This is a genomic window from Pelomonas aquatica (assembly GCF_026712205.1).
In the GTDB taxonomy this organism is placed as follows: domain Bacteria; phylum Pseudomonadota; class Gammaproteobacteria; order Burkholderiales; family Burkholderiaceae_C; genus Pelomonas; species Pelomonas aquatica.
The window spans coordinates 1-56,827 of sequence record NZ_JAPPUW010000013.1; the positions used below are offsets into that span (position 1 = coordinate 1).

Here is a 56,827-nt window from a genome sequence, read left to right on the forward strand (position 1 = left end):
GGCTTCCTTCAGACCCACAGTCACCCGCGGAACCCTTGCCATTGGCTAACCATTCCCCTTGCCGGGCTGATAGAGGACTCTCACCTCCGAGTAGGTGCACCCTGCCGGGCGCACCAAAAAGAAAGGCCCGGCCGAAGCCGGGCCTGCGCCGAGTGTCGCTGCTAGAAGTGGATGCCGCGCATCATCTGCTGCAGCGCGATGGCCTCGGGCGACAGGCCGCCGCCCTTGCCCCCCTTTCCACTCCCTTCGCCCTTGGCCGCATCGCTGTCCGGGAACATGCGGAAGCTCGTGTTCATGACGATCTGCGCGATGCGCGGCGCCGCCGCGTGCAGCAGCTCGCCCGAGATGCCGAGCTTGGTCGCGATGCGCACCGGCTTGGCGACGCAGGCCTGGGCGATCATGTCGGCGGCCTCCTCGGGCGACAGCGTCGGCACGTTGTTGTAGATCTTGGTGGGGGCGATCATCGGCGTGCGCACCAGCGGCATGTTGATGGTGGTGAAGGTGATGCCGGTGTCGGCGAACTCGCTGGACGCGCAGCGCGTCCAGGCGTCCAGCGCGGCCTTGGAGGCGACGTAGGCACTGAAGCGCGGCGCGTTCGTCAGCACGCCGATGGAGCTGATGTTGACGACGTGGCCACGGCGCTTGGCCACCATGCCGGGCAGCAGGCCCATGGTCACGCGCAGGCAGCCGAAGTAGTTCAGGTCCATCGTGCGCTGGAAGTCGTGGAAGCGGTCGTAGCTGGACTCGATCGCGCGGCGGATGGAGCGGCCGGCGTTGTTGATGAGGAAGTCGACGCCGCCGAAGCTGTCGTTGCACCAGTGGATCAGGTCGGCGCAGCCGGCCTCGTCGGCGATGTCGCAGGCGAAGGCGTGGACCTGCGCGTCCTTGCCGGCCTGGCCCTTGATCTCCTTGACGGCCTCGTCGAGCTTGGCCTGGTCGCGCGCGCAGATCAGCGTGATGGCGCCGGCCTCGGCGAACTTGATGGCCGCGGCCAGGCCGATGCCCGACGAGCCGCCGGTGACCAGCACCACCTTGCCGGCGGTCGCGCCGCGCAGGCTGCGGTCGATGAAGAGGTCGGGGTCGAGATGGCGCTCCCAGTAGTCCCACAGCCGCCACGCGTAGTCGTTCAGGTCGGGGCAGGCGATGCCGCTGCCCTTGAGCAGGGCCTCGGTGTCGCGGCAGTCGAAGCGGGTCGGGTAGTTGATGAAGGTGAACATGTCCTCGGGCAGGCCGAGATCCTTCATCACCGCGTTGCGGATGCGGCGCACCGGCGCCAGCGCCATCAGGCCCTTCTTCACGCTCTTGGGGATGAAGCCCATCAGCGCCGCGTTGATGAAGAGGTTCATCTTGGGCGCGTGCGCGGCCTTGCTGAAGATGTCCAGCACGTCGCCGACGCGGTAGCCCTTGGGGTCGACGAGGTGGTAGCAGCCCTGGCCCTGGGTGACCTTGTGCGAGATGTGCTCCAGCGCGTCGACGACGAAGTCCACCGGCACGATGTTGATGCGGCCGCCCTCCAGGCCGACGCTGGGCATCCAGGGCGGCAGGATCTGGCGCATGCGCTGGATCAGCTTGAAGAAGTAGTAAGGCCCGTCGATCTTGTCCATCTCGCCGGACGTGGAATCGCCGACGACCAGCGCCGGGCGGTAGACCGTCCAGGGGCGCCTGCACTCCTTGCGCACGAGCTTCTCGCTCTCGTGCTTGGTCATGAAGTAGGGGTGATCGAGGTTCTCGGCCTCGTCGAACATGTCCTCGCGGAACACGCCCTCGTACAGGCCTGCCGCCGCAATCGAGCTGACGTGATGCACATGGCCGGCCTCGATGGCCTGCGCGAACTCCACCATGCTGCGCGTGCCCTCGATGTTGACGGCGATCTGCGAGGCCTCGTCGGCGCCCAGGTCGTAGACGGCGGCGAGGTGGTAGAGATGGTCGATCCGGCCCTTCAGGCCCTTGATGACGTCGCTGGCCACGCCGAGCTTCTTGCCCGTCAGGTCGCCGTAGACGGGAATGGCGCGGGTCTTGGAGACGCCCCAGTAGGCGAGCAGGTCGGGCAGCTTGCCCGCGCTCTCCTCGCGCATCAGGAAGTGGACCGTGCTGCCCCGGCGGGCCAGCAGCTTCTTGACGAGTCGCTTGCCGATGAAGCCGGTGGCACCGGTGACGAAATACTGCATGCGGGTCTCCTGCTCGTGGATCTGGACGATGTCGCGATGATTCTTCACTATCGCCGAAACCGCCCCGCTGGGCACTTTCCCCAGGGGCTGGCCGTAGAGGCCCGCCACTAGGAATCCCCGTGCCGATGGGGCATCCGGCCGCTACAGTCTCGCTGGCAACACGCACACTCGAAAGGACAACCCATGGTCAAGAAGCTCCAGAAGATGGCTGACAAGAAAAAGGCTGCGGCCGCCACCGGCTTCCCGGCTGGCCTGCTCGACAGCGCAATGGCACAGAACGTCAAGGACAGCGCCCAGCAGATCTGGGCCGCCGGTCTCGCCTCCTTCGCCAAGGCCCAGGGCGAAGGCTCCAAGGTCTTCGAGGCCCTCGTGTCGGAAGGACTCAAGTTGCAGAAGAAGACCCAATCCGCCGCCGAGGAAAAGCTCAGCGCCGTGGCCACCAAGGTCAGCGGCATGGCCGGCGACGTCGGCGCCAAGGCCGGCCAGCACTGGGACAAGCTGGAAAGCATCTTCGAAGCCCGCGTCGCCAAGGCGCTGAAAAGCCTGAACGTGCCCTCCGCCGGCGACGTCGACAGCCTCATCAAGCGCATCGACGCGCTGGCCGTGTCGGCCGGCCTGAAGAAGGCCGCGCCCGCGGGCAAGGCCAAGAAGGCCGTCGTCAAGAAGGCTGCCGCCGTGAAGAAGGCCGTCGCCACCAAGGCCGCGCCGGTCAAGAAGGCCGCCGCCAAGAAGGCTGCGCCCGTGAAGGCCGCCGTCAAGGCCGTGGCCAAGAAGGCTGCCGCCCCGGCGAAGAAGGCCGCCGCGCCCGCCAAGAAGGCTGCCCCGGCCAAGCGGGCCCCGGCCGCCAAGAAGGCCGCCGCCCCCGCGGTCGAGGCGAAGGCCGAGCAGGCCACCCAGGCCTGATACCTCTGGCTGACCCTTCTGTCCCATGAGCCAGCCGAAGATCGGTTTGGCCCTGGCAGGCGGAGGCCCACTGGGCGCCATCTATGAAGTTGGCGCCCTTTGTGCTTTGGAGGAGGCCATCGAAGGCCTGGACTTCACCGCCTGCGACGGCTACATCGGCGTCAGCGCGGGCGGCTTCATCGCCGCCGGCCTGTCCAACGGCATGACGCCGCGCCAGCTCTGCGCCGCCTTCATCGAGAACAACGCCGAGCCGCCGGACCGCTTCGACCCGGCCGACCTGCTGGAGCCCGCCTGGGCCGAGTTCGGCCAGCGCCTGCGCCAGCTGCCGGCCCTGCTGGCCCATGCGGCGCGCGAGGTGTTGCTGGAGGGCCGCTCCCTGCTCGGCGCCGTCGAGCGCCTGGGCCGCGCGCTGCCCACCGGCCTGCTGTCCAGCGAGCGCTTCGGCGCGGCGCTGGAGCGCGTGTTCGCCGTGCCGGGGCGCAGCAACGACTTCCGCAGGCTGCGCCGCCCCCTCGTCCTCGTCGCCACCGACCTCGACAGCGGCGAGGCCATCCCCTTCGGCACGCCGGGCTGGGACCATGTGCCCATCTCGCGCGCCGTGCAGGCCAGCGCCGCGCTGCCGGGCCTGTTCCCGCCGGTCGAGGTCGACGGCCACCATTTCGTCGACGGCGCGCTAAAGAAGACGCTGCACGCCTCGGTGCTGCTGGACCGTGGGCTGGACCTGCTGATCTGCCTCAACCCCCTCGTGCCCTATGCGAGCGACCGCCACTCGCCGGCCCGCGAGGACCGCTCGCGCCGCGCCCGCGACCTGGCCCGCAAGCTCGGCCGCCCCGGCGGGCGCTGGCTGCGGCCCGGCATCCCGCGCCTCGTGGACGGCGGCCTGCCGCTGGTGCTGTCGCAGACCTTCCGCTCGCTGATCCACTCGCGCCTGGCCCTCGGCCTGAAGGGCTACGAGCTGACCCACCCGCAGACCGACATCCTGCTGTTCGAGCCCGACCCGCACGATGCCGAGTTCTTCATGGCCAACACCTTCAGCTACAGCCAGCGCCGCCACCTGGCCGAGCATGCCTACCAGGCCACGCGGGCGCTGCTGCGCGAGCGCGCGGCCGCGCTCGGCCCCCGGCTCGCACGCGCCGGCCTGAGGCTGCGCGAAGACCTGCTGGCCGACCTGGAGGCCCGCCTGCTGCCCGTGCCGCGCGAGACCCGCACCGAGCAGGCACTGCGCACGCTGCGCCGCAGCCTCACGGTTCTTGAGCGGCGCCAACGCCGATGACGAAGCCGGGGCATGCCGGGCCGAGCGCCGGGCCGCCCCAAGCCGGCCCGTCAGGCGATGTTGACCGGACTCGATGCCCGGTCAATCGCCGTCCCCTTGGGGGACCGACCAGACTCGCTCGCGTTCAGCGACGCGAGGCTGGGCGAGGGGCCTCCAGATCTCAGGCATCCACCAGCTTGCGCGTGATCGCCGCGCGCAGCGGCGGCAGGTGGCGGGCCAGGTCGATGACGGCGCGGCGCAGTGCCAGCACCGGCGCGCGATCGTCGGTGAAGAAGCGCACCAGCGCATTCGTGCCGGCATAGAGCGGGCCAGCCATGCGGCGGTGTTCGGCCTCGTAGGCCAGCAGGGGGCCGAGCTCGCCCGCGTCGCGCGACGGGCTCAGCCGCCGTGCCAGCGCGTCGATGCCGTACAGGCCGAGGTTGTAGCCATGCGCGGTGACGGGGTGCATGCCCACCGCCGCGTCGCCGATCAGCGCCAGGCGCGGCGCGGCGAAGCGCTCGGCCCAGACCGCGACCAGCGGGTAGACATGCCGCGCCCCGGCAACCTGCATGGCGCCGAGCCGGCTCTCGGCCGCGGCCTCGATGGTGGCGGCCAGTTCGGCGTCGTCCATGGCCGCGATGCGCGGCAGCTCCGCGTTCGCCACCGTCCACACGGCGGAGCTGCAGCGGCCCGTCTTGGGCAGCAGGGCCAGCGTGTGGCCTTCGAGGAAGCATTCCTGCGCCAGCCCTTCGTGATCGCGCTCGTGGGCCAGCGGCACCAGCAGCGCGCTGCGGCCGAAGTCCTTGTGGCGGGCGCCGATGCCGGCCAGGCGGCGCAGCGGCGAGAAGCGGCTGTCGGCCGCGACCACCAGCGGCGCCGCATGCACCTCGCCGCAGCGCGTGCGCAGCCTGGCCTCGGCCGCGTCGCGTTCGAAGCCCACCACCGTGCGGCCGCACAGCACCGGCAGGCCGCGCTGCTGCGCGCCGCGCCAGGCCGCCGCGCGCAGGCGGTGGTTGGACACCAGCCAGCCCAGGTCCTGCCCCGCCGACTCGAAGGGCAGCGGCGTGCGCGAGCCGCTGGAGCGCACGCTGGCGCGGCGCAGCGGCGCCACCTCGGGCAGGTGCTCCCACAGGCCCAGGCTTTCGAGCAGGCGGCGCGAGCGGTGGGTCAGCGCGATCTCGCGGCCGTCGTCCGGCGGCGCGGCGAGCACGGCCGGGTCCGCCTGCTCCAGCACGGTCACGGCCAGGCCGCGGTCGTGCAGCGCGCAGGCCAGCGCCAGCCCGGCCGGGCCGGCGCCGCTGATCAGGACCTGGGGCGAGGAGGCGGCAATTTCGTTCATGGTCGCGCAGCCTAGGCCGCAGCGCTGCGTGCCGCCTTGACCCAGGTCAGGCCGCCTCGGGATCGGCCTCTTCCAGCGTCTGCAGCTCGACCAGGCGCCGGTACAGGCCGCCGTCGATGGCCATCAGCGCCTCGTGGCGGCCGCGCTCCTGCAGGCGGCCATGGTTGAGCACGAGGATCTGGTCGGCCGCGCGGATGGTGGACAGCCGGTGTGCGATGGCCACCACCGTCACCCGCCCGTGCAGCGCCGCCAGCGCCTCGCCGACGCGCTGCTCGGTGGCGCTGTCGATGTTGCTGGTGGCCTCGTCCAGGAACAGGATGCGCGGCGCGCCGGCCAGCGCGCGGGCCATGGCCAGCAGCTGCTTCTGGCCCGTGGACACGCGGGCGCCGCCTTCGCCCAGCCGGGTGTCGTAGCCCTGCGGCAGCGCCGCGATGAAGTCGTGCGCGCGGGCGGCGCGGGCCGCGTCCTGCACGTCCTCGTCCGAAATGCCGGACCGGCCCATCGCGATGTTGTCGCGCACGCTGGCCGACATCAGCCAGGGCTCCTGCGGCACCAGGCCCACCGCGTCGCGGAAGGCGGCGTCCGGCACGGCCGCGAGCGGCTGGCCGTCCACCGTGATGCGGCCGGCCTGCGCCGTGTAGAAGCGCAGCAGCAGCGACAGCAGCGTGCTCTTGCCGCTGCCGGTGTGGCCGACGATGCCGACGAAGCTGCCGGCCGGGATGTCGACGTCGATGCCGCCCAGCACCGGCCGCGCCGGGTCGTAGCCGAAGCTCAAGCCCTCGATGCGGATCGCGCCCTGCGCGATGCCCTGCCCGTCCTGCGCCGGCCCGGGTGAGTCGTCCTCCGTCAGCAGCGTGCGCACGCGCGACGCGGCCACCATGGACTGCTGCAGCTGGCCGAACTGCATCGTGATCTGGATCAGCGGCTCCACCACCCACGCGATATAGCTCAGGAAGGCGTACAGCAGGCCCACCTCCAGCCCGGACAGCTCGCGGCGGCCGAAGCTGTAGATGACGGTCACGAGCAGCAGCACGTTCAGCAGGTCCAGCGCCGGGCGCAGCAGCCAGGCGTTGGCGCGCAGCTCGGCGATACGCGACAGCCGGTGCGCCGCGTTCGTCGCCTCGAAGCGCGCACCGAAGCGCCCCGCCGCGCCGCTGGCCTGCAGCACCGCCATGCCGGCCATGCCCTCGGCCATCTGCGCATTGATGTCGCTGCGCAGCTGGCGGCTGCGCAGCACGGCCGGCGCCGACAGGCGCTGGTAGCCGGCGATGATGAGCACCATGGCCGGCACCAGCGTCGCGACGATGAGCATCAGCCGCCAGTCCAGCAGCGCCATCGCAGCGAGCGAGCCGATGACGACGATGCCCGAGTCCAGCATCACATAGAGCACCTGGCGGTAGAGCTGGTTGACGGCCTCGGTGTCGTTGGTCACGCGGCTGACGAGCTGGCCGGTGATGGCCTTGTCGAAGAAGCTCATCGGCAGCGCCAGCACATGGGCATAGACGCGCTCGCGCAGCCGCAGCACCGAGCGCCGCGCGACGCCGGCCATGCGCGACAGCTGGGCGTAGCGGATCCAGGTCGCGGCCCAGCCGGTCAGCAGCATGACGGCCAGCAGCGTGGCCATCTCGCCGATGTCGTAGCGGCCGGGCAGCAGGTGGTGGTCGATGTAGCGCTTGCCGAGGATGGGCGCGAGCGCCTCGAGGCCGGCGGCCGTGACCAGCCACAGGCCGCCGCGGATCAGTTGCGTGCGCTCGGGCCGGGCGGCATCCAGCAGCAGGCCGACGCTCTTCCAGGGTTGTTCAGGCCGCATCCAGGCTCGCCTCGATCTGTTGATAGCGCCATTGCGAGGCATACCAGCCGCCCAGTTCCAGCAGCCGCTGGTGCGTGCCGCGCTCGATGACGTGGCCCTGCTTCAGCACGATGACCTCGTCGGCATCCATGACCGCCGACAGCCGGTGCGCGATGACGATGACGATGACGCTGCGCTCGGGGCGCGCGGCGCGCAGCTCGCGCAGGTGGTCGAGGATGGCCGTCTCGGTGCCGGTGTCGACGGCGGACAGCGCATCGTCCAGCACCAGCAGCGGCGCATCGCTGAGCAGCGCCCGCGCGATGGCGACGCGCTGGCGCTGGCCGCCCGACAGCGTCACGCCGCGCTCGCCGACCTCGGTCGCATAGCCCTCGGGCAGCCGCGCGATGTCGTCGTGCACGGCCGCCAGGCGCGCGGCGGCCTCGATCTCGGCGGGCGTCGCGCCGGGCCGGGCCAGCGCGATGTTGTCGGCCACCGAGGCCGAGAACAGGAAGGGCTCCTGCGGCACCCAGGCGATGTGGGCGCGCAGCGCGGCCAGCGGCAGTTCGGGCAGCGGCACGCCGCCCAGCAGCAACCACCCCGCGTCGGGCTCGGCCTGGCGCAGCAGCAGGCGCACCAGCGTCGACTTGCCCGCGCCGGTGGCGCCGACGATGCCCAGCGTGCGGCCCGGCGCGAGCCCGAAGTCGACGTGCTCGACGGCGGGCCGCTTCGCGCCGGGGAAGCCGAAGGTCAGCCCTTCAACCTGCAGCGGCGCGGGCGACGGCAGCGCCGCCCGGCCCGCGTCGGCCAGCGTCAGCGGCGCGTCCAGCACCGGCGTGAGGCGCGCCCACGCGGCGCGGCCGCGCTCCAGCAGGGCCATCACCCAGCCGGCCGCGAACATCGGCCAGATCAGCTGGCCCAGATACATCGTGAACGCGGTCAGCTGGCCGATGCTGATCTCGCGGCGCGCGACCAGCCAGCCGCCCACCGCGAGCGCGATGGCCGTTGCGGCGGTGAGCGTCATGCCCACGGCCGGCTCGTAGGCGGCCTCCCAGCGCTGCGAGCGGAAGCTGGCCTCCGCCGCGCGGTCGGCCAGCTCGCCGAACTGTTTTTCGCTGCGCGCGACCAGGCCGAGGGCGCGCACGGTGCGCACGCCGGCCAGGCTCTCCTGCACCTGCTGGTTCAGGTCGCCGAAGCGCGCCAGCGAATCCTGGGCCGCGGTGTGCAGATGCCTGGAGATCCACCAGAAGGCCCCTCCCATCAACGGGAAAGGCAGCAGCGCCGCGAGGCCCAGCCGCCAGTCGATGCCGAGGGTCATCATGGCCAGCACGAGGACCAAGGTCTGCGAGCCGTCGAAGCCCGCCAGCATGGCCTCGCCGGCGGCCTGCTCGACGGTGTCGATGTCGTTGGTCGCCAGCGCCATCAGGTCGCCGGTGCGCTGGGCCTGGAACCAGGCCGGCCCCTGCAGCGCGAGCCGCGCATACAGCCGCGTGCGCAGCCGCGCGCCGAGCCGGAAGGAGGCCTTGAACAGCGTCAGCCGCCAGCCCGCGCGCAGCAGGTAGATGACGAGGCCGGCCGCGACGAGCAGGCCCAGCTGGCGCAGCAGCGCGGCGCCCTGCAGATGGCCGGCCACCAGCGCATCGACGACATGGCCGACCTGACGCGGTATCCAGACCGTCAGCAGCGCGATGCAGCTGAGCATGCCGCCCGCCGCGGCGTAGGCGCGCCAGTGCTCGCGGACGAAGCCGGCCAGCATGCGATGCAGCGCGGACGAGGAAGAGGCGGCGGAGGCGGGCATGAGGGGCGCCAGTGTCGCCTGGGCCGGCCGCCCGGCGCCAAAAACGGCACCGCCCGGGGGTGAGCCGGGCGGTGCGCGGGTGGTCGGGGTGCGCCCTGGGGCGCCATCCGGTATCAGTTCACCTTGGCGGCATCGGCATTGCGCTTGTGCACGTCGTGGGCCTTCTTCGCCTTGGCCTCGCCGAGTTCCTTGCGCTCCTGCTGGCGGTCGGCGCGGGCCGCGGCCAGGTCGGACTTGGCGTGGGCCTCGTTGCGCTTGAGGCCGCCGATCTCGCGGTTCTCCTGCTCGCGCGCCTTTTCGTCGCGCTGGGCGGCGGCCATGTCGCCGCGCTTGATGGCGGCGTCCTCGGCGCGCTGGTCGGCATTGCGTTCGCCGCGCTCCGTGGCCAGCTTGCGCTCGTCGCGCGCCACCCTTGCCTTGTCCGCGCCGACCTGGGCGTTGTCCTGCGCGATCTCCTTGCGCTGGTACTGGATGTTGCGGTTGTCCTTGCGGATCTGGGCGTTGTCCTGCTTGACCTGGGCCACCGGATCGGGGGCCGAGGCGGGGGCGGTCTGGGCCGAGGCCGCGCCACCGAGGGCGAGAACGATCGTGGCAAGCGCGAAGGAAACGACGGTCTTCATGAGATGGCTCCTGGGGTTGGGGTGGTGGAGTTGCGTTGAAAAAACGGCGGGCCCGTGCGGTGAACAACGCCGCCCTCCCTATCCCGTTGACCACGGACGGCTTGCCGACAGCTTGCCTGCCGGCCCAGCGAAGCTCAGTACGTCCTGCCGCCCTTGAACTGCGCATGCTGGCGGCGCGCCAGCGTCGTGCTGCGGCTCATGGCCTCGAAGCTGACGCGCGCATGGGCGTGCATGATGGCCAGGCCCAGCGCGTCGGCCGCGTCCTTGCCGGGCAGGCCGGGCAGGTTCAGCAGGCGCTGCACCATGGCCTGGATCTGCTCCTTCTTCGCATGGCCGTGGCCGACGATGGCCTTCTTCATCTGCAGGGCCGTGTACTCGCTGACGGCGAGGTCCGCGGACACCAGCGCCGTCAGCGCCGCTCCGCGCGCCTGGCCCAGCAGCAGCGTGGACTGCGGGTTCACGTTGACGAAGACGATCTCCACCGCCGCGCACTGCGGCTGGTAGCGCGCCGTGACCTCGCGGATGCCGTCGAACAGGATCTTCAGCCGCGCCGGCAGGTCGCCGGTGGCGACGCCGCTGGTCTTGATCGTGCCGCTGGCGACATAGGCCAGCCGCGGGCCGTCGGCGTCGACGACGCCGAAGCCGGTGGTCTGCAGGCCGGGGTCGATGCCGAGGATGCGCATCACCGATAACCGAGCGGCAGCTGGAAATACCAGCGCACCGAATGGAACAGGATGGGCGCCGCGAAGCACAGCACCGCGATGCGGTCCAGCAGGCCCACCGCGCCGGTGATGGAGCTGCGGTTGCCCCAGTACAGCACGCCGGCGTCCTTCTTCAGCGCCTTCATGACGAGGCCGCCGAAGCCGGCCGCCGCGGCCGTCAGGAAGGCCATGGCCAGGGCCTGGCCGGCCTTGAAGGGCGTGATCCAGAACAGCAGCAGGCCGGCGACCGAGCCGGTCAGCGTGCCGATCCACCAGGCCCGCATCGAGAAGCTGCGGCTGATGTGGCGCGCGACCGGGCGGCGGCGCAGCGTGCGGGTCGCGATCTCCTGCGCGATCTGCGAGGCCGCGACGACCATGACGAGGAAGAACAGCAGGAAGGCGCCGCGGCCGGTGTAGCCGGGGAAGTCCAGCAGCAGCAGGGCCGGCGCATGCGACAGCCCGTAGACGCAGACCATCACGCCCCACTGGATCTTGGCGTTGCGCTCCAGGTAGTTGCGTGGGTCGTCGGCCAGCGCGCTGACGATGGGCAGCACGAGGAAGCCGTAGACCGGCAGGAAGACGGCGAACAGGTCGAAGAAGCGCGTGCCGCAGATCATGTACTGCACCGGCAGCAGCACGAAGAAGGCGACGATCAGCGTGCGGTGGTCGCTGCGCTGGGTGTGCATGAGGGTGATGAACTCGCGCAGCGCCAGGAAGGAGAACAGCGCGAACAGCAGCGTCGCGCCCAGCGGCCCCGAGATCCACGCGACCCAGAACATGCAGCCGCCGATCCAGGCCGCGCGCAGGTCGCGGCGCACGCGCTCCCAGGTCAGCTGCGAGGCCAGCCGCGCATGCTCGTCGGCGCGCTCGCGCAGCGAGTTCAGGAACAGGCCCACCGTCAGCAGGACCAGGAAGCCGAACAGCACGACGAAGAGCAGGGCCACCTGCTCGCTGGCGGTCAATTGCCGGAGCCAGTTCATCAGAAGCTATGAATGAATCCGGCGCGCCCGAGCGGAGCGCGCCAAGGGCCCCAATCTAGGCGCAAAGCGCAGCCGTAGCGCGGGCTACGGCGAGCATTTGCAACGACGAGTGGGGTCCTTGGGGCGGGACGAGCGGGTGTGCAGGGTTCGTTCATAGCTTCTCAATCCTCCCCGTCGTGGCCGACCGCGTGCGGATCGGGCCGCTGCTCCATGACCGCCTCGCGGGCGCGGCACAGGAAGTCGGCCTTGCTCTCGCCCTCGCGCAGCTGGATGGGCTCGCCGAAGGTGACCGTGCAGAGGATGGGCACCGGCACGACCTCGCCCTTGGGCATCACGCGCTGCACGTTGTCGATCCAGGTCGGGATCAGCTTCACGTGCGGGAACTGCTCGGCCAGGTGGTAGATGCCGCTCTTGAAGGGCTGCGGGCTGCCCTTGCTGGAGCGCGTGCCCTCGGGAAAGATGACCAGGGAGTCGCCGTTGGACAGCGCCTCGGCGAGGGGCTCCAGCGGGTCCTCGTCGGGGTTGGCGCGGGTGCGGCTGACGTAGATGGCGTTGAAGACCTCGGTCGTCAGCCAGCGCTTGAGGGCGCTGGTCGTCCAGTAGTCGCGCGCGGCGATGGCCCGCGTCTGCGCGCGCAGCTCATGCGGGAAGGCGGCCCAGATCAGGACGAGGTCGAAATGGCTCTGGTGGTTGGCGATGTAGATGCGCTGCTCCGCCATCGGCGGGCAGCCCTTCCAGTGGCCCTGCGCGCCGGTGATCAGGCGGGCGATGAAGGCGAGCAACTGGCCGGTGAAGGCGGCTAGCGTCATGGGGCGGGATTATCGCGGCCGCCACCCTGCCGCATGGCCGCTGCGTAGAGCGTGTTTACGCTCTCAGGGCTTACCAGTCGTCGCCGCCGCCGCCGCCACCGCCGCCGATGTCGCCACCGCCGGCATCGCCGCCGCCCCAGCCGTCGCCGCGGCCGAAGTCGACGTCGCGCGAGGCCAGCTCGTCGGCCGCGCCGTTGCCGCCGCCGTCGAAGCTGCCGGGCACGAGGCCGCTGGCGCCGCCCGTGTCGCGCGGCAGGCTGCGCTCGTCATGGCCTTCGTGCAGCATCTTCTCGGCCAGCATGCCGGCCGCGACGCCGCCCGCCGCGGCCAGGCCGACGCCGAGCATGCCGGAGCCGCCGGGCGCCGGCGCCGGGCCGTAGCCGGGGCCATAACCGGCGCCGTAGCCGGGCGCGCCGCCGCCATAGCTGCCGGCCATCGCAGGCTGGCTCTGCACGGCCGTGCGGTTGCGCATCCAGCGCGTCACCAGCCAGATGAAGACGACGACGCCGACGACGAGCAGCCACACCGGCACGCCGCCGCTGCGCTCGACCGGCGCGGCCCGCAGCGGCGGCGCGGCGCCGACGACGGCCGGCGCCGTGGCCTTCGCGGCCCCCGCCTGCTCGCGCTGCAGCAGCTGCTCGAAGGCGCTGAACTTGGCCGGATCGGCGAACTTGATGGCCGGGTCCAGCGCGCGGGCGCGCTGGCTGTGCTCGGCCGCCTCGGTGAACTGGCGCTCGTGGGCCAGGATCTCGGCCAGCACATAGTGGGCGCGGGCGCTGTCGGGCTTGGCCGCGACGACCTCGCGCACCATCTTCTCGGCGCCGGCGTAGTCGCCGCGCTGCACGGCGGCCTGCACTTCGTCGATCTTGGGCAGGGCCTGGGCCGTGCCCAGCCACAGCGCGGCCAGCAGGCCGAAGCACAGCAGCAGCATTCGGGGAAACTTCATCTCAACACTCCTCAAACCATGGGCCGCGCGCGACGCGCACGGACAGACGACAGTTTGCACCGGGATTTGGCGACAGCCCTTCAGATTTCAAGGGCTTTAGAACCAGTAGTCGCGGACGCAGCGGCCATCGCCCGGCAGGTCGTCGAAGCTGTCCAGCCCGTCGAAGTGATCGATCGGGATGGCGGCCACGGCCCCGGGCTCGGCCAGGCGCAGGTTGACGGCGATGCGGCGGCGCCCGTCCTCGTCCAGCTTCAGCGCGCGCCAGAAGGCCACGCAGGCACAGCGCGGGCAGAAGTGGAATTCGATGGCGCTGCCGCGCACATAGGCCCGGGTCTGGCCGCTGACGTGGATGCCCTGGTCGACATAGTCGTAGGCCCATAACGTGCCGTAACGGCGGCAGACGGTGCAGTTGCAGGCGGTGGCGCCATCAGGCAGGCCGTCAAAACGCCAGCGCACCGCGCCGCAGTGGCAGGAACCTTCGATCATGATCGTCGTGCCTCCGTTGCAGGCCGCGGTCAACCGGTCCGCGGCTCCGGGCCGGCGATGCACTCGTAGTGCAGCACCGTCGGGAAGGGATCATAGAAATGATGCAGCAGCCGGCGCCAGTCCTGGTACTCCGGCGACTGGCGAAAGCCGACCTCGTGAGCCTCGACGCTCTCCCAGCGCACCAGCAGCATGTAGTGGCCGGCCCGCTCCAGGCAGCGCTGCAGCTCGTGGCCGAGGTAGCCGGACATGGACGAAATGATGCGCTGCGCCTCCGCGAACGCGGCCTCGAAGGCCGCGCCCTGGCCGGGGCGGACCTGCAGCTGGGCAATCTCCAGGATCATCGTCAGACTTCGGCGCGCATCATCTGCGCGGCCTTCTCGCCGATCATCATCGCCGGCGCGTTGGTGTTGCCGCTGATGAGGGTGGGCATGATGGACGCGTCCACCACGCGCAGGCCCTGCAGGCCGTGCACGCGCAGCCGGGCGTCGACGACGGCGCCCTCGTCCGCCCCCATGCGGCAACTGCCCACCGGGTGGTAGATGGTGTCGACGCGCTGGCGCAGCAGGGCCTCGATGTCGGTGTCGCTGCGCGCGTCGGCGCCCCACATCTCGCGGCTCCAGTGCGCGCGCAGCGCCGGCTGGTTCAGCAGCTCGCGCGTGAGCTTGTAGCCGGCCACCATCTGCGCGAGGTCCTCGGGGTGCTGGAAGAAGGCCGGGTCGATCAGCGGCGCGGCGTTCACGTCGGGGCTGGCCAGCTTCAGCGTGCCGCGGCTGCGCGGGCGCAGCAGGCAGACGTGGCAGGACATGCCGTGGCCCCAGCGCAGCTTGCGCGCATGGTCTTCCACGGCGGCCACGACGAAGTGCAGCTGCACGTCGGGCCGCGCCTGCGCCGCGCTGCTGCGCAGGAAACCGCCGCCCTCGGCGAAGTTGCTGGTCAGCATGCCGCGGCGCTCGCCGCGGTAGCGGCGCAGGGCCTTCCAGAACGCCAGGCCGCCGCGCAGCGACAGGCCGAAGGTGTCCAGGCTGCTGCTGCGCAGGCCGAAGACGAAGTCGGGGTGGTCCTGCAGGTTGGCGCCGACGCCGGGCAGGTGGTGCAGCACCGGGATGCCCAGCGCCTGCAGCTGGGCCGCGTCGCCCACGCCCGACAGCATCAGCAGCTGCGGCGACTGGATGGCCCCCGCGGCCAGCACGACCTCGCGCCGGGCCTGCAGGCGGCGCAGCACGCCGCCCACGCGCACCTCCACGCCCACCGCGCGGCGGCCGTCGAACAGGATGCGCTGCACCTGGGCTTGGGGCCTCACGCGCAGATTGGGCCGGCCCAGATGCGGGCGCAGATAGGCGCGCGCCGCGTGGCAGCGCTCGCCGCGGTCCTGCGTGACCTGGTAGATGCCGATGCCTTCCTGGGTGTCGCCATTGAAGTCGGCGTTGATGGCATGGCCCGCCTCGCGGCCGGCCGCGACCCAGGCCTGCTGCAGCGGGTTGTCGCTGCGCAGCTGGCTGACCTTGAGCGGGCCGTCGCGGCCGTGCAGCGGCGCGCCGAAGCTGTCGTTGCCCTCGCTCTTGACGAAGAAGGGCAGCACGTCGTCCCAGCCCCAGCCCGGGTTGCCGAGCGCGGCCCAGTGGTCGTAGTCCTCGCGCTGGCCGCGGATGTAGACCATCGCATTGATGCCCGACGAGCCGCCCAGCATCTTGCCGCGCGGCACATAGCCGCGCCGGCCGGTCAGGCCCGGCTGGGGCACGGTCTCGAAGGCGTAGTTGTGCAGCTTGCTGGGCACCATCAGCACGGCGGCCGTGGGCACGGTGCCCAGCCAGTTGTTGACGTCGGCGCCGGCCTCCAGCACCAGCACGGCGGTGCCCGGATCCTCGCTCAGCCGGCCGGCCAGCGCCGAGCCGGAGGAACCGCCGCCGATGACGATGACGTCATGGGTTTCGTCGAAGCATTGGGTGTCGTTCATGTCCGGTGCTCTTGTCGATGCATCGAGGCTAAACCCAACACGCCGGCCCACCATCGGGGGCGGCCCTGGACTAGAGGCGCGCGTCTAGACGCGCAGGTGACAGGTCTCATGCCCGATGCCGCGAGACGGCATCGGTCCCATCTCAGTGCCGGAAGTGACGGACGCCGGTCAGCACCATCGCGATGCCGCGCTCGTCGGCCGCGGCGATGACCTCGTCGTCGCGCATCGAGCCGCCCGGCTGGATCACGCAGGTGGCGCCGGCGTCGGCCAGCACGTCCAGTCCGTCGCGGAACGGGAAGAAGGCGTCGCTGGCCACGGCCGAGCCCTGCAGGCTCAGGCCGGCGTGCTGGGCCTTGATGGACGCGATGCGGGCCGAGTCCAGGCGGCTCATCTGGCCGGCGCCGACGCCCAGCGTCATGCCGCCGCCGCAGAAGACGATGGCATTGCTCTTGACGTGCTGGGCCACGGTCCACGCGAACATCAGGTCGTCGAGCTGCTGGGCCGTGGGCTGCAGCGTCGTGACGACCTTGAGGTCTTCGCGCTTCAGGAAGTGGTTGTCGGCGGTCTGCAGCAGCAGGCCCGAGCCGACGCGCTTGCTGTCGCCGGCGTTGCGGCCCTGCTGCCAGGGCGTCGTCCCCCCCTGCGGCAGAGCGATCTGCAACAGGCGCACATTGGCCTTGCCCTTGAAGATCTCCAGCGCCTCGGCGCTGAACGCAGGCGCCATCAGCACCTCGACGAACTGCTTGCTGACCAGCTGCGCTGCCGCGCCGTCCACCTCGCGATTGAAGGCGATGATGCCGCCGAAGGCGCTGGTGGGGTCGGTCTTGAAGGCCTTGCCATAGGCCTCGGCCGCATTCGCCGCGACGGCCACGCCGCAGGGGTTGGCGTGCTTGACGATGACGCAGGCCGGCACGTCGAAGCTCTTCACGCACTCCCAGGCCGCGTCGGCGTCGGCGATGTTGTTGTACGAGAGCTCCTTGCCCTGCAGCTGCTTGGCCGTCACCAGCGAGCCGGGGGCCGGGAAGAGGTCGCGGTACAGCGCGGCGGTCTGGTGCGAGTTCTCGCCGTAGCGCAGGTCCTGCACCTTGACGAAGGTCGCGTTCATCTGCGCCGGGTACTCGGCCTTGCTGCCGTCTTCCTGCAGCGCCGACAGGTAGTTGCTGATGGCCGCGTCGTACTGGGCGATGCGGTTGAAGGCGGCAACGCTGCAGGCGAAGCGAGTCTTGTCGCTGGTACGGCCACTCGCTTTGAGTTCGTCGAGCACGGCGGCGTACTGGGCCGCGTCGGTCAGCACCGTGACGTCCTTCCAGTTCTTGGCCGCGCTGCGCACCATGGCCGGGCCGCCGATGTCGATGTTCTCGATGGCGTCTTCCAGCGTGCAGCCGGGCTTGGCGACGGTGGCCTCGAAGGGGTAGAGGTTGACGGCCAGGATGTCGATGCGCGTGATGCCGTGCTTCTCCATCGCGGCGACATGCTCGGGCAGGTCGGAGCGGGCCAGCAGGCCGCCGTGGATCTTGGGGTGCAGCGTCTTCACGCGGCCGTCCATCATCTCGGGGAAGCCGGTGTGCTCGGCGACCTCGGTGACGGGCAGGCCGGCCTCGGCCAGCAGCTTGGCGGTGCCGCCGGTGGACAGCAGCTTGGCGCCGAGGGCGTGCAGGCCCTTGGCGAAGTCGAGGATGCCGGTCTTGTCGGAAACCGAGAGGAGTGCGGTGAGTTGAGTCATATCTACCTGGTCAGTTGGGGTCGGAGCTTTTCGCTGCGCTCAAAGGTCCAACCCGCAAGGTTTTAAAGATCGTGATCGGTCAGCTTGCGGCGCAGCGTGTTGCGGTTGATGCCCAGCCATTGCGCGGCCTTGCTCTGATTGCCGCCGGCCTCGCGCATGACGATCTCGAACAGCGGCTTCTCGACCAGCTTGACCAGCATCTCGTGCATCGAATGCGGCTCCTGGCCGTCGAGGTCGCGGAAGAAGGCTTCGAGGTTGTCGCGCACGCAGGCGTCGATGGGATTAGGCGGGTTGGTGTTCTTCTGGGCACTCATGACAGGAGCGTGTGGGTTCAGGCAGCGCAGGCTTCGTCGGCCTGTGCGTCTTCGTCGTTGGCCGCTTCGGTGGGAGGCAGCCGGTCGTGGGTCTGGCCGAGGTCGTCGAACCAGTCGCGGAGCGCCTGCACCTGCTCGTCGCAGCGCTCCAGGATGTTCATGCGTTGGCGGAAGTCTTCGCCGCCGGGCAGGCCGCGCACGGCCCAGCCGATGTGCTTGCGCGCGCTGCGCACGCCGCTGCGCTCGCCGTAGAGGCCGTAGTGGTCGTGCAGATGCTCGGTCAGCAGGTCGCGGGCTTCGGGCACGGTGGGCGCGGCCAGGTGCTCGCCCGTCGCCAGGAAGTGCGCCACCTCGCGGAAGATCCACGGCCGGCCTTGCGCCGCGCGGCCGATCATCAGCGCGTCGGCCCGCGTGTAGGCCAGCACGTCGCGGGCCTTCTCGGGGCTGTCGATGTCGCCGTTGGCGACGACGGGAATCGCCAGCGCGGCCTTCACGGCGGCGATGGTGTCGTACTCGGCCAGGCCCTTGTAGCCCTGCTCGCGCGTGCGGCCGTGGATGGTCAGCATCGCGATGCCGGCGGCCTCGAAGCTGCGCGCCAGGCGCAGCGCGTTGCGCTCCTCAAGACTCCAGCCGGTGCGCATCTTCAGCGTGACGGGCACGCCACGCGGCGCGCATACCGCGACGACGGCTTCGACGATTTCCAGCGCCAGCGCCTCGTTGCGCATCAGCGCCGAGCCCGCCCACTTGTTGCAGACCTTCTTGGCCGGGCAGCCCATGTTGATGTCGATGATCTGGGCGCCGCGGTCGATGTTGTAGGCCGCCGCCTCGGCCATCATGGCCGCGTCGGTGCCGGCGATCTGCACGGCGATGGGGCCCGGCTCGCCCGCATGGTCGGCGCGGCGCGAGGTCTTCAGGCTGCCCCACAGCTCCTTGCGCGAGGTGACCATCTCGCTGACCGCATAGCCCGCCCCCAGGCGCCGGCAGAGCTGGCGGAAGGGCCGGTCTGTCACTCCCGCCATCGGCGCCACGAAGAGCCGGTTGGGGAGGAGGTGGGGGCCGATCTGCACGAGGGGTCTGCTTAAAAAAGAGGCGAGATTGTAGCTAGGGGTCTGCGCGGCAGCGCGCATGGCCCGCGCGCCGCCGCGCAGACCCCTTGCCCGTCCGTCGACAATGCCGGCATGGAAGCCTGGCTCGCCCAACTCATCCACGATCTGCTCGCCGCGCTGGCCCTGCCCCAGGTCGGCCTGGTCGCGGTCTTCATCATCACTTTCGTCTCGGCGACGCTGCTGCCGCTAGGCTCGGAGCCGGCCGTCTTTCTCGTCGCCAAGGCCGACCCGGGCATGTTCTGGGCCGTCATCGCGGTCGCCACCGTGGGCAACACCCTCGGCGGCATCACGAGCTGGTGGGTGGGCTATGGCGCGGAAAGGGCGGTCGAAGCGGTCCAGCATCGCGAGCCGCCCAACCCGCGGGCGCTGGCCTGGCTGAAGCGCTTCGGCCCCAGGGCCTGCGTGCTGAGCTGGCTGCCCATCGTCGGCGACCCGCTCTGCGCCGTGGCCGGCTGGCTCAGGCTGCCGTTCTGGCCCTGCGTGGGCTGGATGGCGCTGGGCAAGGGCCTGCGCTTCATCTGTTTCACGGCCGCCTTGCTGTGGCTGGTTCCCGAATCATGGATGTCATGGATGCAATGAACACCCCCGCCTACCAAGACCTGGTCGCGCGCCAGCGACGCCTGCACCACCTCGGCCACCTGCAGGCCATCGCGCAATGGGACCAGGCCGCCAACATGCCGGCCAAGGGCAACGAGGCGCGCAGCCTGGCCCTGGCCGAGATGGACGGCCTGCTGCACCAGCTCGCCACCGACCCCGCGCTGCCCGGCCTGCTGGACGCCGCCGCCACCGAGCCGCTGGACGACACCCAGCGCGCCAACCTGCGCGAGATCCGCCGCGCCTGGCGCGCCGCGAATGCGCTGCCGCAGGCGCTGGTGGAGGCCAAGAGCCTGGCCAACAACCGCTGCGAGCACGCCTGGCGCACGCAGCGCCCGGCCAACGACTGGGCCGGCTTCCTGCCCAATCTGCGCGAGGTGCTGAAGATCGCCCGCCAGGAGGCCGAATGCCTGTCGCAGAGCGCGGGGCTGTCGAAGTACGACGCGCTGCTGGACGTCTACGAGCCGGGCATGCGCAGCGCGGAGGTCGAGCGCGTGTTCGCGCCGCTGCGCCAATGGCTGCCGGGGCTGATCCGCGACGTCATCGCGAAGCAGTCGCGCGAGACCGTCATCGAACCGATCGGCCCCTTCCCCACCGCGGCGCAGAAGGCGCTCGGCCTGGACGCGATGAAGCTGATGGGCTTCGACTTCGCGGCCGGCCGGCTGGACGAGAGCACCCATCCCTTCTGCGGCGGCGTGCCCGAGGACGTGCGCATGACGACGCGCTACCGCGAGGACGACTTCCTGCCCAGCCTGATGGGCACCATCCACGAGACCGGCCACGGCCGCTACGAGCAGAACCTGCCGCGCGAGCTGCTCGGCCAGCCCATCGCCCGCGCACGCTCCATGGGCATCCACGAAAGCCAGAGCCTGAGCTTCGAGATGCAGCTGGGCAGCCACCCGGCCTTCGCCGCCCTGCTGGCGCCGCTGCTCGTGAAGCACTTCGGCGAACAGCCCGCCTTAGCGCCCGCCAACCTGCACAAGCTGCTGACGCGCGTGCAGCGCGGCTACATCCGCGTGGATGCCGACGAGGTGAGCTACCCGGCCCACATCCTGCTGCGCTTCGACATCGAGCGCGCGCTGATCGAGGGCGAGGCCGAGGTGGAGGACATCCCGGCGCTGTGGGACGCGAAGATGGCCGAGCTGCTGGACCTCGACACGCGCGGCAACTTCAAGGACGGCCCCATGCAGGACGTGCACTGGGCCGCCGGCCTGTTCGGCTACTTCCCCTGCTACACGCTGGGCGCGATGTACGCGGCGCAATGGTTCGCGGCGATGCGCGCCCAGCAGCCGCAGCTCGACGCGCAGATCGCCGGCGGTGAACTCGGCGGCGTGTTCGGCTGGCTCGGCAGCAACATCTGGCAGGCCGCCAGCCGCTGGGAGACGCCGGAACTGGTCAGCCGCGCCAGCGGCGAGGCGCTGAACCCGGCGCACTTCGAGGCCCATCTGCGCGGCCGCTACCTGGGCGCTTGAAAGCAAGACGCCGAGGGGCGAACCCCTCGGCGTCGGTCACTCAGCAGGCCGGGCAATCAGCCGGCGGTCTTGGCGCGGTGGATGCGCTTGCTCTGGTGGTTCTCGGCGCGCTGCACGCGCTGCTGCTCGCCGGCACCGACATGCCCGTCCGCCGCGGCATGCGCTTCGACACGATCCACATGGGCCTGCCCCTGCTCCAGGCGGGCCGCCTCATGCTGGGTCAGCGAACCCGTCTGCAGGCCGTTCTCGATGCGCTTCTCCTGGTTCACGTTGCGCTGCACGTCGGCCTGCATGCGCTGGCTGGAGGCGGACAGCGGGTTGCCGTTGACGCCGTTGGTCTCGGCCGCCTTGATGTCGCGGCTGGCCTTGTTCTGCGCGGCGCGCAGCTGGCGGCGCTCGGCGGGGCTGAGCTTGCCATCCTTCATGTCCTTGGCCTGCAGCTTGTCGACCTTGGCCTCGTCGCGCTCCAGCAGGCCGGCCTCACGCGTCGTGATCTTGCCGCTCTGCAGGCCGTTCTCGATGCGCTGCTGCTGGTTCACGTCGCGCTGCACCGTGGTCTGCGCGGTGACGGGGGCGGCCGGCGCTGCGGGCGTCTGGGCCATGGCGGCACCAGTCAGCAGGGCAAGGGCGGCGGCGGCGATCAGGGAGGTCTTCATTGGGAGGGTCCTTTCAGCGGTCAGCGACGGCTGGCCTGAGCAATCAACGCCGCGCCCCGCAACGGGTCGACCGACGCGCACACCGATCGGTGAGAGGAAGTAACCGGCCTGAAGGCTTGCCGACAGGCGCGCCGTGCGCGCAAAAAAAGGGGCCGCCTCACGAGAAGCGGCCCGCCAAACGATCTCTCCATCCAACCCACTGCGCTTCCCCGGCCCCCCGGCCTTCTCCGCGCGTGGCGCCCGGTCTTGTGTTCTCGGGCTCGGCCGCCGCAACTCGATTCGGCGACCGTGAACGGATTCTGGGCATGCCGCCCCGCGCTGCCATCCCCGCAAGCCGAGGGGGCCTGCGGCGCCGGCGTGACAGGCGTCACAGCAGCAGCGCCAGCCGCTCCAGGATCAGCGCGCCGAAGAAGGCCAGCCCGGCCACCAGCGTCCACTTGACGATGACGAGGCCCCGCCGCCGCCAGCGCGCCTGGCCGGTCGCGATGGAGAAGGCGAAGCAGACGACGGCGGAGAACAGCAGCAGGCCGATGAGGAGGCGGGCGATCACCATGCCGGCGCCAGCTCCGCAAAGCCCTTGGGCGCCTCGCGCTCGTCGCCGAAGCTGACCACCTCGTAGGCCGACTCGTCGGCCAGCAGCGCGCGCAGCAGCTTGTTGTTCAGCGCGTGGCCACCCTTGAAGGAGGTGTAGGCGGCCATCAGCGGCATGCCGGCGACCTGCATGTCGCCGATGGCGTCGAGGATCTTGTGCTTCACGAACTCGTCGTCGTAGCGCAGGCCGTCGGCGTTCAGCACCTTGTAGTCGTCGACGACGATGGCGTTGTCCATGGAGCCGCCCAGCGTCAGGCCGCGCGAACGCATCAGGTCGATGTCAGCCGTCATGCCGAAGGTGCGCGCGCGGGCGATCTCCTTCTTGTAAAGCCCTGAGCCCATGTCGAAGACGAAGCGGCTGCCGGTGGCGGCCACGGCCGGGTTGTCGAACTCGATCTCGAAGCTCAGCGTGTAGCCGTGGTGGGGCTCCAGCCGCGCCCACATCAGCTTCTTGCCCTCGCCCTGGCGCACCTCGACGGGCCTGTTCACCTTCAGGAAGCGCTTGGGCGCGTCCTGCATGACGATGCCGGCCGACTGCAGCAGGAAGACGAAGGCGGCGGCCGAGCCGTCCAGCACGGGCACCTCGTCGGCATTGATGTCGATGACGAGGTTGTCCAGGCCCAGGCCCGCGCAGGCGGACAGCAGATGCTCGATGGTCTGCACCTTGGGGCCGCCCGGGTCGCCCGCCGGGCTGATGGTGGTGGCCATGCGCGTGTCGCTGACCGACATGACGCCGACCGGGATGTCCACCGGCGGGCAGAGGTCCACGCGGCGGAAGACGATGCCGGTGTCCGGCGGCGCGGGGCGCAGCGTCAGCTCGACCTTCTGGCCGCTGTGGATGCCGACGCCGACGGCACGCGTGATGGACTTCAGGGTGCGTTGCTTGAGCATGCCCCGATTGTCCCGGATCAGGCCTGAGCCTTGCGCTCCACGGGCAATCGCAAGGACAGCCGCGTGCCCAGGCCGGGCGTGGAGTCGATGCGCAGCTTGCCGCCCAGGTGCTGGGCGCGCTTGATCTGGCTCTTCAGGCCACGGCCGTGCTGCACGTTCTGCAGCTCGAAGCCGGCGCCGTCGTCCTCGACGCGGATCTCGACATAGCTGCCGTGATGGCGCGTGACCATGCGCACGCGACTGGCGTTGGCGTGCTTGACGACATTGTTCAGCGCCTCCTGCATCAGGCGCAGCACGTGCAGCGCGTCGGGCGGCTCCAGCCAGTCCAGCGGCGGCAGGTCCTGCACGTCCCACTCCAGCTTCAGCCCGCCGACCTGCAGGCGCTTGCCCAGTCGGTAGCGCATCGTCGCCAGCAGCGAAACCAGGTCGTGGCCCACCGGCTCCAGCGAATCGATGACCAGGCGCAGGTCGTCCACGCATTCGCGCAGCACCTCCACGCACTGCTCGTGCGACATGCTGCCCTGCTCCATCGCGACCAGGGCCGACAGCAGCGAGGAGCCCAGGCCGTCATGCATGTCCGCCATGATGCGCTGGCGCTCCAGCAGCAGGGCCTGCTGGCGCTCGGCCTCGCGCAGCTGCGCGTTCTGTGCCTGCAGCACGGAGACCTGCTCGTCCAGGTTCTCCTGCAGCTGGCTGTTCTCGGCCTGGAACTGCTCGACCGCGCCGACATAGCGGCGCTGCACCGCGTACAGGAAGCTGACCATGACGGTCAGCGTCGCGAACGGCATCAGGAAGACATGCTCGGGCCAGGCCCAGCCGGCCAGCACGGCCAGGTCGTGGGCACCGAGCACGACGCCGCAGACCAGGGCCAGGGCCATGACGCGCAGTTCGGGGCGGCGCTCGCGCCAGGCCAGCCGGCAGACCCAGGCCACGCCGACGGCGGCGACCGCGGCCGTCACCGCGTACTGCAGCACCACCATGTCGAGCCGGCGCAGCCACAGCGGCATGCTGAACAGGCTGACGAGCAGCACGCTGCCGAGCAGCACGCGCTCCAGCCGGGGTGCGCGCCGGCTCGCGAAGCGCAGTGCGAACAGCAGCGCCGTCAGCATGACCCAGGCCATGGACGCATGCGTGGCCCACCAGAACCAGTCCTGCCCCCAAGGCGACTCCGGCAGGCCGGCGTAGTAGTGCAGGCAGCGCACCATCCAGGCCGCGGCGCTCGCCGCGAACAAGCCGTAGATGGCCTCGCCCGGGCGGCGCAGCCACAGCATCAACGCGAACAGGCCCAGCACTGCCAGCGTCAGGCTGACGGCCTGCGGCAGGGCGGTCTGAAGCCGCAGCCGCCACTGCCAGCGCTTCTCGAGCACATCGCGCGGGCCGACCCAGATGCGCGACACGGCGTGGTAGCTGCCGGCCGGCACCGGCAGCGCGACGACGAGCTCCAGCCCGCGCTCGCCCGCGCCGGGCAGCGGCAGCCACAGCGGCCGGATCCACTGCTCGCGCTCGGCGTGCCGGTTGTCGAGCAGCAACTGCCAGCCCGGGCCGTGACGCGCCAGCACCGCGGCCGACAGCGTGGCCAGGCGCGGCAGGTAGAGGGCCAGCGGCTCGTCGGCACCGGGCGGGATGCGCAGCCGGTACCAGCGCATCTGATACCCGGCCGCGTCGCCGACCAGGGCCGCGCCGGGGCGGGCCTGCACGTCGGGCAGGACCACAGGCCGCCAGGCCGTGCCGGCCTCGGGCGGCAGCAGTTCGGGCGGCAGCGTGAGTTGGTCGCCGCCAGACACCGTCTGGTGACGCAGCGCGGCCCACCAGGCCTCGAGCTGGGCCGGCGTCCAGGCGCTGGCCGCGAGCTCGGTGGGAGCCGCATCGTCGGCGGCGATGCCGGAACTCGGCTGGGGCAGACGCTGGGCCTGGGCCGGCATGCCGACTGCCAGCGCCAGCAGCAACAACAACCAGCCGCGCAGCAGGACGCGCAGCTCAGGCATCCCGGCTATTTCTGGGCATGGACATGGGGCGCCAGCATACGCGCGCGCCGGAAAGCAAAAGAGCGAGCCTGTCGCTCGCTCTTTGCGTGGCCTGCCTCGTGTCTGGCCGCCTGCATGCGGCCGGCCCTTCGGCAGGCGTCGGGCAAGACGCAGGGTCTTGCCCTTGGTCCTGCCTCAGTCAGCCTGCTTGCGCAGGAAGGCCGGGATCTCGATCTCGTCCATGCCGTTGGACGACAGCGCCTCGACCTTGGCGGCCGCGCTGCCCGAACGGCCATGGCGCCAGACGCTGGGCACGTTGGCGTTCGCGAAATCGCCCAGGCCCAGGCCGACATTGGCCTGCTGGGCCGTGGCGACCGGCGCGGCCATGGCCACGGCCTGCGTCAGCACGGGCATGCCGTCGGTGCCGTTGCGCACGACGGCCTGCGTCTGCACGACCTGCAGCGGCGCCTGCTGGCGGGCGCGGCCGGCGGTCAGGCCGGTGGCGATGACGGTCACGCGCAGCGCGTCGCCCAGGGTCTCGTCGTAGGCCGTGCCGAAGATGACGTGGGCGTCTTCCGAGGCGTAGCGCTTGATCGCGTTCATCGCGTTGCGCGACTCGCTGAGCTTGAAGTTGCTGCGGCCCGCGGCGATCAGCACCAGCACGCCGCGCGCGCCGGACAGGTCGATGCCCTCCAGCAGCGGGCAGGCCACGGCGGCCTCGGCGGCCTTGGCGGCGCGGTCCGGGCCGGTGGCCTGGGCCGTGCCCATCATCGCCTTGCCGGGCTCGCTCATCACCGTCTTCACGTCCTCGAAGTCGACGTTGACGAGGCCGGGGATGTGGATGATGTCGGAAATGCCGCCAACGGCGTTCTTCAGCACGTCATTGGCGTGCGCAAAGGCCTGGTCCTGCGTGACGTCGTCGCCCAGCACGTCGAGCAGCTTGTCGTTCAGCACGACGATCAGCGAGTCGACATTGGCCTCCAGCTCGGCCAGGCCGGCATCGGCCGCCTTGGCGCGGCGGCCGCCTTCGAATTCGAAGGGTTTGGTGACGACGCCGACGGTCAGGATGCCCATTTCCTTGGCGACGCGGGCAATCACCGGCGCGGCGCCCGTGCCGGTACCGCCGCCCATGCCGGCGGTGATGAACAGCATATTGGCGCCGGCGATGGATTCGCGGATGCGGTTTTCGGCTTCCTCGGCGGCGGCCTTGCCCATTTCGGGTTTGGCGCCGGCGCCCAGGCCGGTGGAGCCGAGTTGCAGCAATTGGTCGGCCTTGGAGCGGTTGAGGGCCTGCGCGTCGGTATTCGCGCAGATGAATTCAACGCCTTGAACGCCCTGGGCGATCATGTGGTCCACGGCATTGCCGCCGCCGCCACCGACCCCGATCACCTTGATTTGGGTGCCTTGGTCAAACTCTTCGATCATCTCGATGGGCATATCAAACCTCCTACTGCAATTGTGCCCTGGGCACATGAATGTTGACTAGTTGCTGAAACAAATTTTTCGTCGTCGGTGTTGGTTTTGGGGGGTCAGAAATTCCCCATGAACCAATCCTTGACCCGGCCGAGCAGGGTTTGCACCGAGCCGGCCTGCTGCGCCGCCTTGAAACCCCGGCTGCGCGACAGCCGGGCTTCTTCGAGCAGGCCCATGACGGTGGCCGATCGCGGGTTGGCGACCATGTCGTAAAGAGCCCCGGAATAGGTCGGCAGGCCGCGGCGGACGGGTTTCAGAAAAATGTCCTCGGCGAGTTCCACCATGCCCGGCATGACGGCCGAGCCGCCGGTCAGCACGATGCCGGAGGACAGCAATTCCTCATACCCGCTCTCGCGAATGACCTGGTGCACCAGCGAAAAGATTTCCTCGACGCGCGGCTCGATGACGCCGGCCAGCGCCTGCTTGGACAGCATGCGCGGGCTGCGGTCGCCCAGGCCGGGCACCTCCACCTGGTCGGACGGGTCGGCCAGCAGCTGCTTGGCGACGCCATACTCGACCTTGATTTCCTCGGCATCCTTGGTCGGCGTGCGCAGCGCCATCGCGATATCGCTGGTGATCAGGTCGCCGGCGATCGGGATGACGGCGGTATGGCGGATGGAGCCGCCGGTGAATATCGCGACATCGGTCGTGCCGGCGCCGATATCCACCAGCGCAACCCCCAGGTCGCGCTCGTCGGCGGTCAGGGCGGCATGGCTGGAGGCGCTCGGGTTCAAAACCAGCTGGTCGACCTCCAAACCACAGCGGCGCACGCATTTGACGATGTTCTCGGCGGCACTTTGGGCGCCGGTCACGATATGGACCTTGACCTCCAGCCGGCCGCCGCTCATGCCGATGGGTTCCTTGACCTCGTGGCCGTCGATGACGAATTCCTGCGGCTCGACCAGCAGCAGGCGCTGGTCGTTTGGGATATTGATGGCCTTGGCGGTTTCGACGACCCGGGTCACGTCGACCGGCGTGACCTCCTTGTCGCGCACGATGACCATGCCGGTGGAGTTCTGGCCGCGGATATGGCTGCCGGTAATCCCCGTGTAAACCCTGGATATTTTGCAGTCGGCCATCATTTCGGCCTCTTTCAGGGCCTGCTGGATGGACTGCACGGTGGCGTCGATATTGACGACGACGCCGCGCTTCAAGCCATGCGACGGCGCCACGCCGAGGCCGGCGATACGCAATTCCCCCCCCGGCAAAACCTCGGCCACGACGGCCATGATCTTGGCGGTTCCGATATCCAAGCCGACGACCAGATCCTTGTATTCCTTGGCCATGTCCGTCCTCAACGCTTTCTATTTACGGGTTTACCCGGAATCTGTGTCGTCACGCCGCGCAGCCTGACCGCATAGCCGTCGGCGTGGCGCAGGTCGGCCGCGAGCAGCGGGCCGCGGTATTGCGCCGTGACCTGGGTGATGGAGCGGGCGAAGCGGCCGAAGCGCTCGGCGACTTCCGGCAAGCTGCCCCGGCCCAGCTCGATGACGGCACCGCTGCCGAAGGTCGCGCGCCATGAGCCGCGGCCGGACAGGTCCAGCCTTTCGATGCTTTCGCCCAGCTTCTCAGCGGCGGGCTGCAGCGCCCGCCACATCTGCAGCATCGGGCCGGCCGCGTTGGGCGGGCCGGCAAGCACGGGCAGGTCCTCGTCCTCGACGTCGCCGAGATTGGCCTGGAAGACCTCGCCGAAGCTGTTGACCAGGGCCGGCTCGGCGCTGGCCTCGCTGGCCGAGTCGGCGCTGTCGGTGCGCGCCTCCCAGTAGGCGGCGGCGCGGTGCTCTTCCAGCTTGACCTTGAGCCGCATCGGCCAGACGCGCTGCAGCTGCGCGTGGCGCACCCAGGGCACGGCCTCGAAGGCGGCGCGGCCGTCCTTCAGGTTCATGCTGAGGAAGGAGCCCTTCAGCCGCGGCAGCGCATTGGCGCGCAGCGACGCGACGCTGTTGCGGCTGACATCGCCGTCGACCTGGATGGCGCGGAAGTTGAACACCGGCAGCCGCACCGCCCAGCGCAGCAGGCCCCAGGCCGCCGTCGCCAGCAGCGCGGCGACGAGCAGCGCCGACACCGCGTTCATCAGGCGGACGTCGGGGGGCATTGCGACGGTGGCGACGGCAGAGTTCACTTCCCGTCCAACCTCGCTTGCGAAAGCAGCCACAGGCACAGCTGCGGGTAGGCTATGCCGACGGCCTTGGCGGCCTTGGGCACGAGGGAGTGCGAGGTCATGCCCGGGCTGGTGTTCATCTCCAGCAGGAAGGGCTTCATGTCGCCCTGGCGCAGCATCAGGTCGGCACGGCCCCAGCCGCGGCAGCCGAGCAGCCGGTAGGCCTGGAGCACGAGCTGCCGGATCTCGGCCTCGAGCGCGGCCGGCAGCGTGCCGAACAGGTATTGCGTCGTGTCGGTGTGGTATTTGTTCTCGAAGTCGTAGTTGCCCGCCTCGGCGCGGATCTCGACGACCGGCAGCGCCACCGCGCCATCGCCCTGCCCCAGCACGGCGCAGGTGACTTCGGGGCCTTCGATGCACTGCTCGAATAGCAATTCGTCGTCGAATCCTAGCGCCAGCTCGACCGCGCCCTGCATGTCGGAATAGCCGGCCGCCTTGGTGATGCCGATGCTGCTGCCCTCGTGCGGCGGCTTGACGATGACCGGCAGGCCGAGCTCGTCGGGAATCGTGCGGATGCGCTCGCGGGTCAGCTCGGCGCGCGTCAGCGCCAGGTATTGCGGCGTCGGCAGGCCCTCGGCGGCCCAGACGCGCTTGGTCATCGTCTTGTCCATCGCCACGCCGGAGGCCGTCACGCCCGAGCCGGTGTAGGGGATGCCCAGCCATTCGAGGGCGCCCTGCAGCGTGCCGTCCTCGCCGCCGCGGCCGTGCAGCGCGATGAAGGCGCGTGCGAAGCCTTCATCCTTCAGCGCCTGCAGCGGGCGCTCGGCGGGGTCGAAGGCGTGGGCATCGACGCCGCTGGCGCGCAGCGCGTCGAGCACGCCGGCCCCGCTCATCAGCGACACGGGGCGCTCGGCGCTCGTGCCGCCGAACAGCACGGCGACCTTGCCGAACGACTTGGCGTCGATGTTCAGGTCGATAGGCGTCTTCATCATGCCGACGCTCCTTGCGAAAAATATTGGGCGACGAGGCGCGGCAGCGCGCTCATCGAACCGGCGCCCATGCCGATGACGACGTCGCCGTCGCGGGTCAGCGCGGCCAGCGCGGCCGGCATGTCGGCCACCGCCGCGACGAAGTGCCGCGTGCCGACGGCATCGGCCAGCGCCTGGCCGGTCGCGCCGGCAATGGGCGCCTCGCCGGCCGAGTACACCTCGGTCAGCAGCACGACATCGGCGCCCTGCATCACGCGCACGAAGTCGGCGAAGCAGTCGCGCGTGCGGGTGTAGCGGTGCGGCTGGAAGGCCAGCACGAGGCGGCGGCCCGGATAGGCGCCGCGCGCGGCGGACAGCACGGCGGCCATCTCGACCGGGTGGTGGCCGTAGTCGTCGATCAGCGCGAAGCGGCCACCATCGGCGGCCGGCCATTGGCCGTGCTTCTCGAAGCGGCGGCCCACGCCGGAGAAGCCGGCCAGCGCCTTCAGGATGTCGGCATCGGCGCAGCCCAGCTCGGTCGCGATCGCGATGGCGGCCAGCGCGTTGCGCACGTTGTGCTCGCCGGCCAGGTTGAGCAGCACGTCGATGTCGGCCTGGCCTTCGCGCCGGCAGGTGAAGCGCATCTGCGCGCCGGCCAGCGCCTGCACGTTGACGGCGCGCACGCTGACGCCTGCGGACAGCCCGTAGCTGACGACCGGCCGCTCGATGCGGCCGAGGATGGCCCGCACGCCGGCATCATCCGCGCAGACCACGGCCGCGCCGTAGAAGGGCATGCGGTGCAGGAACTCGATGAAGGCCTCGTGCAGCTTCTCGACCAAGTGCCCATAGGTGTCCATGTGGTCCTCGTCGATGTTGGTGACGACGGACAGCACGGGGCTGAGCTTCAGGAAGGAGGCGTCGCTCTCGTCCGCCTCGACGACGATGAACTCGCCGCGGCCCAGGCGCGCGTTGGCGCCGGCCGCCGGCAAGGCGCCGGGCCGCCCCAAGCCTTGCCCGCCCCCGTGGGGGGCAGCCTGCGTATCCGCAGGCGTGGGGGCTCCGTACAGTTTGCCGCCGATGACGAAGGTCGGGTCCAGGCCGGCCTCGACGAGGATGGCCGTGACCAGCGAGGTCGTCGTCGTCTTGCCATGCGTGCCGGCGATCGCGATGCCGCGGCGCAGCCGCATCAGCTCGGCCAGCATGACGGCGCGCGGCACGACCGGCACCTGGCGCGCGCGCGCGGCGACGACCTCGGGGTTGTCGGCCGCGACGGCGGTGCTGGTGACCAGGGCCTGGGCGTCGCCGATATTGGGCGCCGCATGGCCGATCTCGACGCGCAGGCCGAGGGCGCGCAGCCTCTCGGTCGTCGCGCTCTCGACCGCGTCCGAGCCGCTGACCGCGAAGCCCAGGTTGTGCAGGATCTCGGCGATGCCGCTCATGCCGGCGCCGCCGATGCCGACAAAGTGCAAACGCTGTACGGCGTGCTTCACTTCAACATTCCTTCGATCTCATCGGCCACGCGCGCGGCGGCGCGCGGCCGGGCCAGCGAGCGAGCCTTCTCGCCCATCGCGAGCAGGGCCGCGCGGTCCAGGCCGGCCAGCAGCTCGTGCAGTTTCTCGGGCGTCAGCTCGGTCTGCGGCAGGTGGATGGCCGCGCCGTGCTGGGCCATGAAGATGGCGTTGTCGCGCTGGTGCGAGGTCGTGCTGACGACCAGCGGCACCAGCACCGCCGCGCAGCCGGCCGCGCACAGCTCGCTGACCGTGATGGCGCCGGCACGGCAGACGACGACGTCGGCCCAGGCCAGCGCCGCGGCCATGTCGTCGATGAAGGGCCTCACCTCGGCCGTCAGGCCGGCGTCGGTGTAGGCCTGCCAGACGGCGCCGAGGTGATCCTGGCCGGACTGGTGCAGCACCTGCGGGCGCTCTCCTTCAGGCCACAGCGCGAGCGCCTGCGGCAGCGTCTGGTTCAGCGCGCGCGCGCCGAGCGAGCCGCCCAGCACCAGCAGGCGCAGCGGGCCGATGCGATTGGCCATGCGCTCGGAAGGCAGAGGCAGCGCCTCGATCTCGGCGCGCACCGGATTGCCGCTGACGACGGCGCCGCGCGTCGAGGCCGCCGCCGCACCGTCGAAGCCGAATGCGATCCGGCGCGCAAAAGGTTTCAGCGCGGCATTGCTCTTCAGCATGGCCGCGTCGCCATTGACCAGCATCAGCGGCCGGCCGCTGAAGGCCGCCGCCAGGCCGGCGGGCACGCAGACATAGCCGCCCATGCCCAGCACCGCCGTCGCATGGCGCTGCTGGTAGACGCTGCGCGCCCGGCCCAGCGCCTTGAAGAAGCCGACGACGCCGCGCAGCATGTGGCCGAGGCCCTTGCCGCGCAGGCCGGCGAAAGGCAGCGCGTCGAGCTCGATGCCGCGTGCCGGCACCAGCCGGTTCTCCATGCCGGCCGGCGTACCGATCCACGACACGGTCCAGCCACGGCGCTGCATTTCTTCGGCCACCGCGAGGCCCGGAATGATGTGGCCGCCGGTGCCGGCGGCCATCACGACGAGGTGCTTCTCGCTCATGAACGCCCTCCACGCATCATCTGCCGGTTCTCCAGGTCAATCCGAAGCACGACCGCCAGCGCCACGCAGTTCATCAGGATCGCCGACCCGCCAAAGCTCATCAGCGGCAGCGTCAGTCCCTTGGTCGGCAGCGCGCCCAGGTTCACGCCCATGTTGATGAAGGCCTGGCCGCCCATCCAGATGCCGATGCCCTGCGCGTAGAGGCCGGCGAACACGCGGTCCAGCGCGATGGCCTGGCGGCCGATCAGGAAGCAGCGGCGGGTCAGCCAGAAGAAGGCGAGGATGACGACGGCCACGCCGGCAAAGCCCAGTTCCTCGCCGATGACGGCGAGCAGAAAGTCGGTGTGCGCCTCGGGCAGGTAGTGCAGCTTCTCGACGCTGCCACCCAGGCCCTGGCCGAACCACTCGCCGCGGCCGAAGGCGATGAGGCTGTGCGTCAGCTGGTAGGCCTTGCCCTGGGCGTATTTGTCGTCCCAGGGGTTGAGGTAGGCAAAGATGCGCTCGCGGCGGAAGTCGCTCAGCGTGATCATCAGCGTGAAGGCGCCCAGCAGCACCGCGACGATCAGGAAGAACATGCGGCCGTTGACGCCGCCAAGAAAGAGGATGCCCATGGCGATCGCCGCGATGACCATGAAGGCGCCCATGTCCGGCTCGGCCAGCAGCAGCAGGCCCACGAAGGCCAGCGAGATGGCCATCGGCGTGACGGCCTGGAAGAAGTTCTCCCGCGCGTCCATCTTGCGCATCATGTAGTTGGCCGCGTACAGCGCGATGCCGAACTTGGCCAGCTCCGACGGCTGGAAGTTCATGACGCCGAGCGGGATCCAGCGGCGCGCGCCGTAGACGACCTTGCCGAGGCCCGGGATCAGCACGGCCACGAGCAGCACCAGCGCCGCGACGAAGACCCAGGGCGCCCAGCGTTCCCAGACCGAGACGGGGATCTGCACGGTGACGAGGCCGGCAACGAGGCCGAAGCCGATGGCCACCATATGGCGCGTCAGGAAATGGGTCGGCAGGTATTTGGCGAAGCGCGGGTTGTCCGGCATCGCGATGGAGGCCGAATAGACCATCAGCAGGCCGAAGGCCATCAGCGCGAGCACGACCCAGACCAGCGTGATGTCGAAGCCCTGCAGCTGCGTCGGCCGGCCGGCGGAGGTGGACACCCAGTCGCGCACCGGCACCGCGGCCTCGGCCGCCTCGTCGCCGCCGCCGCGCTTCCACAGGCCTTGCAGGCGTTGGGCGAAGGCGTTCACAGCGCCACCCCGCGTTCGTCGGCGAGCCGCTGCACCGTCGCGACGAAGACCTCGGCGCGGTGGGCGTAGTTCCTGAACATGTCCAGGCTGGCGCAGGCCGGCGACAGCAGCACGCTGTCGCCGCCCTGGGCCCGGGCCAGGCACCAGGCGGTGGCGGCTTCCAGCGTGTCGTGGCGCTGCAGGGGTACGCCGGTGTCGGCCAGCGCCGCCTCGATCTGCGGCGCATCGCGGCCGATCAGCGCGACGGCGCGGGCATGGCGGGCGACGCCTTCGGCCAGCGGCGCGAAGTCCTGGCCCTTGCCGTCGCCGCCGAGGATCAGCACCAGCCTGGCCGGCGCGCGGTAGGCGCCCAGGCCCGAGATCGCGGCGACCGTGGCGCCGACATTGGTGCCCTTGCTGTCGTCGTAGAACTCGACGCCGGCTATGCTGCCCACGGGCTCCACGCGGTGCGGCTCGCCGCGGTAGTCGCGCAGGCCGTGCAGCATGGGCGCGAGCTCGCAGCCGGCGGCCGTGGCCAGCGCCAGCGCCGCCAGCGCATTGGCCGCGTTGTGGCGGCCGCGCACGCGCAGCGCGTCGGCGGGCATCAGGCGCTGGATGACCAGGGGCTCGTCTTCGGCGCCCTTGCGCTTCTTGATCGTCGGGTCCAGTTCGCGGGCGCGCACCAGCCAGGCCAGGCCGCCCTCATCCGTGAGGCCGAAGTCGCCCGGCGCCTTCGGAGGATTGAGGCCGAAGCGCACGACATGGCGCGACACCGTGCGGCCGGGCTTGCCGCGCGTGCCCTTCACGAACACGGGCTGCGGCACCAGGCCCTCCACTTCGGCGTCGTCGCGGTTGGCGACGATGACAGCCTCGCGGCCGAAGATGCGCGCCTTCGCGCGGCCGTAGGCGGCCATGTCGCCGTGCCAGTCGAGATGGTCCTGCGTCAGGTTCAGCACGGCGCCGGCCGTCGGCTCGAAGCCGGCGACGTTGTCGAGCTGGAAGCTGGAGAGTTCGAGCACCCAGACCTCGGGCAACGTCTCGAAGACCGGGCCGCGCGGCGGCGGCGGATCGATCGGCAGCGGCGCGTCCTCGTCGGGCAGCGCGGCCGCAACTTCTTCACCGGCCTCGTCTTCGGCAGGCTCGTCTTCAACCACTTCGGCGACGACCTCGACGGGCGTCGGATCGGGCTCCTTGTCCAGCGCCTCGGTCAGCGTGTCGAGCAGCGTCGGGCCGATATTGCCGGCGATGGCCACGCGCTTGCCTGCGCGCTCGACCAGCAGGCCGGTCATGCAGGTCGTCGTCGTCTTGCCGTTGGTGCCGGTGATGGCCAGCACCGCGGGCGCATAGCCGTGCTGGGCCTTCAGTGCGGCCAACGCGTCGGCGAACAGGTCCAGCTCGCCGCGCACGGCGGGGCCGTGCTCGTAGACGGCCTTGAGCCGCCCATCCAGCGGCGCCAGGCCGGGGCTCTTCAGCACGGCGTTGAAACCTGCCACGGCCTCGGCCGTCAGCTCGCCGGTGATGAAGGCCGCCGTGTCGCCCAGCGCGCCCAGCTGCGGCGGCTGCGCGCGCGAGTCCCACACGGTGACCCGCGCACCGAAGCGCGCGCACCAGCGCGCCATCGCGAGACCGGAGTCCCCGAGGCCCAGCACGAGCACGCGCTGACCGACAAAAGACGACAGATCGAGCTTCATCAGCCAAGCCTCCGCACAAGAGTGCATGGCCAAGCGGCCCCGGTGGAACTGGCTTTGCCAGGCCACTCGGGGCGCCCCCTTGAGGGGGAGGCGCGAAGCGCTTCGGGGGTGGGCTTCATCGCAGCTTCAGGCTGGCCAGGCCGATCAGGCACAGCAGCATCGTGATGATCCAGAAGCGGATGACGACCTGCGTCTCCTTCCAGCCGCCCTTTTCGAAGTGGTGGTGCAGCGGCGCCATGCGGAAGATGCGTCGGCCGGTGCCGAACTTCTTCTTCGTGAACTTGAACCAGCTGACCTGGATCATCACGCTCAGCACCTCGGCGACGAAGATGCCGCCCATGATGCCGAGCAGGATCTCCTGGCGCGTGATGACGGCCAGCGTGCCCAGGCCGCCGCCCAGCGCCAGCGCGCCGACGTCGCCCATGAAGACCTGGGCCGGGTGGGCGTTGAACCACAGGAAGGCCAGGCCCGCGCCGGCCATCGCGGCGCAGAAGATCAGCAGCTCGCCCGACCCCGGGATGTAGGGCAGCAAAAGGTATTTGGAGAACACCGACGAGCCCGTCAGGTAGGCGAACAGGCCCAGGGCCGAGCCCACCATCACGACCGGCATGATGGCCAGGCCGTCCAGGCCGTCGGTGAAGTTCACCGCATTGCTGGTGCCGACGATGACGAAGAAGGCCAGCGCGACGAAGCCCCAGACGCCCAGCGGCATGGAGATGGTCTTGAAGAAGGGGATCAGCAGGTCGGCCTTGGGCGGCAGCTCGGTCGAGAAGCCGCTGGACACCCAGCGGATGAAGAGCTGCACGACGCCGAGGAAGCTCGTCTCCGACACGCTGAACGCCAGGTAGATCGCCGCGAACAGGCCGATCAGCGACTGCCACAGGAATTTCTCGCGGCTGGCCATGCCCTCGGGGTTCTTGTCGACGACCTTGCGCCAGTCGTCCACCCAGCCGATGGCGCCGAAGCCCATGGTCACCAGCATGACGACCCAGACGAAGCGGTTGCTCCAGTCGAACCACAGCAGCGTCGACACGCCGATGCCGATGAGCACGAGCACGCCGCCCATCGTCGGCGTGCCGGTCTTGGCCAGGTGGGCCTGCACGCCGTAGGCGCGCACGGGCTGGCCGATCTTCATCTCGGTCAGGCGGCGGATGACCCAGGGCCCGAAGGCCAGGCCGATCAGCAGCGCCGTCATCGCGGCCATCACCGCGCGGAAGGTGATGTACTGGAAGACGCGCAGAAAGCCCAGGTCGGGGTAGAGGCCCTGCAGCCACTGGGCCAGGCTAAGCAGCATGCGTGTCTCCAGGAGGGGTTTGCAGGGCGGAGACCACTTGTTCCATCTTCATGAAGCGCGAGCCCTTGACCAGGGTCTGGGCCGCGTCGGGTTGTTCCTTGAGGGCCGCGATCAGCGCGGCCGTGTCGTCGAAGGCGCGGGCGCGCGGGCCATAGGCCGCGGCCGCGTCGCGGGCGGCCACACCGGCCGTCCAGAAATGCGCGATGCCGCGCTCGGCCGCATAGGCCCCCACCTCGCAGTGGAAGGCCGGGCCTTCGTTGCCCACCTCGCCCATGTCGCCGAGGACGAGCCAGCTCTCGCCCGGCATGCCGGCCAGCACCTCGATGGCGGCGCGCACGCTGTCGGGGTTGGCGTTGTAGCTGTCGTCGATCAGCGTGCGGCCACGCGCATCCCGCTTCAGCTCGGAGCGGCCCTTGACGGCGCGGAAGCTCTCCAGGCCGTTGGCGATGGCCGTCAGCGGCGCGCCGGCCGCCAGCGCGCAGGCGGCGGCGGCCAGCGCATTGCGCAGGTTGTGCTCGCCGGCCATCTGCAGCGCGACCGGCACGCTGCCCGCGGGCGTGTGGATCTCCAGCGCCCAATGCGTGCCCATCCAGGCCGCATCGCCGGTCACGTCGGCCGCGCCGCGCAGCGCGAAGCTCAAGTGCGGGCGCGAACCGGCCAGTTCCAGCCAGATCGGCGCGCAGCCGTCCTCGGCGGGGAAAACGGCGCAGCCGCTGGCGGCCAGGGCCTCGATGACGGCGCCGTTCTCGCGCGCGACGGCCTCGACGGTGGCCATGAATTCCTGGTGCTCGCGCTGGGCGTTGTTGACGAGGGCGACCGTGGGCTGGGCCATCGCGGCCAGCGGCCCGATCTCGCCCGGGTGGTTCATGCCCAGCTCGACGACGGCGGCGCGGTGGCTGAGCTCGTCGTCATGGCGCAGGCGCAGCAGCGTCAGCGGCACGCCGATGTCGTTGTTGTAGTTGCCCTCGGTGGCCAGCGCCGCATCACCGACCCACGCGCGCAGGATGCTGGCGATCATCTGCGTCGTCGTCGTCTTGCCGTTGGAGCCGGTGACGGCGATGACGGGCAGCTGCTGCTGGCGGCGCCAGGCGGCGGCGAGCTGGCCCAGCGCCGCCTTGGCGTCGGGCACCAGCAGGCCCGGCAGGCCCGCTTCGGCGAGGCCGCGTTCGGCCAGCGCGGCGACGGCACCCGAGGCCTTGGCCTGCGCGAGGAAGTCGTTCGCGTCGAAGCGCTCGCCGCGCAGCGCGACGAAGAGGTCGCCGGCGCGCAGCGTGCGCGTGTCGCTGTGCACGCGGGCGAAGCCCAAATTGCCAATGTCATCGCCGTCGCCGACCAGCGTCGAGCCGGGCAGCAGGGCCTGCGCTTCAGCCACGGTCATGAAGTTCACAGGCCGGCCCTCTCGAGCAAGGCCGCACGCGCCTCGGCCACGTCGGAGAAGGGGCGGCGCACGCCGTTGACTTCCTGGTAGTCCTCGTGGCCCTTGCCGGCGATCAGCACGATGTCGTGCGCACCGGCCTCGGCGATGGCGGCACGGATGGCGGCCTCGCGGGCCTCGATGACCGCGGCCCCGGGCGCGGCGGCGGCGATGTCGGCCAGGATCCGGGCGGGCGCCTCGGTGCGTGGGTTGTCTGTCGTGATGACGACGCGGCCGGCCAGCCGCGCGGCGATGGCGCCCATCAGCGGGCGCTTGGTCGCATCGCGGTCGCCGCCGCAGCCGAACACGCAGACCAGTTCGCCGCCACGTGCCTTCGCCAGCCCCTGCAGCGCGGACAGGGCCTTGTCCAGCGCGTCCGGCGTGTGGGCATAGTCGACGACAACCTGGGGCAGTTCGCGCCCATTGCCGACACGCTGCATGCGGCCGGGCACCGGCGTCACGAGTTCCAGCACGCGGGCCACGTCGGCCAATGCATGTCCCTGGGCGCGCAACGCGCCGGCCACGCCGAGCAGATTGGCCGCGTTGTAGTCGCCGATCAGGCCGGTCTGCACGGCAACCGCCTCCGCGCCCTCGTGCAGCATGAAGGCCAGGCCCTCGCCGGTGTAGTGCAGGCCGCGGGCCGCGAGGCGCGCGTCGCTGCGTTCGACGCCGGTGGTCCAGACGTCCAGGCCCGCCAGCTCGGCGGCCAGCGCCGCGCCCTTGGCGTCGTCGAGGTTGACGACGGCCGCGCGCAGGCCGGGGAAGCCGAACAGCGCGCGCTTGGCCGCCCAGTAGGCGTCCATGCTGCCGTGGTAGTCGAGATGGTCCTGCGTGAAGTTGGTGAACACGGCCACGCGCACGGCGCTGCCCGAGAGCCGGCCCTCGACGATGCCGATGCTGCTGGCCTCGATGGCGCAGGCGGCGAAGCCGTCGGCGCGCATGCCGGCGAAGGCGGCCTGCAGCAGCACCGGGTCGGGCGTGGTCAGGCCGTTGTAGTCGAGCCTGGGCGGCTCGCCGATGCCCAAGGTGCCGACGACGCCGCAGCGTTGCCCAAGCTGGCTGGAGGCCTGGGCGATCCACCAGGCCGACGAGGTCTTGCCATTGGTGCCGGTGACGGCGATGACGTCCAGCGCGTCGGTGGGCTTGCCGAAGAAGGCGGCGGCGATCTCGCCGGTGCGGGCCTTGAGGCCGGGCAGCGAAGCCACGCGCGCGTCCATGAAGCCGAAGCGCTCGACGTCGTCGTCCTCGACGAGGCAGGTCGACGCGCCGGCGGCCAGCGCCGCGGCGACGAACTCGCGGCCGTCGCGCGCGTAGCCGGGCCAGGCGATGAAGGCGTCGCCGAGCCGCACCTGGCGGCTGTCGGTGCGCAGCGTGCCGGTGCACCACTCGGCGAGCCAGCGTGCGGCGGCTTCGGGGGATTTGAGTCTTGTCAGCATCAGAAGCTTTCTTCCGTGGCCACGGCGCCCTTGTTCGCGAAGATCTGGCTCTTCACGTCGAGGTCGGGCTGCACGCCCAGCAGGCGCAGCGTCTGCGCCGCCACTTGGCTGAACACCGGGCCTGCGACCTGACCGCCGTAGTGGGCGCCGGCCGTCGGCTCGTCGACCATGACGGCAACGACGATGCGCGGCTTGCTGATGGGCGTGATGCCGACGAACCAGGAGCGGTATTTGTGGGCCGCATAGCCGCGGCCTTCCTGCTTGTAGGCCGTGCCGCTCTTGCCGCCGACGCTGTAACCGGGCACTTGCGCCTCGGGCGCGGTGCCGCCGGGGCCGGCGGCGGCCTGCAGCATCAGCCGCAGCTCCTGCGTGACCTTGGGCGAGAACACGCGGATGCCGGCCACCGGCTGGTCGTGCGGCTGGCGCAGCATGCTGACGGGGATGATCTCGCCGTCGCGCGCGAACACCGTGTAGGCGCGGGCCAGCTGGAACAGCGACGCCGACAGGCCGTAGCCATAGCTCATCGTCGCCTGCTCGATGGGCCGCCAGGTCTTCCAGGGGCGCAGCTTGCCGCTGACCGCGCCGGGGAAGCTGATCTGCGGCCGCTGGCCCAGGCCGATGGCCGTGAACATCTCGTGCATCTCGCGCGGCTGCATCTGCATCGCGAGCTTGGTGGCGCCGATGTTGCTGGAGAACTTGATGACGTCGCGCACCGGGATCACGCCGTGGGCGTGGGTGTCGCTGATGACGGCGCCCTGGAAGGCGTATTTGCCGTTGCCGGTGTCGACCGGCGTGTCGGGCGTGGCGCGGCCGGTCTCCATCGCGAGGCCGGCGATGAAGGGCTTCATCGTCGAGCCGGGCTCGAAGACGTCGGTCAGCGCGCGGTTGCGCAGCTGCTCGCCGGAGAGGTTCTGGCGGTTGCCGGGGTCGTAGCTGGGGAAGTTGGCCAGGGCCAGCACCTCGCCGCTCTGCGCGTCCAGCACGACGACGGAACCGGCCCTGGCCTTGTTCTCGGCCACCGCGTCGCGGATGCGCTGGTAGGCGAAGAACTGCACCTTGGAATCCACCGACAGGTCGATGTCCTGGCCGTTGGCGGCGGGCACGATGTCGCCGATGTCTTCCACGACGCGGCCCAGGCGGTCGCGCACGACGGAGCGCGAGCCGTCGCGGCCCTGCAGCTCCTTCTGGAAGGCCAGCTCGATGCCCTCCTGGCCCCTGTCCTCGACATTGGTGAAGCCGACGACATGGGCCGCGGCCTCGCCCTCGGGGTATTTGCGGCGGTACTCGCGGTCCTGGAAGACGCCCTTCAGGCCCAGGGCCTTGACCTTGGCGGCGGTGTCGTCGTCGGCCAGGCGCTTGAGCCAGACGAAGCGCGTGTCGGGGTTGAGCTTGGCCTCCAGTTCCTTGTTGGACAGGCCCAGCGCCTTGGCCAGCGCCTGGCGCTTGTCGGCGTCGGCATCGACCTCCTTCGGAATCGCCCAGATCGACGGCACGGCCACGCTGGCGGCCAGCGTCTGGCCGCTGCGATCGTTGATGCGGCCACGGCTGGCCGGCAGCTCCAGCGTGTGCGCGTAGCGCGCCTCGCCCTGCTTCTGGAAGAAGTCGGTGTTGAGCACCTGCACATAGACGGCGCGCGCCAGCAGGCCGAGGAAGGCCAGGCCCACGAGGGCGACGAGGAAGCGCGAGCGCCAGGGCGGCGTCTTGGACGCGAGCAGCGGGCTCGTCGAATAGCTGACGCCTCGGCCGGCGCCGAGCGCCCGGGCGCCGGACTTGTTGGCCTTGCCGCGACCGCTCATTGATGCACCCTTCGCGCTGCGCGCTGTCCCGCCAGGCGGGAGCGAGCTTGCTTGGGGCGGCCCTGCGCGACGCTCATGGCGTGACCCCCGACGCGACGACGGCCGGCGTGATGACGCGCATGCCCAGCCGCTCGCGCGCGACCTGCTCGACGCGCAGATTGGTGGCCTGGGCATGGCGCTCGGCCGCCAGGCGCTCGGCGTCGGCGGCCAGGCGCTGGCCCTCGGCCCGGGCCTTGTCGAGCTCGGCGAACAGGCGGCGCGACTCGTAGGCGCTGTGCACGAGCACGACGCCGCTGGCCAGCACGGCCAGGATGAGCAGCAGGTTGAGCTTGGCCACTGGCTCAGGCTTTCAACGGCGCGTCGGTGCGCTCGGCGATGCGCAGCACGGCCGAGCGGGCCCGCGGGTTGGCCTTGACCTCGGCCGCGCTCGGCATCACGCGGCCCAGGGACTTCAGCGCCAGCGCCGGCGGCGGCGCGAACGGCGCGCGGCGGTCGAACTCGGCCTTGCTGTGGGCGGCGATGAACTGCTTCACGCGGCGGTCTTCCAGCGAATGGAAGCTGATGACCGACAGCCGGCCGCCGGGGGCGAGCAGCCGCAGCGCCGCGTTCAGCCCCTGCTCAAGCTGCTCAAGCTCGCGATTGACATGAATCCGAAGGGCTTGAAAGGTGCGCGTGGCCGGGTCCTGGCCGGGCTCGCGGGTCTTGACCGCGCGAGCCACGAGTTCGCGCAGCTCGTCGGTGCGCGCGAGCGGCGCACCGGCTTCCCGGCGAGCAACAAGCGCCTTTGCAATCTGGCCAGCAAACCGTTCTTCGCCATAGTCCCGAATCACCTGTGCGATCTCGTGCTCGTCGGCGCGCGCGAGGAAGTCCGCCGCGCTTTCGCCGCGGGTCGTGTCCATGCGCATGTCCAGCGGCCCGTCGAAGCGGAAGCTGAAGCCCCGCTCCGGGTTGTCGATCTGCGGGCTGGACACGCCCAGGTCCAGCAGCACGCCATCCACCCGGTGCACGCCGATGGCCGCCAGCTGCTCGGCCATGTCGGCAAAGCCGCCGTGGACGATGGCAAAGCGCGGGTCGGTGACGGCCGCCGCCGCGGCAACGGCCTCGGGATCGCGGTCGATGCCGATCAGCCGGCCCTCGGGCGCCAGCCGCGCGAGCAGCGCGCGCGAGTGGCCGCCGCGGCCGAAGGTGCCGTCCACATAGATGCCGTCAGGGCGCGCCAGCACGCCCTCCACGGCCTCGTCCAGCAGCACGGTCGTGTGGCGGAACTCGGCGCCGGGGTTCAGGTCGGCGCCCATCAGAAGCTGAAGTCCTTGAGCGCGTCGGGCAGCGGGCCGGCCATGACCTCGGCCTCGTGGGCGGCATGGGCCTCGGCGTCCCAGAGCTCGAAGTGGCTGCCCATGCCCAGCAGCATCACGTCGTTCTTGAGCCCGGCGCTCCTGCGCAGCTCGGGCGAGATCAGCACGCGGGCCGCCGAGTCGATGTCGACATCCAGCGCGTTGCCGAGAAAGACCCGCTTCCAGCCGGCAGCCGGCATCGGCAGCGCGGCGACCTTGTCGCGGAAGACCTCCCAGGTCGGTCGCGGGAACAACATCAGGCAACCGTCCGGATGCTTGGTGACGGTCAGCCGCCCTTGGCAGAGCATCTGCAGCGCCTCACGATGCCGAGTGGGAACGCTCAGGCGGCCCTTGGCGTCCAGCGCCAGGTTGGAGGCTCCCTGAAAGACGATTTCCGACACTTTTCACCACGAAACGACACTTAACCCCACTTTAAGCGCCCCAACCCACCCGGTCAAGATTCCGCACAAGTTTTTTCAATGAAATCAAGCACTTAGCTTGGCTGTCGAAATTCACAGCTCACCAAGAAAATATCGTTCATAAATAAGGACTTGCCCGTTACTTGCGAAGCGGCGCTTGAAGTATGGTGGAGCGCGGCACCGTGTTTGTCCCCATCCGCCGGGCCGCCGCCGCGGCTCCGGGCCTGGCGCTGTCTGGCCGGGGTTTTGCCGCACATATCACGGCAGGCCCGTCTCGCTGGCCGCTCAGATTGCATCCGGGGCGGCGATTTCTGCTGAAATTTCAGCCGGTTTCATCCTGTTGCGGCCCGCATCAAGAACGCCATCAAGCGGGCCGCACGCTTTCTCCAACCAAGGCTGCTCCATGAAGTTTTTGTCCCAACTGCGTATCGGACAACGTCTCGCCGCGGGCTTCACCGTTGCGATCGCCTGCCTGGTGGCCATGGCGGCCCAGGGCTATTTCGGCATCCAGACCCTGAACGGCGAGATCAGCCGCCTCGTCGGCACCGACTACAAGGCCGCGGCCCTGGCCAACCGCGCGAAGGCCGAGCTCGGCGATGCGTCGCGCTCGATGATGACGACCCTCATCATGAGCGGCGAGGAGCAGATCAAGAAGGAGCTGGACACCGTCGCCAGCCAGCTCGAAGCCCACGACAAGACCATGGCCGAGCTGGAGCCGCTGCTGACCGACGAGGCCAGCCAGGAGCAGCTCAAGGCGGTCAAGGAGGCGCGCGCCAAGTTCATGCCGGCCCAGGCCTCCTTCGTGAAGATGGTGGCCGCCGGCGACACGGAAGGCGCGCCGCTGAAGTTCCAGTTCTCGGTGCGGGCCGCCCAGGTCAAGTACCAGGCCGCGCTGGACAAGCTGGTCGAGACCCGCAACGCCGCAATGGAGGCCGCCGGCCTCAAGTCCAACGGCGTCGCGCACAGGACCGGCCTGCTGCTGATCGCGCTGGCGCTGGCCGCCTGCGTGGCCAGCGTGGCCATCGGCGTGCTGACGACGCGCGGCATCGTCAACCCGCTGCGCGGCGCGGTGAACGTGGCGCGCCAGGTGGCCTCGGGCAACCTGACCAGCGAGATCGAGGTGCGCAGCCGCGACGAGACCGGCGAGCTGCTGCAGGCCCTGTCGGACATGAACGAGAGCCTGAAGGGCATCGTCGGCCGCGTGCGCGAGGGCACGGAGTCCATCTCCTCGGCGTCCAGCGAGATCGCCAGCGGCAACCTGGACCTGTCGGTGCGCACCGAGGCCCAGGCGGCCTCGCTGGAGCAGACGCTGTCGGCCATGAAGACGCTGACCGACGCCGTGCAGCAGAACGCCCAGAACGCCCAGCAGGCCAACCAGTTGGCCCAGGCCGCCTCGCAGGTGGCTGTCGAGGGCGGCGCGGTCGTGGCCCAGGTCGTCACGACGATGGGCAGCATCGACGCCTCGTCCAAGAAGATCGTCGACATCATCAGCGTCATCGACGGCATCGCCTTCCAGACCAACATCCTGGCGCTGAACGCCGCCGTCGAGGCGGCCCGCGCCGGCGAGCAGGGCCGCGGCTTCGCGGTCGTGGCCGGCGAGGTGCGCTCGCTGGCCGGCCGCAGCGCCGACGCCGCCAAGGAGATCAAGCGCCTCATCGCCGACTCGGTCGAGCGCGTCGCCCAGGGCAGCCAGCTCGTGGCCCAGGCCGGCAGCACCATGCAGGGCGTGGTGGCGAGCGTGCAACGGATGACCGACATCATGGGCGAGATCACCCACGCCAGCGCCGAACAGAGCACCGGCATCGAGCGCGTCACGCATACCATCCACGACATGGACAAGAGCACGCAGCAGAACGCCGCGCTGGTGGAGCAGGCCGCCGCCGCCGCCGACTCGCTGCGCAGCCAGGCCCATGGCCTCGAAGAAGTCGTCAGCCTCTTCAAGCTCGAAGCGGCGCACTGAACCCATCCCCCGAAGACCAAGACCAGGAGACCTCATGAAGACGAACACCGCCCTCCGCTGGATTGCCGGCCTGGGCCTCGCCCTCAGCCTCGGTGGCGCCGCGCAGGCCGTCGAAGTCGGCGGCCTGAAGCTCGACGACACCGCCAAGGTGGGCGGCAAGGAGCTCAAGCTCAACGGCGCCGGCGTGCGCGTGCGCATCGTCGTGAAGGTCTACGCGATGGCCCTCTACCTGACCGAGAAGAAGACGACGACGGCCGGCGTGCTGGAAAGCAGCGGCCCGCGCCGCTTCACCCTCGGCCTGCTGCGCGAGGTGACCGGCGACGAGCTCGGCCAGGCCTTCATGGCCGGCATCACGGCCAACACCGACAAGGCCGAGCGCTCCAAGTTCGTCAACCAGCTCGCGCAATTCGGCGAGGCCTTCGTCAGCATCCCGCAGGCCAAGAAGGGCGACATCATCACCGTGGACTGGGTGCCCGACACCGGCACGGTGATGGCGCTCAACGGCAAGCAGATCGGCGACCCGCTGAAGGACGTCGGCTTCTACAACGCGGTGCTGAAGATCTGGCTGGGCGACAAGCCCGTCGACTCCACGCTCAAGCCGGAGCTGCTGGGCAGCAAGGGCTGACGGCGCCATGCGCCAGCGACCGCGCCACGCCGCCAGCGCGCCGTGGCGCGGCATGCCTTTTTCACGCCGTTCTTTAACGTGCCCGTCTTGTGGCAGCATGACCTCATCTTGAGCCGCAAGCCCTCCTCCTCGCTCTTCGCCGCGCTGGCCCTCGGCGCCAGCATCGGCCTGCTGCTGCCGGCTCTGATCGTCGGCGGCCTGTTCATCGGGCTGCGCGAGTCCCAGGTCGCCGAGCAGGCCCTGCAGCGCGACCTCGACGCCAAGCTCGACGTGCTGGCCAGCAGTCTGCCCGAACTGCTGTGGAACCTGGACGCCGTCGCCGCGCGCGAGGTCGTGTCGGCCATCGTCAAGTCGCCCGAGGTCGTGCGCGTCAGCGTCAGCGACGCCTCCCAGGGCCAGCCCTTCATCGAGAACCACCTGCCCGAGCGGCGCCTGGGCCGCACGCTGACCGGCGAGCGCGACATCCTGCGCGGCGCCACGCGCATCGGCCACATCCAGATCGAGATCGACGACCATCTCAGCACGGCCGCCGTGCTGCGCCAGCGCTGGCTCTACGGCGCCACGGTCGGCGGCCAGTTGCTGGCGTCGCTGGCCCTGGTGCTGTGGCTGCTGAATTCGCGGCTGTTCCGCCCGCTGCGCGAACTCGGCGGCTTCGCCAACGACCTCGCCCAGGGCCGCTTCAACGCGAAGCTGCAGCACAAGCGCCGGGACGAGATCGGCCTGCTCGGCGGCCACCTGGAGCACATGCGCGACGCGCTGCAGCAGCAGTTCGACGCCCAGCGCGCCCTCATCGAAAGGCTGCGCGGCATGGCCGAGACGGCGCCCGGCGTCGTCTACCAGCTGCGCCTGGCGGCCAGCGGCGAATTCTCGTTCGCCTACGTCAGCGAGGCGGTGCGCGAATACTTCCGGCTCGGCAGCGCCGAACTGGGCCGCAGCGCCGCCCCCTGGTTCGAGCGCATCCACCCCGACGACCGCAATGCCGTGCGCGAGAGCCTGCTCGCGTCCGCCCGCAGCCTCGGCCCCTGGCAGCAGGAGTTCCGCGCGCTCCAGGCCGACGGCGGCGAGCGCTGGCTCTACGGCAACGCCATCGCGCAGCGCGAGGCCGACGGCAGCGTGCTGTGGCACGGCTTCCTGACCGACATCTCGCGCCAGCGCCGCGACCAGCTGGAGCTGGAGCGCTACCGCCATCACCTGGAGGAACTCGTCGAGGCCCGCACCGCCGAGCTGGCCGAGGCCACCGAGGCCGCGCAGGCCGCCAGCCTGGCCAAGAGCGCCTTCCTCGCGAACATGAGCCACGAGATCCGCACGCCGATGAACGCCATCATCGGCCTGACCTATCTGGCCCAGAGCGACGCCGTCGAGCCGGTGCAGCAGCAGCGCCTGCAGAAGGTGGCCAATGCGGCCGAGCACCTGCTCAGCGTCATCAACAACGTGCTCGACTTCTCCAAGATCGAGGCCGGCAAGCTGCAGCTGGAGCGCGTCGAGTTCAGCGTCGACGAGGTGCTGGACAACGTCGCCAACATGACGCTGCAGAGCGCCGCGGCCAAGGGCCTGAAGGTCGAGTGCGACATCGCCCCGGCGCTGCAGGGCCGCCCGCTGCTGGGCGACCCGCAGCGCATCACCGAGCTGCTGCTGAACTTTGCCGGCAACGCGGTCAAGTTCACCGACCGCGGCTTCGTGCGCCTGTCGGCGCACAGCGAGGGCTGGCCTTCGCCGCAGCGCCTGGCCGTGCGCTTCGAGGTGCAGGACAGCGGCATCGGCATCGCCCCGGAGGCGCAGGTGCGGCTGTTCCAGGATTTCGAGCAGGCCGACAAGTCCACCACGCGCCGCTACGGCGGCACGGGCCTGGGCCTGGCCATCTGCCGCCGCCTGGCCGAGCTGATGGGCGGCATCGTCGGCGTGGACAGCACGCCCGGCGGCGGCAGCCGCTTCTGGTTCCAGGTCAACGTCGAGCCCACCGACATGAACGACGAACACGTGCCCGAGGCCGATACGCTGACCCGCTCGCACACCGCGCGCGAGCGCCTGGCCGCGCTGGCCGCCAGCCACCCGCGCAAGGTGCTGCTGGCCGAGGACAACCCGGTCAACCAGGAGGTCGCGCTGGCGCTGATCGGCAGCACAGGCCTGGTCGCCGACGTGGCCGCCGATGGCCGGCAGGCTGTCGACATGGTCGGCAGCGGCGACTACGCGCTGGTGCTGATGGACGTGCAGATGCCCGTCATGGACGGCCTGGACGCGACCCGCGCGATCCGCCGCCTGCCCCAGGGCGCCGAGCTGCCCATCCTGGCGATGACGGCCAATGCCTTCGACGACGAGCGCCAGCGCTGCCTGGACGCCGGCATGGACGACCACGTCGCCAAGCCCGTCGTCGCCGAACAGCTGTTCTCGACGCTGCACGACTGGCTGTCCGGCCAGCGCGCGACGCTCAAGGGGTCGCGCCGGGCGCCCCCTGCGACTCCTTGATGATGCGCCCGGAGCCGGCCTGCAGCGGCCGCGCATTCATCGGGTAGAGCCGCGCGAAGATGCCGATCTGCTGGGCCGTCAGCGGCACCGGCTGGCGCATCACCATCCACAGCACGCCCTCGCTGCAGGGCGGCGTCGTCAGCGAGCCCATATAGGTGTAGTAGCCGCGCTCGGCGGGCAGCAGCTGGCCCGGGTCGAGCGGGGCCTGGGCCTGCAGGGCCTCGCCCTTCTCCAGCGGCAGATTGGCCCAGACCACCTGCACGACCGGCTGGGGCTTGTCGTCGCGGCCGCGCTCCAACGGCACGGCGACGACGGCCAGGCGGCCCTGCTCGTCGCGGTGCACGAGGTGGACCACCATGTCGAACTGGCGGCCGTTGATGCGCTCCTCGCTCGGGCGGTGGAAGTGGAACTGCAGCAGCTCGAAGCGCCGGCCCATGACCGTCAGGCCGCTGCCCGGCGCGACATTGACCTGCACGGTGTGGCCGTTGTCCAGCACCGAAAAGCCGCCGACGCGGTAGTCGAAGGCGATGGGCTCCAGGTCCACGGCCAGCCCGTCGCGGATGTCGATGGGGCTCTGGCGCGTGCCGGCCGCGCAGAGCCGGTTCTCCGGCGCCAGCTCGCCCCAGTGCTCGGGGCCGACGTCGCCGGCATAGCCCCAGTGGGCTGCGTGGGCCGCCTCGGCCTTGGCCGGCTTCGCGGCCCGCGGCGCCGGCCTGGGCCTGGCCGTGGCGCTGCCCTCGCCCGGGTTGGACAGGCGCTCGGCCAGGCGCTGGCGCAGCGCCTCCACGGGTTCCTTCGGCTCCTCGGCCGGCGCCGCCGCCGCGGCCAGCAGCAGCGCGCCAAGCCACCAATGCGTCTTCTTCATCATCTGGATTTCGGCGTCGCCGGCCCGGGCTTAAGCCTCGACGGAGCGGCGCACGCCATACCAGGCCGCCAGCCCCACCAGCATCAGGCCAGCCGACGTGAAGGCCAGCGCCACCGTCGAGTGCATGACCAGCGGCACCAGCACGCCGGCCACCAGGCCGTTGGCCGCGGAGCCTATGCAGGCCTGCAGCGACGAGGCCATGCCGCGCCGCTCGGGCACCTGGTCCAGCACCAGCAGCGTGACGACCGGCACCATCATGGCCCAGCCGAACGAGAACAGGCCGATCAGCGGCAGCGCCCACCAGGCGCTCAGCGGCGCGAACAGGTTCAGCAGGATGTTGGCCGCCGACACCGCGGACATGATGCGAAAGCCGCGCATGATCTGGCGCTTGGAAGACATCCGGCCCGCCAGCCGGCCGCTCATGGCCGCGCCGCCCATGATGCCGCCGATGGAGCAGATGAAGAACCAGAAGAACTGCGTCGGCGCGAAATGCAGGTGCTCGCCGAGGAAGACCGGCGTGGCCAGCACATAGAGGAACATGCCGTTGAACGGGATGCCGCTGGCCAGCACCAGCAGCATGAACTTGGCGCTGCTGCACAGCCGCCAGTATTCGCGCATCAGCGCCACCGGGTGGAAGGGCTGGGTCAGGCCGGCGTGCAGCGTCTCGGGCAGCAGCCGCCAGTTGGACAGCAGCAGCGCCGCGCCGACGAGGGTCAGGAACCAGAAGATCGAGTGCCAGTCGGCATGCACGAACAGGAAGCCGCCCACCATCGGCGCGATGGCCGGCGCGACGCCGAAGAACAGCGTCACCTGCGACATCACGCGCTGCGCATCCGCCGGCGGGAACATGTCGCGGATGATGGCCCGCGACACGACGATGCCGGCCCCGGCCGACATGCCCTGCACGGTGCGCCAGAACACCAGCTGGCCGATGCTGCCGGCCAGCGCGCAGCCCATGCTCGCCGCGGTGAAGACGGCCAGGCCGATCAGCACCACGGGCCGGCGGCCGAAGCAGTCCGACAGCGCGCCGTGGAAGAGGTTCATGAAGGCGAACCCGAGCAGATAGGCCGACAGCGTCTGCTGCATCTGCAGCGGCGTCGCATCCAGCGCCGCGGCGATGCCGGAGAAGGCCGGCAGATAGGTGTCGATGGAGAAGGGCCCGACCATGGCCAAACAGGCCAGCAGCACGGACAGGGCCCAGCGGGGCGCGCGCCACAGGCGGCTGGCGTCGGGATTCATCAGGGGGCGTCGGGCAAGACGAGCAAACGGCCGCGGGTTGCGGCCGTTTGCAGTTTATCGACCCCTTCCGGGCCGCGCCGGGTCAGGCCGCCAAGCCCCCGTGCGAGCGCGCCGTCTTGAACTGCGCGATGACCTCCGGCAGCCCGGCCGCCTGCTGCTTCAGGCTTTCCGCCGCCGCCGCGCTCTGCTCGACGAGGGCGGCGTTCTGCTGCGTGCCCTGGTCGATGGAGGCGACGGCCTGGTTGACCTGGCCGATGCCGCTGCTCTGCTCGCTGGCCGAGGCGTTGATCTCGGCCATCAGGTCGGTCATGCGCCGCACCTGGCCGACGATGTCGCCCATCGTCGCACCCGCCTCGCCGACCAGCGCGCTGCCGGCCTCGACCCGCTCGACGCTGGCGTGGATCAGGCCCTTGATCTCGCGCGCCGCCTGCGCGCTGCGCTGGGCCAGCGCCCGCACCTCGCCGGCCACCACCGCGAAGCCGCGCCCCTGCTCGCCGGCGCGCGCTGCACGACGTCGCTGCCGCGCCCCGCCACCTCGACGGCCGCGCTGGCGAGCTGGCTGGCCTGGCGCGAGCTGTCGGCCGTCTGCTGCACGGCGGACGTCATCTGCTGCATGGACGCCGCCGTCTGCTGCAGTGCGCTGGCCTGCTGCTCGGTGCGGCTGGACAGGTCGTGGTTGCCGGTCGCGATCTGCTGCGAGGCCGTCGCGACGGCTGTCCGCCGACAGGCGCACGCGGCCCACCCTGTCCACCAGGCTCTCGTTCATGCGCCTGAGCTCGGCCAGCAACTGGCCGAGCTCGTCGTCCCGGTCCACGACGATGTCGGAGCTGAGGTCGCCCGACGCCACCGCCTCGGCCAGCTGCACGGCGCGCTCCAGCGGCCGCGTGACGGCATTGCTGATCAGCCAGCCCATCAGCGCCGCCGCCACGACGGCCGCCGCGCAGACGGCCAGCATCAGCAGCCGGTCCGCCACATAGGCATTGGCGGCCGACGCCACGCGCTGGCCGGCCTGCTGCTGCTCATAGGCGATGTAGTCGTTGCTCGCCTTCAGCAGCGCCGCCAGCAGGGGGCCGGCATTCGGCGTTCATCTTCGCGATCGCGTCGTCGTGCCTGTCGTTCAGCGACTTGCCGACGATGTCCAGCGCCACGGGTCCGTACCGGGTCTCGATGCGGCCGATCTCGGCCACCAGCTCGCGGTCGCGCTGGTCCAGCCCTGCTGCGGCAGCCACCGCCTCCTGGAGCCGGGCCAGGGCCTTGCCCATGTCTTCATGCGCCTGCGTCACCAAGGCCTTCTCGACCTCGCGGTCGGCCGGCTGCGTGACGAGGACGAGGTTGCGCGCGGCGATCGCACGGCGCGTGGCCGCGCCGCGGATCTGGTTGGCCAGGCGCTCGCGCAGGCCGACGCCGTCGAGGTAGTCGGAAAAACGGTCGTTCGACCGCCCCAGCGCGCGCAGCGCCAGGCCGGACACCAGCAGCACGACGGCCGCCAGCAACGCAAAGCCCAGGATCAATTTGGACCTCACTCTCAGATGGCTCAAACCCATTACGTTCTCCCATTGAACACTTGATGCCTTGGCAAGGCGCGGCCTGGGCGGGCACGCGCCGGCGCTGTCTCGGCACCGGGCGCTATGGGGTGGCGCGGATTCCTAACGCCGGGATGGTGCGAAATCTAGACCTTCGCGGGCCGCTTGGCGAGGGGGATATGCAGATTGAAAGAGTGAAGCAAGCCGATAGGCCGGATTCTGTGCGCCGCCTTCCCCTTGCGGTTCGGACGGCGTGACCGCCATTCCTCTGGGCCGGGCATCGCTGCCCGGCTCGGTGCCACCTACCCGCCAGCTCTGCGAGCCGCATCGACGCTGGCCTACTTGGTGTTGCTGCGCGTAGAGATTGCCCGTTGCACCCGACCCCGTGGGCTGCGCTCACGGTCCCGCAGGGCGAACCCTGCACGTTTGGTCGACTCGTCTCTGTTGCTCTGATCCTCGGCTTACGCCGGGCAGCCGTTAGCTGCTACGCCGCTCTGTGCAGTCCGGACCTTCCTCCAGGGCCGTGTTTCCACGCTTGCCCCAGCGGCGGTCTGGCTTGCTTCACACTAGCGATTATCCCAGCACCACGGCCCAGGCACCGACATGAAGGCTCAGAACGTCCTCGACACCATCGGCAACACCCCGCACATCCGGCTGCAGCGCCTCTTCGCCGGCGCCGAGGTCTGGGTCAAGTCCGAGCGCAACAACCCCGGCGGCTCGATCAAGGACCGCATCGCGCTGGCCATGGTCGAGGACGCCGAGGCGCGCGGCCTGCTCAAGCCGGGCGGCACCATCATCGAGCCGACCTCGGGCAATACCGGCGTGGGCCTGGCGATGGTGGCGGCCGTCAAGGGCTACAGGCTGATCCTCGTGATGCCCGACAGCATGAGCATCGAGCGCCGCCGGCTGATGCTGGCCTATGGCGCCAGCTTCGACCTGACGCCGCGCGAGAAGGGCATGAAGGGCGCCATCGCCCGCGCCCGCGAACTGCTGGAGCAGCACCCGGGCTCGTGGATGCCGCAGCAGTTCGAGAACGCGGCCAACCCGGCCGTGCACCTGAAGACGACGGCGCAGGAGATCCTGCGCGACTTCCCCGAAGGCCTGGATGCGCTGGTCACCGGCGTCGGCACCGGCGGCCACATCAGCGGCTGCGCCCAGGTGCTGAAGGCCGCCTGGCCGCAGCTCAAGGTCTATGCGGTGGAGCCCAGCGCCTCGCCCGTCATCAGCGGCGGCCAGCCCAGCCCCCACCCCATCCAGGGCATAGGCGCGGGCTTCATCCCGGCCGTGCTGGACACGGCGCTGCTGGACGGCGTCATCCAGGTCGAGGCCGAGGCCGCGCGCGAATACGCCCGCCGCTGCGCCCGCGAGGAGGGCCTGCTGGTGGGCATCTCCAGCGGCGCGACGCTGGCCGCCATCGCGCAGAAGCTGCCCGAGCTGCCCGCGAGCGCGCGCGTGCTGGGCTTCAACTACGACACCGGCGAGCGTTATCTGTCGGTCGAAGGCTTCCTGCCCAGCCAGGCGGCCTGAAAGCCCGCCGGGCTAGCGCCTGGCCACGCCGGCGCGCTTCGGTCCCCCGCAAGCGCTCTCGAAATCACGCCCCGATTCAAACTTCGCGCCGCCGGCTCGGCCGGCGCGCCCCTTTTCTGCATACCGATGACACTCTTCCGCAAGCCGGGCACGCGCCCCCTCACGCCCGGGCGCGCCAATCCACCCCTCATCGCGGCGATGCTGGTCGCGCTGGGTGGTTGCGGCGGCGGCGCAGGCAGCCCGTCCACGACGGGCACGCCCACACCGCCCACTCCCGCCACCGCCCTGCCCGGATTCAACTTCACGAGCTATCGCTCGCCGGCGATACCGAACGCCGATTGCAAGTCGGCCGCCAATGACGCCGCGGCGATCACCCGCGTGCAGTTCGCGCAGACGGTGCTGCTGGAAACCTCGCATCCCTTCTTCTACCTGAGTGCCGGCCGGGACACCGGCCTGCGCGTCAGCATCACCGGCAGTGGCGCGGCGCCGGACGTGCGCGTCACGGCCCAGGCCAACGGCACGACGCTGGGCAGCCTGTGCCTGGGCGGCCCGGCCACGCTGGCGGCCGCGGTGGATGAATCGGCCCCGAGCCAGGCCACCAGCTTCGTGGGCAATCTGCCGGCCAGCTGGATGGTGCCGGGCCTGCAGCTGACGGTCGCCGCCGGCCAGGCCAGCAGGACCATCGGCCCCGGCGAGCTGAAGATAGGGCCGCAGCCGGTGCTGAGCCTGGTGACGGTCGACTGGCTGCTCTGGGGCGACACCCAGCCCACCAACTTGCCGCCCGGCTTCGGCGCGGAGTACGCCTCGCGCCTGCCGGTGTCGAGCATCCAGCACAGTGCCTTCCCGCAGAGCATCGCGCTGGCGCAACTGCCGATCGGCCCGCGCTCGGATGGCCGCAGCCCCACGGGCGCGACGCTCGGCACGCCCGCCGTGCTGGCGAACGGGCCATCACATTGCAGCAGCAGCGATACCGCCGCCGGCACCTGCACCGCGTGGAGCGGGTTCGGCATCCTGGCCAGCGTGCTGTCGCTGACGGACAGGCTCCGGGCCGCGAACGGCCTGTCGTCCGCCTCGTCCTGGTACGGCGCCCTGGGGCGGCACAGCGGCGTCGGCGGCGGGCTGGGCGGCGGCGGCGTCGGGTCGGGCGATGGCTATGGGCTGATCTTCAATCACGAGTTCGGCCATGCCTTCGACCAGCCGCACTGGGGCGATGCGCTTTACACCCGTGCCGCCGCAGGCGCGACGACGCTGCACCCCTACACCGGCCAATTCCAGACCGCGGCGGGGCAGCCCAACGGCGGCGGCGTCGGCAACAGCTGGGCCTTCGACCCGCTGCAGCCGGCCCACTTCGTCAACCCCGTCTGCGCCGCCACCGGCAAGGAGCGCCAGGAGCCGATGCAGCGCTCGGGCAGCGCCTGCGTGCCGGCCGGCGAGACCTACGACTTCGCCAGCGACTACGCCGCGCTTTTCGTCGCCCGCTATTTCAACGGCGCGCCGAGCGCCTACACCGGCAACGTCGCCTCGCCGCGCGACCAGACCGGCAACTACAACCCGCCCTTCGCCCTGCCGAGCCAGGGCGGGCGGGACAATCTGGTCCTCGGCGGCGGATCGCCCCTGCCCGGCTTCATGCACTGGGATGCCGGCTCGGCGAGCTATGTGGCGCAGCCCTCGGCCGGCCTGCCCGGCCAGCTGAACTACCCGCAGCAGTGGGACGTGCCGGTCTACACCCTCTGGGGCGCCTACAGCAACACCACGGCCTCGGCCACGACGCTGCTGCAACCGCTGAAATACCGCGGCGCGGCGCCTCGGGTGCTCGACCCCACCAATGCGGCCGATTTCGCGGACCTGAAGGCCAGCGCGAAGACGGGCCTGTTCTGGTGGGGCGCCGATCTCGTCGTGCAGGCGGACTTCGACAACGGCGCCACGCGCCATGCGCTGGTGCGCGGCAGCGCCCGCGGCACGGACCCGCTGGGCGGCAGCAGCTTCACCTACAGGGCCGTGAACCTGCCCGCGGTCGACGGTGCCCGGCTCGTCAAGGTGTCGCTCTACCGCCGCCCGATGGACGTGCGCAACGGTGACGGCGGCAACCCTGCGTCGCCCTACTACACGGCCACGAATCTGAACAGCACGCTCAATGCCGGCGTCACCGCGGCCAGCTACATGGATGCCGCGACGCTGGTCGGCTCGCTGAGCCTGCCCGGGCTGTGACCGGCGCCGCGGCGGCGTTCACTGGCGCACCCTTCGCGCCAGGCGCCGTCCCGCCGAGCGGGAGCGAGCCGGCTGGGAGCGGCCCGGCGCGGCGCTCACTCCCCGCCGTCGCCCGCGTCCGCATCGGGCAGGTCGCTGCCCTCGTTGTCCTTGCGCGCCTGCCTGGCCAGCTCGGCCTTCAGCGGCTTGAGCGACTCGATCAGCGCCTGCGGCGGCCGGGCGGGCGCGATGCGCAGGGCCGGCGGCGGCAGGCTGGCGAGATAGGGCGGGCCGAAGGTGTATTGCTGCTCCTGGCGGCCGGCCACCTGCAGGCCCAGGCCCAGCAGCAGCAGGGCCGCGATGCCGCCGTTCAGCGTGCGGCGCGCGCCCGGCCACACCAGGCGGGCATGCCAGGCGATCAGCAGCGCCGCGGCGACGGGCATGGACAGCGACTCCAGCGCCATCAGCCGCGGCCAGGAGAAGGCATAGGCCAGCGCCGGCAGCAGCCACTCCAGCAGCTGCAGCGCGACGATGGCGACGAGCACGCGGCGCAGATGCGTCGTGAACGGGAAGCGGTGCTGGAAAAGCTGGCTGGCCAGCGACCACAGCCCCGCCCAGCCCAGCGTGAGGGCCAGCGGCGCCAGCAGCGGCGACGCGTAGTCCACCCAGCGCGCATCGGGGTCGACGGCGCTCCAGCGGTCCAGCCACTGCAAGAACAGCATCGCCACCAGCAGCAGCGGCACGAGGGCCCAGTGGCGCACCGGGTGCACGACGAGCAGTTGCTCCGGCGCGAGCGCGTCGGCGCTGGTGCGCAGGCGCAGCGAGCAGCCGCCCAGCTGGAAGGCGCCGCCCGCCGGCAGCACGGCCTCGGCGCCCGCGGGCAGCCGCTTGCCGGCCACCGCGCCGCCGTTGCGGCTGTCCAGCAGCTTCAGCCGCACGCCGCCTGCGGGCGCCAGCTGCAGCTCGGCGTGCTCGGCGGCGAGATGGGCGTCGTCCAGCACGATGTCGCAGGCCGGCGAACGGCCGATGCGCACGGGCCAGCGCGTCACGCGCTGCACGAGCACGGCGCGGCCATCGCGGCCCAGCAGCTCGACGACGGCGGCGGCGGGGGCGGCGGGCATCACTTGGCCTGGCTGGTTTTCGTCCACGCGAAGCCCTCCAGGTAATGCGCCGCGAGCTTGAGCGCGTTGTCGAAGCTGACGCCGCGGGCGTCGAAGCGGCCTAAAGCGCCCTGCGTGGGCGAGTCCACCGTCGTCACGAGGATGCTGAGGTCGTGCAGGCCCTCCAGCTTGCGGTAGGCGCGCAGGCAGACGACGGCGCGCAGCGGCAGGCCGTCGCGATCGACGAACTGCTCCTTGCAGAAGGGGGCGGTGCGGGCCTTGTCGGCGGCCCCCAGGCGTTCGTTGCGGAAGCTGCCGGAATACTGGCGCGCGAAGCGCAGCGCGCCGAGCTTGCTGCCGTCATAGGCCTCATGGCTCATGTCCAGCCAGCCGGTCTGCAGGCTGCCGCTGACGAACAGGGCATGGTCCATGCGGCATTGCGAGCGCTCGAAGTCCAGGCCCTTGGTGTCGGCCGACGTGCCGCGGCCCCAGCAGCGCATGAAGTCCTGCTTGGGCACCGGCAGGCGGTAGCGCTCGTTGTTGGCGCTCTCCCAGGGCGAGGCGAGG

General features: G+C 70.7%; 48 protein-coding genes, 1 other RNA gene and 1 pseudogene (1 of these 50 cut by a window edge). 9 read left to right on the forward strand and 41 right to left on the reverse strand.

Features of this window, described 5'->3' with window-relative positions; all coding sequences use genetic code 11:
* Positions 1-161 precede the first annotated feature (161 nt).
* The gene (locus NYP07_RS14765; RefSeq protein WP_268151752.1) at positions 162-2,168 is read right to left on the reverse strand and encodes an SDR family oxidoreductase; all 2,007 of its coding nucleotides are present in this window, start codon (positions 2,166-2,168) and stop codon (positions 162-164) included.
* A 183-nt stretch (positions 2,169-2,351) separates the two neighbouring features.
* Here NYP07_RS14765 and NYP07_RS14770 point away from each other — a divergent pair, with 183 nt between their 5' ends.
* Together NYP07_RS14770 and NYP07_RS14775 are read left to right on the forward strand one after the other, a co-directional pair.
* Positions 2,352-3,071: a phasin family protein gene (locus tag NYP07_RS14770; protein ID WP_268151753.1), complete on the forward strand. Its 720-nt coding sequence runs from the start codon at positions 2,352-2,354 to the stop codon at positions 3,069-3,071.
* A gap of 25 nt (positions 3,072-3,096) precedes the next feature.
* Positions 3,097-4,344, forward strand: a complete 1,248-nt coding sequence (locus NYP07_RS14775) for a patatin-like phospholipase family protein (protein WP_268151754.1) — start codon at positions 3,097-3,099, stop codon at positions 4,342-4,344.
* Between the two features lie 160 nt (positions 4,345-4,504).
* On the opposite strand, the gene ubiM is transcribed toward NYP07_RS14775, so the two are convergent.
* The 14 genes from ubiM to dusB form a co-directional block, all read right to left on the reverse strand.
* Entirely contained in the window at positions 4,505-5,662 is a 1,158-nt protein-coding gene (gene ubiM, locus NYP07_RS14780) for a 5-demethoxyubiquinol-8 5-hydroxylase UbiM (RefSeq protein WP_268151755.1), read from the reverse strand.
* 46 nt (positions 5,663-5,708) lie between these two features.
* Complete coding sequence (locus NYP07_RS14785) at positions 5,709-7,472, reverse strand: ABC transporter ATP-binding protein (RefSeq protein ID WP_268151756.1); 1,764 nt, start codon at positions 7,470-7,472, stop codon at positions 5,709-5,711.
* Positions 7,462-9,246, reverse strand: a complete 1,785-nt coding sequence (locus NYP07_RS14790; protein ID WP_268151757.1) for an ABC transporter ATP-binding protein — start codon at positions 9,244-9,246, stop codon at positions 7,462-7,464. The genes NYP07_RS14785 and NYP07_RS14790 overlap by 11 nt, the downstream gene beginning before the upstream one ends.
* 113 nt (positions 9,247-9,359) lie before the next feature.
* On the reverse strand, positions 9,360-9,866 hold the full coding sequence (locus NYP07_RS14795) for a hypothetical protein (RefSeq protein ID WP_268151758.1): 507 nt from the start codon (positions 9,864-9,866) through the stop codon (positions 9,360-9,362).
* Positions 9,867-10,000: 134 nt separating this feature from the next.
* Positions 10,001-10,549 (reverse strand): crossover junction endodeoxyribonuclease RuvC, encoded by a 549-nt coding sequence (ruvC, locus tag NYP07_RS14800; protein WP_268151937.1) that lies wholly within the window; start codon positions 10,547-10,549, stop codon positions 10,001-10,003.
* On the reverse strand, positions 10,549-11,547 hold the full coding sequence (locus NYP07_RS14805; RefSeq protein ID WP_268151759.1) for a phosphatidate cytidylyltransferase: 999 nt from the start codon (positions 11,545-11,547) through the stop codon (positions 10,549-10,551). Before NYP07_RS14805 ends, ruvC begins: the two co-directional genes overlap by 1 nt.
* A gap of 161 nt (positions 11,548-11,708) precedes the next feature.
* Positions 11,709-12,356, reverse strand: a complete 648-nt coding sequence (locus tag NYP07_RS14810) for a lysophospholipid acyltransferase family protein (RefSeq protein ID WP_268151760.1) — start codon at positions 12,354-12,356, stop codon at positions 11,709-11,711.
* Positions 12,357-12,426: 70 nt separating this feature from the next.
* Positions 12,427-13,302: a tetratricopeptide repeat protein gene (locus NYP07_RS14815; protein WP_268151761.1), complete on the reverse strand. Its 876-nt coding sequence runs from the start codon at positions 13,300-13,302 to the stop codon at positions 12,427-12,429.
* A 96-nt stretch (positions 13,303-13,398) separates the two neighbouring features.
* The gene (locus NYP07_RS14820) at positions 13,399-13,788 is read right to left on the reverse strand and encodes a GFA family protein (protein WP_268151762.1); all 390 of its coding nucleotides are present in this window, start codon (positions 13,786-13,788) and stop codon (positions 13,399-13,401) included.
* Positions 13,789-13,817: 29 nt separating this feature from the next.
* Positions 13,818-14,129: an antibiotic biosynthesis monooxygenase family protein gene (locus NYP07_RS14825; protein ID WP_268151763.1), complete on the reverse strand. Its 312-nt coding sequence runs from the start codon at positions 14,127-14,129 to the stop codon at positions 13,818-13,820.
* Between the two features lie 2 nt (positions 14,130-14,131).
* Entirely contained in the window at positions 14,132-15,742 is a 1,611-nt protein-coding gene (locus NYP07_RS14830; protein WP_268151764.1) for a GMC family oxidoreductase, read from the reverse strand.
* A gap of 142 nt (positions 15,743-15,884) precedes the next feature.
* Positions 15,885-17,465 carry a bifunctional phosphoribosylaminoimidazolecarboxamide formyltransferase/IMP cyclohydrolase gene (purH, locus tag NYP07_RS14835; protein ID WP_268151765.1) on the reverse strand — a complete coding sequence of 527 codons (1,581 nt, stop codon included), beginning with the start codon at positions 17,463-17,465 and terminating at the stop codon, positions 15,885-15,887.
* Positions 17,466-17,527: 62 nt separating this feature from the next.
* Complete coding sequence (locus tag NYP07_RS14840; protein ID WP_268151766.1) at positions 17,528-17,779, reverse strand: helix-turn-helix domain-containing protein; 252 nt, start codon at positions 17,777-17,779, stop codon at positions 17,528-17,530.
* Between the two features lie 17 nt (positions 17,780-17,796).
* Positions 17,797-18,906: a tRNA dihydrouridine synthase DusB gene (gene dusB / locus NYP07_RS14845; RefSeq protein ID WP_268151767.1), complete on the reverse strand. Its 1,110-nt coding sequence runs from the start codon at positions 18,904-18,906 to the stop codon at positions 17,797-17,799.
* A gap of 51 nt (positions 18,907-18,957) precedes the next feature.
* On the opposite strand from dusB, the gene NYP07_RS14850 reads away from it, so the two are divergent.
* The gene (locus NYP07_RS14850; RefSeq protein WP_268151768.1) at positions 18,958-19,464 is read left to right on the forward strand and encodes a YqaA family protein; all 507 of its coding nucleotides are present in this window, start codon (positions 18,958-18,960) and stop codon (positions 19,462-19,464) included.
* Complete coding sequence (locus NYP07_RS14855; RefSeq protein ID WP_268151769.1) at positions 19,461-20,951, forward strand: carboxypeptidase M32; 1,491 nt, start codon at positions 19,461-19,463, stop codon at positions 20,949-20,951. Before NYP07_RS14850 ends, NYP07_RS14855 begins: the two co-directional genes overlap by 4 nt.
* A 56-nt stretch (positions 20,952-21,007) precedes the next feature.
* Here the strand turns inward: NYP07_RS14855 and NYP07_RS14860 are convergent, their stop codons facing one another.
* The 19 genes from NYP07_RS14860 to mraZ all read right to left on the reverse strand — a co-directional run bounded on the left by NYP07_RS14860 (position 21,008) and on the right by mraZ (position 42,744).
* Positions 21,008-21,607: a hypothetical protein gene (locus NYP07_RS14860; RefSeq protein ID WP_268151770.1), complete on the reverse strand. Its 600-nt coding sequence runs from the start codon at positions 21,605-21,607 to the stop codon at positions 21,008-21,010.
* 367 nt (positions 21,608-21,974) lie between these two features.
* Positions 21,975-22,160 carry a hypothetical protein gene (locus NYP07_RS14865; RefSeq protein ID WP_268151771.1) on the reverse strand — a complete coding sequence of 62 codons (186 nt, stop codon included), beginning with the start codon at positions 22,158-22,160 and terminating at the stop codon, positions 21,975-21,977.
* Positions 22,154-23,089, reverse strand: coding sequence for a UDP-3-O-acyl-N-acetylglucosamine deacetylase (gene lpxC / locus NYP07_RS14870; protein ID WP_268151772.1), 936 nt, complete (start codon positions 23,087-23,089; stop codon positions 22,154-22,156). Before lpxC ends, NYP07_RS14865 begins: the two co-directional genes overlap by 7 nt.
* A 17-nt stretch (positions 23,090-23,106) precedes the next feature.
* Complete coding sequence (locus NYP07_RS14875; RefSeq protein WP_268151773.1) at positions 23,107-25,074, reverse strand: sensor histidine kinase; 1,968 nt, start codon at positions 25,072-25,074, stop codon at positions 23,107-23,109.
* Positions 25,075-25,248: 174 nt separating this feature from the next.
* The gene (ftsZ, locus tag NYP07_RS14880; RefSeq protein WP_268151774.1) at positions 25,249-26,490 is read right to left on the reverse strand and encodes a cell division protein FtsZ; all 1,242 of its coding nucleotides are present in this window, start codon (positions 26,488-26,490) and stop codon (positions 25,249-25,251) included.
* 92 nt (positions 26,491-26,582) lie between these two features.
* Positions 26,583-27,812 (reverse strand): cell division protein FtsA, encoded by a 1,230-nt coding sequence (ftsA, locus tag NYP07_RS14885; RefSeq protein WP_132570473.1) that lies wholly within the window; start codon positions 27,810-27,812, stop codon positions 26,583-26,585.
* An 8-nt stretch (positions 27,813-27,820) separates the two neighbouring features.
* Entirely contained in the window at positions 27,821-28,621 is an 801-nt protein-coding gene (locus NYP07_RS14890; RefSeq protein WP_268151775.1) for a cell division protein FtsQ/DivIB, read from the reverse strand.
* 23 nt (positions 28,622-28,644) lie between these two features.
* Positions 28,645-29,619 (reverse strand): D-alanine--D-alanine ligase, encoded by a 975-nt coding sequence (locus NYP07_RS14895; protein WP_378990479.1) that lies wholly within the window; start codon positions 29,617-29,619, stop codon positions 28,645-28,647.
* On the reverse strand, positions 29,616-31,085 hold the full coding sequence (locus tag NYP07_RS14900) for a UDP-N-acetylmuramate--L-alanine ligase (protein ID WP_268151776.1): 1,470 nt from the start codon (positions 31,083-31,085) through the stop codon (positions 29,616-29,618). Before NYP07_RS14900 ends, NYP07_RS14895 begins: the two co-directional genes overlap by 4 nt.
* The gene (murG, locus tag NYP07_RS14905; protein WP_268151777.1) at positions 31,082-32,158 is read right to left on the reverse strand and encodes an undecaprenyldiphospho-muramoylpentapeptide beta-N-acetylglucosaminyltransferase; all 1,077 of its coding nucleotides are present in this window, start codon (positions 32,156-32,158) and stop codon (positions 31,082-31,084) included. The genes NYP07_RS14900 and murG overlap by 4 nt, the downstream gene beginning before the upstream one ends.
* On the reverse strand, positions 32,155-33,408 hold the full coding sequence (gene ftsW / locus NYP07_RS14910; protein WP_378990482.1) for a putative lipid II flippase FtsW: 1,254 nt from the start codon (positions 33,406-33,408) through the stop codon (positions 32,155-32,157). The genes murG and ftsW overlap by 4 nt, the downstream gene beginning before the upstream one ends.
* On the reverse strand, positions 33,405-35,078 hold the full coding sequence (gene murD / locus NYP07_RS14915) for a UDP-N-acetylmuramoyl-L-alanine--D-glutamate ligase (protein ID WP_268151778.1): 1,674 nt from the start codon (positions 35,076-35,078) through the stop codon (positions 33,405-33,407). Before murD ends, ftsW begins: the two co-directional genes overlap by 4 nt.
* 115 nt (positions 35,079-35,193) lie before the next feature.
* Complete coding sequence (gene mraY, locus NYP07_RS14920; RefSeq protein ID WP_268151779.1) at positions 35,194-36,372, reverse strand: phospho-N-acetylmuramoyl-pentapeptide-transferase; 1,179 nt, start codon at positions 36,370-36,372, stop codon at positions 35,194-35,196.
* Entirely contained in the window at positions 36,362-37,750 is a 1,389-nt protein-coding gene (locus NYP07_RS14925) for a UDP-N-acetylmuramoyl-tripeptide--D-alanyl-D-alanine ligase (RefSeq protein ID WP_268151943.1), read from the reverse strand. The genes mraY and NYP07_RS14925 overlap by 11 nt, the downstream gene beginning before the upstream one ends.
* Positions 37,751-37,755: 5 nt before the next feature.
* Positions 37,756-39,222: a UDP-N-acetylmuramoyl-L-alanyl-D-glutamate--2,6-diaminopimelate ligase gene (locus NYP07_RS14930; protein WP_268151780.1), complete on the reverse strand. Its 1,467-nt coding sequence runs from the start codon at positions 39,220-39,222 to the stop codon at positions 37,756-37,758.
* Positions 39,222-41,018: a peptidoglycan D,D-transpeptidase FtsI family protein gene (locus NYP07_RS14935; protein ID WP_268151781.1), complete on the reverse strand. Its 1,797-nt coding sequence runs from the start codon at positions 41,016-41,018 to the stop codon at positions 39,222-39,224. The genes NYP07_RS14930 and NYP07_RS14935 overlap by 1 nt, the downstream gene beginning before the upstream one ends.
* Positions 41,019-41,091: 73 nt before the next feature.
* Positions 41,092-41,355, reverse strand: coding sequence for a cell division protein FtsL (ftsL, locus tag NYP07_RS14940; protein WP_268151782.1), 264 nt, complete (start codon positions 41,353-41,355; stop codon positions 41,092-41,094).
* A 4-nt stretch (positions 41,356-41,359) separates the two neighbouring features.
* Positions 41,360-42,313, reverse strand: a complete 954-nt coding sequence (rsmH, locus tag NYP07_RS14945) for a 16S rRNA (cytosine(1402)-N(4))-methyltransferase RsmH (RefSeq protein WP_268151783.1) — start codon at positions 42,311-42,313, stop codon at positions 41,360-41,362.
* Entirely contained in the window at positions 42,313-42,744 is a 432-nt protein-coding gene (gene mraZ, locus NYP07_RS14950) for a division/cell wall cluster transcriptional repressor MraZ (protein ID WP_268151945.1), read from the reverse strand. The genes rsmH and mraZ overlap by 1 nt, the downstream gene beginning before the upstream one ends.
* Before the next feature lie 430 nt (positions 42,745-43,174).
* Between mraZ and NYP07_RS14955 the strand changes: the two genes are divergently transcribed.
* The 3 genes from NYP07_RS14955 (at position 43,175) to NYP07_RS14965 (ending at position 47,819) form a co-directional block, all read left to right on the forward strand.
* A complete protein-coding gene (locus tag NYP07_RS14955) occupies positions 43,175-44,731 on the forward strand; it encodes a methyl-accepting chemotaxis protein (RefSeq protein WP_276597333.1) in 1,557 nt (518 codons plus the stop codon).
* Between the two features lie 34 nt (positions 44,732-44,765).
* On the forward strand, positions 44,766-45,356 hold the full coding sequence (locus NYP07_RS14960; protein WP_268151784.1) for a chalcone isomerase family protein: 591 nt from the start codon (positions 44,766-44,768) through the stop codon (positions 45,354-45,356).
* Between the two features lie 108 nt (positions 45,357-45,464).
* Complete coding sequence (locus tag NYP07_RS14965; RefSeq protein WP_268151785.1) at positions 45,465-47,819, forward strand: ATP-binding protein; 2,355 nt, start codon at positions 45,465-45,467, stop codon at positions 47,817-47,819.
* Here the strand turns inward: NYP07_RS14965 and NYP07_RS14970 are convergent.
* The 5 genes and pseudogenes from NYP07_RS14970 to rnpB all read right to left on the reverse strand — a co-directional run bounded on the left by NYP07_RS14970 (position 47,782) and on the right by rnpB (position 52,009).
* Positions 47,782-48,684, reverse strand: coding sequence for a carbonic anhydrase (locus NYP07_RS14970; protein WP_268151786.1), 903 nt, complete (start codon positions 48,682-48,684; stop codon positions 47,782-47,784). The two genes, NYP07_RS14965 and NYP07_RS14970, sit on opposite strands and share 38 nt — an antisense overlap.
* Positions 48,685-48,714: 30 nt before the next feature.
* Positions 48,715-49,923, reverse strand: coding sequence for a multidrug effflux MFS transporter (locus NYP07_RS14975; RefSeq protein ID WP_268151787.1), 1,209 nt, complete (start codon positions 49,921-49,923; stop codon positions 48,715-48,717).
* 82 nt (positions 49,924-50,005) lie between these two features.
* A pseudogene (locus NYP07_RS14980) lies at positions 50,006-50,893 on the reverse strand (methyl-accepting chemotaxis protein); the annotation flags it as partial.
* A 49-nt stretch (positions 50,894-50,942) separates the two neighbouring features.
* Positions 50,943-51,446, reverse strand: a complete 504-nt coding sequence (locus NYP07_RS14985) for an MCP four helix bundle domain-containing protein (protein WP_268151788.1) — start codon at positions 51,444-51,446, stop codon at positions 50,943-50,945.
* 192 nt (positions 51,447-51,638) lie between these two features.
* Positions 51,639-52,009: RNase P RNA component class A (gene rnpB / locus NYP07_RS14990), an RNA gene on the reverse strand.
* A 40-nt stretch (positions 52,010-52,049) separates the two neighbouring features.
* Between rnpB and cysK the strand changes: the two genes are divergently transcribed.
* Positions 52,050-52,973 (forward strand): cysteine synthase A, encoded by a 924-nt coding sequence (gene cysK / locus NYP07_RS14995; protein ID WP_268151789.1) that lies wholly within the window; start codon positions 52,050-52,052, stop codon positions 52,971-52,973.
* A 126-nt stretch (positions 52,974-53,099) separates the two neighbouring features.
* Complete coding sequence (locus NYP07_RS15000) at positions 53,100-55,181, forward strand: M66 family metalloprotease (RefSeq protein ID WP_268151790.1); 2,082 nt, start codon at positions 53,100-53,102, stop codon at positions 55,179-55,181.
* Positions 55,182-55,276: 95 nt separating this feature from the next.
* Here NYP07_RS15000 and NYP07_RS15005 read toward each other — a convergent pair whose 3' ends face one another.
* Complete coding sequence (locus NYP07_RS15005; RefSeq protein ID WP_268151791.1) at positions 55,277-56,281, reverse strand: FHA domain-containing protein; 1,005 nt, start codon at positions 56,279-56,281, stop codon at positions 55,277-55,279.
* Positions 56,281-56,827, reverse strand: the end of a protein-coding gene (locus NYP07_RS15010) for a S1 family peptidase (protein WP_268151792.1). The gene runs 809 nt beyond the window's last position; the window shows 547 of its 1,356 coding nt (coding positions 810-1,356); its start codon lies off the right edge, out of view — the gene reads right to left on this strand; the stop codon is at positions 56,281-56,283. Before NYP07_RS15010 ends, NYP07_RS15005 begins: the two co-directional genes overlap by 1 nt.

Bases quoted from the DNA above. Each gene is read 5' to 3' on its own strand.
- NYP07_RS14765 (WP_268151752.1), bottom strand. From the start codon at position 2,168: ATGCAGTATTTCGTCACCGGTGCCACCGGCTTCATCGGCAAGCGACTC.
- NYP07_RS14770 (WP_268151753.1), top strand. From the start codon at position 2,352: ATGGTCAAGAAGCTCCAGAAGATGGCTGACAAGAAAAAGGCTGCGGCC.
- NYP07_RS14775 (WP_268151754.1), top strand. From the start codon at position 3,097: ATGAGCCAGCCGAAGATCGGTTTGGCCCTGGCAGGCGGAGGCCCACTG.
- ubiM (WP_268151755.1), bottom strand. From the start codon at position 5,662: ATGAACGAAATTGCCGCCTCCTCGCCCCAGGTCCTGATCAGCGGCGCC.
- NYP07_RS14785 (WP_268151756.1), bottom strand. From the start codon at position 7,472: ATGCGGCCTGAACAACCCTGGAAGAGCGTCGGCCTGCTGCTGGATGCC.
- NYP07_RS14790 (WP_268151757.1), bottom strand. From the start codon at position 9,246: ATGCCCGCCTCCGCCGCCTCTTCCTCGTCCGCGCTGCATCGCATGCTG.
- NYP07_RS14795 (WP_268151758.1), bottom strand. From the start codon at position 9,866: ATGAAGACCGTCGTTTCCTTCGCGCTTGCCACGATCGTTCTCGCCCTC.
- ruvC (WP_268151937.1), bottom strand. From the start codon at position 10,549: ATGCGCATCCTCGGCATCGACCCCGGCCTGCAGACCACCGGCTTCGGC.
- NYP07_RS14805 (WP_268151759.1), bottom strand. From the start codon at position 11,547: ATGAACTGGCTCCGGCAATTGACCGCCAGCGAGCAGGTGGCCCTGCTC.
- NYP07_RS14810 (WP_268151760.1), bottom strand. From the start codon at position 12,356: ATGACGCTAGCCGCCTTCACCGGCCAGTTGCTCGCCTTCATCGCCCGC.
- NYP07_RS14815 (WP_268151761.1), bottom strand. From the start codon at position 13,302: ATGAAGTTTCCCCGAATGCTGCTGCTGTGCTTCGGCCTGCTGGCCGCG.
- NYP07_RS14820 (WP_268151762.1), bottom strand. From the start codon at position 13,788: ATGATCGAAGGTTCCTGCCACTGCGGCGCGGTGCGCTGGCGTTTTGAC.
- NYP07_RS14825 (WP_268151763.1), bottom strand. From the start codon at position 14,129: ATGATCCTGGAGATTGCCCAGCTGCAGGTCCGCCCCGGCCAGGGCGCG.
- NYP07_RS14830 (WP_268151764.1), bottom strand. From the start codon at position 15,742: ATGAACGACACCCAATGCTTCGACGAAACCCATGACGTCATCGTCATC.
- purH (WP_268151765.1), bottom strand. From the start codon at position 17,465: ATGACTCAACTCACCGCACTCCTCTCGGTTTCCGACAAGACCGGCATC.
- NYP07_RS14840 (WP_268151766.1), bottom strand. From the start codon at position 17,779: ATGAGTGCCCAGAAGAACACCAACCCGCCTAATCCCATCGACGCCTGC.
- dusB (WP_268151767.1), bottom strand. From the start codon at position 18,906: ATGCGCGCTGCCGCGCAGACCCCTAGCTACAATCTCGCCTCTTTTTTA.
- NYP07_RS14850 (WP_268151768.1), top strand. From the start codon at position 18,958: ATGGAAGCCTGGCTCGCCCAACTCATCCACGATCTGCTCGCCGCGCTG.
- NYP07_RS14855 (WP_268151769.1), top strand. From the start codon at position 19,461: ATGAACACCCCCGCCTACCAAGACCTGGTCGCGCGCCAGCGACGCCTG.
- NYP07_RS14860 (WP_268151770.1), bottom strand. From the start codon at position 21,607: ATGAAGACCTCCCTGATCGCCGCCGCCGCCCTTGCCCTGCTGACTGGT.
- NYP07_RS14865 (WP_268151771.1), bottom strand. From the start codon at position 22,160: ATGGTGATCGCCCGCCTCCTCATCGGCCTGCTGCTGTTCTCCGCCGTC.
- lpxC (WP_268151772.1), bottom strand. From the start codon at position 23,089: ATGCTCAAGCAACGCACCCTGAAGTCCATCACGCGTGCCGTCGGCGTC.
- NYP07_RS14875 (WP_268151773.1), bottom strand. From the start codon at position 25,074: ATGCCTGAGCTGCGCGTCCTGCTGCGCGGCTGGTTGTTGTTGCTGCTG.
- ftsZ (WP_268151774.1), bottom strand. From the start codon at position 26,490: ATGCCCATCGAGATGATCGAAGAGTTTGACCAAGGCACCCAAATCAAG.
- ftsA (WP_132570473.1), bottom strand. From the start codon at position 27,812: ATGGCCAAGGAATACAAGGATCTGGTCGTCGGCTTGGATATCGGAACC.
- NYP07_RS14890 (WP_268151775.1), bottom strand. From the start codon at position 28,621: ATGCCCCCCGACGTCCGCCTGATGAACGCGGTGTCGGCGCTGCTCGTC.
- NYP07_RS14895 (WP_378990479.1), bottom strand. From the start codon at position 29,619: ATGATGAAGACGCCTATCGACCTGAACATCGACGCCAAGTCGTTCGGC.
- murG (WP_268151777.1), bottom strand. From the start codon at position 32,158: ATGAGCGAGAAGCACCTCGTCGTGATGGCCGCCGGCACCGGCGGCCAC.
- murD (WP_268151778.1), bottom strand. From the start codon at position 35,078: ATGAAGCTCGATCTGTCGTCTTTTGTCGGTCAGCGCGTGCTCGTGCTG.
- mraY (WP_268151779.1), bottom strand. From the start codon at position 36,372: ATGCTGCTTAGCCTGGCCCAGTGGCTGCAGGGCCTCTACCCCGACCTG.
- NYP07_RS14925 (WP_268151943.1), bottom strand. From the start codon at position 37,750: ATGACCGTGGCTGAAGCGCAGGCCCTGCTGCCCGGCTCGACGCTGGTC.
- NYP07_RS14930 (WP_268151780.1), bottom strand. From the start codon at position 39,222: ATGCTGACAAGACTCAAATCCCCCGAAGCCGCCGCACGCTGGCTCGCC.
- NYP07_RS14935 (WP_268151781.1), bottom strand. From the start codon at position 41,018: ATGAGCGGTCGCGGCAAGGCCAACAAGTCCGGCGCCCGGGCGCTCGGC.
- rsmH (WP_268151783.1), bottom strand. From the start codon at position 42,313: ATGGGCGCCGACCTGAACCCCGGCGCCGAGTTCCGCCACACGACCGTG.
- NYP07_RS14955 (WP_276597333.1), top strand. From the start codon at position 43,175: ATGAAGTTTTTGTCCCAACTGCGTATCGGACAACGTCTCGCCGCGGGC.
- NYP07_RS14960 (WP_268151784.1), top strand. From the start codon at position 44,766: ATGAAGACGAACACCGCCCTCCGCTGGATTGCCGGCCTGGGCCTCGCC.
- NYP07_RS14970 (WP_268151786.1), bottom strand. From the start codon at position 48,684: ATGAAGAAGACGCATTGGTGGCTTGGCGCGCTGCTGCTGGCCGCGGCG.
- NYP07_RS14975 (WP_268151787.1), bottom strand. From the start codon at position 49,923: ATGAATCCCGACGCCAGCCGCCTGTGGCGCGCGCCCCGCTGGGCCCTG.
- cysK (WP_268151789.1), top strand. From the start codon at position 52,050: ATGAAGGCTCAGAACGTCCTCGACACCATCGGCAACACCCCGCACATC.
- NYP07_RS15000 (WP_268151790.1), top strand. From the start codon at position 53,100: ATGACACTCTTCCGCAAGCCGGGCACGCGCCCCCTCACGCCCGGGCGC.
- NYP07_RS15005 (WP_268151791.1), bottom strand. From the start codon at position 56,281: ATGCCCGCCGCCCCCGCCGCCGCCGTCGTCGAGCTGCTGGGCCGCGAT.